The sequence below is a fragment of the Methylobacterium sp. WCS2018Hpa-22 genome, from assembly GCF_031843785.1.
Lineage (GTDB): Bacteria > Pseudomonadota > Alphaproteobacteria > Rhizobiales > Beijerinckiaceae > Methylobacterium.
On record NZ_JAVTJA010000011.1, the window covers coordinates 115,344 to 171,956 of the forward strand.

The window sequence follows — 56,613 nt, forward strand, 5'->3', positions numbered from 1 at the left end:
GCCTCGGCGGATGGGCGCTGGCGAACAACCTCTGCGCCGCCTTGCGGGTCCAGTTCCTGTTCTGGTTCCTGGCCGCCCTGTCCGGGGCCGCTCTGCCGGCGCTGCTCCAGGCCGGCTTCAACATCGTCAACCTGCTCAACCCGCTCATGATCGGGCTCGGCAACGTCATCCTTCAGGTCTCCTCACGGGCGCATGCCGGGGGAAAGGCGGAGGCATGGCGCGCCACCCACCCCCTCGCCCTGTCGGGGATGCCCATCGTGATCGTGTTTCTGGCGGCCATCGTGGCATTCCCTCACGAGGTGCTGGGCCTGATCTACGGTGCCCACTCGCCCTATGCGGACATCGCGACCCCGGTCCGGCTCCTCGCCATCGCGGCCCTCGCCGCGTTCGTGACGGACATCGTGTGCGCCTATTTCCACGGCGTCTCGCAAGCCAAACAGGCCCTGATCGTGAACGCGGCCGGGGCCGTGGCGACGATCCCGATCGCCGTCCCGCTCATCATCGGGTTCGGCCTGAACGGAGCCTGTATCGCCCTCTGCCTCGCCAACGCCGTCCGCCTCGTCGTACTGCACCTCCTCTTCACCAGGATGATCGCTACCGACACCGCCGACGCTTCCTCCGGCCGGGTGCGGGACCAGGCCGTCCCGGCCCGCTCCGCGGACGATCCGGGTGAGGCCATAGGCAACGCCGTGGCGTCACGCGTGGCTGCGCTGCCGGCCTCGAAACTGAGGCAGACCTGATCGGCGCTCACGCCGAATCCGGCACCGGCGGACGAGTGCATCCGCCGGTGCCGCAGGGCCTCGCCGTACCTGTCCAACCAGCTTTTGCGAGGACTTCCATCAGGCCGACGCGCGAGGTGGGTCACTTCCATCCGAGAGCCTGATCGTCCGGCGCCCTTCGAGACCACTGCGCGGCGCCTCGGCGCTTTTGACATGCAGACCCAACGCGCCGTCAGGGAAATCGACGCTGGTTCCGTTCGATGCTTGGCCTCGGCGCGTTCGGCGGACGCCCGCCGTCGCACGGGCGGCGGGTGATGAGTTCCCTCACCTCCGTCTGGTCTCAGATGAAGGGGCCAATCAGTCGTTCGTACTCGGCCTCGGCGAGACCATAACTGTCTCCGGCCAGTTCGACGAGCTTGAGCCGGTCACGGATCGTGATCTGCCCGCGCCGCATCACGATCATGCGCGTGCGCTCCAGCTCGTGCAGGGCGACGGTGACACGCGGGCGGTGCATGCCGAGCATCAGCGCCAGCATCTCGTGAGTCATGACTACGCGGCCCTCATCGAGCCTGTCGCTAGCCAGGAGGAGGCAGAGCGCCAGGCGTTCCTCCACCGAATGGTGACGGTTGGCCAGCGCCATCTGGCTGGTCCAGAGGATGACGACCTGGACGTAGCGCAAAAGGATATCACGCAGAGCACTGCTCTGGGCCATCGCCTGGCGCAGAGCGCCCGCGCCGATCCGCAGGGCCCGGCCCGCCACGCGGACCTCCACGGTGAGCGGCGTATGCTCGATGCCAAGCACCAGGGCGGTGCTGACCATGCCGTCGCGCCCGACGACGGCGATCTCCACGGTGCCGCGTTCGGCGATGGCCATGGTCACGGACGCTAATCCGCTTTCGATGAAATAGGCGTGCGGGATGGGTTCGTTGGCGATGACGATCCGCTCGCCGACGACCAGAGCCACCTCCTCCAACTGCGGCAGCATCTGGTTGAAGACCTCGATGGGAAGCGCCCGCAGGAGACGGTTCTCGACCAATGGTGCCTGGAGTGGCTGGAGTCGTGAGTTCATCAATGACGCTCCGCCAAGCATCTCGCCTGTACTTTCAAGGAAATCGAAATCCGCGTAGGCGGGAGCCAGTATTCTGCAGGGTAATGAATAAAATTCCAGTACAATAATGCAATATTAAGTACTATAATTTCTGTAGTAGAGCAATTTGTTTCAATGTGTTTGCAGGTGCGCCGCGTGTCTGAGCAGTTCGGGTATCGAGGTGAAGCTGCGATACCGATACGTCCGAGGAAGTGTCCGGTGCCAGCCTGTGCCGATGTGAGTTCGGTAAGCGGTTGGAGGATCGCCGTCTCGGCATCGACGAGCCAGCGGCATCCGGGGCGAGCCGGTCTTCGCTGGGAAGAGTCTGCGTCTTGGATCAGCGCGGGGGGAGGGCGCCCGGTTCGGGTAGGACAAGGCTCGTCCTGATCGATACCGTCGGCGGCTCGCGACGCACATCGATGATGTCGCCTGGCTGGAGGAGCGCCCGCTCATCGGCCTCGAAGGTTTCCGTCCGCTCTCCTACGGTTCGCGTGATGAAGACCTTTCGCGCCGGGGCGCCGGGGCTGGCGGCACCGAGCGTGCCGCCGGATTGGAGGCGCGCCTCCCGGATCTCGCGGGCGCTGGGCAGCTGCATCTCTACTTCGGTCAGGCGCGTGGTGACGTCCTGCAACTCGGTGAGGATTCGGCGATGATAGGTGTCGGTGAGTTCCTGCACTCTCAGTCCGAGATCACCGATCGCCAGGTCGAGCCGGGCGAGTTCGGAGTTCAGCCGAGCGATCGTACCCTTGTTCCGGGCCTCCTCCCGCTGCAGCTCGATGCCCTGGTATCGTCGTGCCAAGCCATTGCTGATGAGTTTCTCGTAATCTTCGAGATGGGACTGAATCAGCCGGAGTTGGGTTTCTTCCGCCTTCCGTTGCGCCTCGACGCCGCCGATCTCGGCCTCGATCCGCGGTTTCTGCGCTCGCAGCATCTCCGCGGATTGCACGAACGCACTCCGCTGCGCCTTCAGGATCCCGCGTTCCTCCGCAAGCAGTCGGGAGAAGCCCTCGTCGTGCCCGCTGCCGCGCGGTGGCGTGAAGTCCTCCCGGTCGTGCCGTTGCGCCTCCAGCCTCTCGCGCCGGAGCATCAGCAGGCGCTGGGTCGCCTCCAGCACACGGACGCGCTCGTCGGAGCTGAGGAACTCCGTGCGTTGGGCGATCTGCGCCTGTTCGGGCAAGGCGAAGCCGCCGGCCAGGGCGATGCCGCTGAGGACCGAGGCGCCGTAGCGGAAGGGATAGCTCCCCGCCACGCGCACGTCGCCGAGGAGGTAGATCGGCCGCATTTCGGTGATGCGCAGGCTCACCACCGGCTGCTGCAGAAAGCCGTCGGCCAGATGGCTGACGATCTGCTTCTGCGCCTCCGGCAAGGTCATGGCGGACACGGAGACTTCACCCACCAGGGGTAGGAACAGAGCGCCGCTGCCATTGACCACGAACTCGCCCGACAGTTCGGCCTGCCCATAGACCGATAACCCGACCCGGTCGCCGGGCGCCAGGCGATAGGTCGAATCCTGGGCCAGCGCCGCCCCGCCGAGGGCGACCCATAGGGCAAGCGCTGCGATGCGATGGGATACGCGCCCGGAGCGCGTCCGCTGATGCTGTTTCATCCTGGATCAACCGACCTCTCGTCTCGTGAGGCCCATCCCGCACGTTCGCCAATATTCTAAACGTCGGGAATTCGAGCTTCGGCATCGCCTTTCGGACAAGCTGGGTTCTACGACGAGGTAATCCTTTCGAAAATACGTATTTATGCGACAGAAAAACAGTTATTCATAATCGATTTCGTACGATTATTCGATAGTACTATTCCTTATTCGGGGCATGTGATTGTCAAATGCACCGGATGCGCCACTTGTAGTCAACGGTCATTGCCCGCCATGGTTCAACAACGCTCCGAGTTCCCGGCAAGGGAGCGGTAGGGCGAGATCACCGACGGAACGCTCATTCAACGCCCGGACGAGACCGTCGTCAGTCCAGGGAATGAGCCGGAGGGGCACCGACAATGAAGCGCATCCTCGTAACGGGTGGGGCCGGGTTCATAGGATCTCATCTCTGTGGCAGGCTGATCAAACAGGGAAATGAAGTTCTCTGCGTCGATAATTTCCTGACAGGTGCGCGCTCGAACCTGGATAAGCTGCTCACGCATCAATCCTTCGAGCTCCTTCGCCATGACGTGACGTTCCCGCTCTATGTGGAGGTCGACGAGATCTACAATCTCGCCTGTCCGGCTTCTCCGGTTCACTATCAGCGTGACCCCGTTCAGACGACGAAGACCAGCGTGATGGGTGCGATCAACATGCTTGGCCTGTCCAAGCGCCTTCATGCTCGCATCCTCCAGGCCTCGACCAGCGAGGTGTATGGCGATCCGGACGTTCATCCGCAGCCCGAGGGCTATTGCGGCCATGTCAGCATCGTCGGGCCGCGGGCTTGTTACGACGAGGGCAAACGCTGCGCCGAGACGCTGTTCCACGATTACCGGCGGCAGCACCGGATGTCGGTGCGCGTCGCGAGAATCTTCAACACTTACGGACCGAACATGCATCCGCAGGATGGTCGGGTCATCTCGAACTTCATTGTCCAAGCACTGACGCATCAGCCGATCACGATCTACGGCGACGGATCCCAGACGCGCTCGTTCTGCTACGTGGACGATCTCGTCGAAGGCTTGCTCCGGCTGATGGCGGTGGATGAGGAGCCCGGCGACGCGGTCAATCTCGGCAACCCTTCCGAGATCAACGTCCTCGCTCTGGCCGAACGCATTGTACAGCTGTGCAATTCGCGCTCGACCATCGAATGCCGACCCTTGCCGCAGGACGACCCGAAACGGCGTTGCCCCGACATCTCCCGCGCCCGCGAGAAGCTGAGATGGTCGCCGCGTGTCGATCTCGACACCGGTCTGGTGCGGACCATCGCGTATTTCGAAGCGAGGCTCATCCAGAAAGGTTCGCCGATTCACGCTCTGCGCGAACTGGCCCGTTCTGAACCCCTGACGCAGGCCGTGTGATGACCGAGGATCTCTCGCCGACCGGCGCCGACCTGAATCGCTGGGCGCGATCCGTGCTCCCAGCGACTCACCTGCACCACGCGGTCGAGGCGATGGGGGGAGCATCGCCGGCCTCGGTGGAGCACCGGGAGTTGCCACGCGCCGAGGTTCTCGGCCTTAAGGTCAGCGCGATCACCTTCGCGGATGCCCTCGCTGCCATCGATGCCTTCGTCCGCTCGCGGACGCCGCATTACGTCTGCATCACCGGCGCCCATGGGGTGATCGAGAGCCGGAGCGATCCGCGATTGCTTGCCATCCACAACGCGGCGGATCTCGTTACGCCGGATGGCATGCCGCTCGTCTGGATGTCGCGCTTGCTGGGCCACAAGGCGACCGAGCGGGTCTACGGCCCCGACCTGATGCGTGCCCTCACGGGCCTTTCTCCGGCCCGCGGCTATCGACATTTCTACTATGGCGGGGCGCCCGGCGTGGCCGAGGCGCTGAGCGCACGCCTTCAGGACGCGCATCCGGGGTTGTCCGTGGTCGGCACGTGCTGCCCTCCCTTTCGCAGCCTTTCGCGGGAGGAGGACGAGGCAGTGGTGGCGCAGATCAATGCCGCGCAGCCCGACATCGTCTGGGTCGGCCTGAGCACGCCCAAGCAGGAAAACTGGATGGTCTCGCATCTTGGGCGCATCGATGCGCCGGTGATGATCGGCGTCGGCGCCGCCTTCGATTTCCTGGCAGGCACCAAGCGCCAGGCCCCGGTCTGGATGCAGAAGCGGGGCCTCGAATGGCTGTTTCGTCTCGTTACCGAACCGAGGCGGCTCTTCGCCCGCTACATGAAGATCGTACCCCTGTTTCTTCTGCTGGCCGCCGGCCAACTTTTGAGGCGCTGGTTCGCTGCTCGCTTCCGGGGGGGAGCCTCACCGGCGCCTCATCGTCCCGGGTGATGCCTGCTCCTGCGCCGTGCCGGGTTTTTAGCCTAGTCGCGACGGTGTCCCGCCTCCTCTCGTTCCAAGGCCGGCATGGCCTCGCGCTTCCGGAATGGCTTCCCATGAGCACCACCGACAGCATCGTTCTCGTGGGCCCTACGGTCGAGCGTACCGTGCCGGTGCGAGCAGAACTCCGGCCAGGACGGCGGCGGGCAATCGTCACCGCCGTTCTGGTCGGAGGCGACCTGTTCTTTTCCGGACTGGCCGGTCTGTTTCCCCAACTGATCACCGGCTGGCTACCTGCCGAGCATTGGCTTGGATCATCTACCCCGATGCCGATTCCCCCGGTCGCTCTTGTGTTCGTCCTGGCGGCGTTCGGGCTCTATTCCAGCTACGGGCCGAGCCCGCCGGAGCGGTTCCGGCTACGCGTTCTCGGTATCGGAATCTACGCGATCAGCTGCCTGCTGGTCGCAAGCGCTCTCGGGACATCCGCGCGTGGCGTCGCCGATATCGCGGTGGTGTCGGCGCTCCTCATCGTGATCGGGTTCTATGGCGAATCCGCGCTGAGGAGCGCACTGATCCGCTGGAAGCTTTGGGGGGCTTTCACCGTGATCGTGGGGGCCGACACTGCCGGACGCGATCTGGCCAATACGCTCCTCGCCCAGCCGGAATTGGGGTTCCGTCCGGTGGGCTTCCTCGTCGAGCCTGGACAGGAGTCGATCCGGACGGAGGGACTGCCCGTCCTTGGCGGCATCGACGAGAGCCCGGCGGTGCCCGCGGAGGTCTTGCTGTTCTCGTCTTGCGCGACCCTTGCCCTGTATGATGGGAAAGGCACGGGCCAGCTTCCCGCTCCGCGCACCGTCCTGGTTCAGCAGATCCACGAGTTACAGAACATGTGGGTCCAGGTTCAGCCTCTCGGCAGCGCCATCGGCCTGGAGATCCGGCGCGAACTTTACCGGTCGCGAAACCTGGCCCTCAAGAGGGTGATCGACTGCACGCTCGGAGGGATCGGCCTGATCCTCGCCCTGCCGGTGATCGCGATCCTCGCCGCAACGATCCGTGTGCTCGATCCCGGCAGCCCGTTCTATGTCCAGATCCGCGTGGGACGGGACGGGCGACCCATCAGGGTCTTGAAATTGCGGACCATGTATTCCGACGCCGAGCGCCGGCTGCATGCCCATCTCGAAGCCTGCCCGGCCGCCCGCGAGGAATGGAGGCGCTTCTTCAAACTCTCCGATGATCCGCGAATCTTGCCGAAGATCGGGAACTTCATCCGGCGAACGAGCCTGGATGAGCTGCCTCAGCTCTGGAATGTCGTGCGCGGCGATATGAGCCTCGTCGGCCCGAGGCCATTTCCCGCCTATCACATGGACGGGTTCGATTCCGATTTTCGAACTCTTCGCACCAGCGTCCCGCCCGGGCTGACTGGCCTATGGCAGATTTCGTCGAGAAGCGACGGAGATCTTGGGGTCCAGCGTAGCCAGGACACCTATTACATCCGCAACTGGTCACCCTGGCTTGACTTATACATCCTGCTCGCAACGGTCTCGGCCGTCCTTGGCGCCAAGGGTGCCCGGTAGCTTCCCACCGCCGTGACACGGTCATGTCCTTCGCTCTCGTCACGACTTTGTCTTGGTGGTGCGCTTGCCGTGAAGTTGATTTCCTTGAAGCAGGCCCTTGCGTGTCTGTGATCTAATTGGTCGGATGATCATCCCATTCGATGCGTTGGCGTTTTTCGGGCCATAGAAATATACATATCAACCCAATGCTGCCGAATACGGACACAAGGGCGGAGATCCAAAATATGATTTCCAGCAAGGCACCCTCCGGTGCTGCAGTGACACCGGATATCTTTTGCGGATGATGGATTGACTGTCAATTGCCCCGCGAATTCTCGGGCGTCACGGTTGAAGTCTAGGAAGGCTGGTGACCATAGTCCTGGTTAGGACTGATTTCGCCAGTTCAAGCTTCAGACGATTGGGGGGCGGTGAGGTCACCGGACGGACGGGCAGCGTTCGCCACCGCCTCGGCCACGAATTTCGCATGGCCCTTCGCGCGCAAGTCACAGGCGGGGCAGGTGCCGCAGCCATAACCCCAGGCATGGCGCTGGCCACGCTCGCCGAGGTAGCAGGTATGGGTGTCCTCGACGATGAGGTCGACCAGCGGCGGGCCGCCGAGATCCTCCGCGAGTTTCCAAGTCTCGGCCTTATCGATCCACATCAACGGGGTGTGGAGTACGAAGCGTCTGTCCATGCCGAGATTGAGGGCCACCTGAAGCGCCTTGATCGTATCGTCGCGGCAATCGGGATAGCCGGAATAATCCGTCTCGCACATGCCCCCGATGATGTGGCCGAGGGATCGCCGGTAGGCGAGAGCGGCGGCGAAGGTGAGGAAGATGATGTTTCGGCCGGGCACGAAGGTGTTGGGCAGCCCCCCCGCTTCGAAGGCGATCTCGGTGGTGCGGGTGAGGGCGGTTTCCGACACCTTTCCCAGCGCATCGAGCGAAATCGTGTGGTCGCGGCCGAGACGTCGGAACCAGCCTGACTTCATGCCGGCCATGCTCTGGCGTAAGGTCGCCCGCCGGTCGAGCTCGACCTTATGGCGCTGGTTGTAGTCGAAACCGAGGGTTTCCACCCGCGGGAACCGCTCCAGTGCCCAGGCTAGGCAGGTCGTGGAATCCTGCCCGCCGGAAAACAGGACCAGGGCGCCTTCGTCGTTCATCGTCAGCCTTCGTATTCTGCCCAGGACATCGGGGTCTCCAACACCTTGACCGAAGATAGGCCGGGCAGAGCCGGCTTCGTCCGATGCCAGATCCAGGCCGCGATGTTCTCTGCAGTGGGGTTCTCGAGCCCCTCGATCTCGTTGAGGCAGTAATGGTCGAGCTGGAGCAGGATCGGCGCGAAGGCATGCTCCACATCGAAGAAGTCGATGACCCAGCCGGTTTCGGCATCGACCTCCCCCGAGATCGTCAGCTCGACCCGGTAGGAATGCCCATGCATGCGATGGCAGCGATGGGTCTCCGGCACGTTGGGCAGGCGGTGCGCCGCCTCGAAGGTAAAGGCTTGGGTGATCTTCATCGACTGACTCTGGGGTTCCTCACGCGCTGACGTGACCGGTTCGGGATTACGGAATACCGATGATCTTGTGGGTCTGGAGCGACAGCCGCCAGCGCGCGTCTCGACGGCAATACTCCACCGCAGCCTGCGTATGGGCAACCCGGTCCGGCCCGTCCATGGGCTGGAGCCAATGGTGGCGGAAGCCGAGGGCGGCAAACAGATCGGGCATCGCTGCAGCCTGCGGATAGACGAGTTTCAGTTCGTGGCCCGTAGTCTGGACGAGGGCGTTGCCCGCCTTCGGGCTCACGCAGATCCAGTCGATCCCCTCGGGGGCCGCCAAGGTGCCGTTGGTCTCCACCGCGATCTCGAAGCCGCGCGCATGCACTGCCGCGATAAGTGCGGCGTCGAGCTGCAGCAACGGTTCGCCGCCAGTGAACACCACGTAATGATGGGAGGCGCCACCCTCCCAGGTGGCGGCGATGGCGTCGGCCAAAGCCTCCGGCGTCGAGAAGCGTCCGCCGCCCTCGCCGTCCATGCCAATGAAATCCGTATCGCAGAAGGTGCAGGCGGCCGTGGCGCGGTCCTCTTCGCGGCCGGACCAGAGATTGCAGCCGGAGAACCGGCAGAACACCGCGGCGCGGCCCGCTTGGGCCCCTTCACCCTGAAGGGTATGGAAGAGTTCCTTGACCGCGTAAGCCATCGATTCCTCGGCCGATCTCCTTGTGGAACCCGTATGGAATTCCGTCCCGCGATGGCGCACGGCCATCCTCATCGCCTGAACGCGGTGAGACAGCCCATAGACTCACCGCCGCTCCGAGGCCATGGCGCAAGGCCCAACGCATCCATGCACTTACGGCAACGTCGTTTCATGCCAACCGTGCGGCGCACCATGATCCTGGCTGCGCCGCCATGCTGTTGCCACGGAAACGGCGTTGGTACTCTCGCCGGATCCCTCCTATGGGGAACGGTCGAGAGGACGATCGACGATTGGCATCCCTCGCCAAAGCTCGGCCGTTGCGCTAACTTTTTCCGGACGCACCGGCCGTTATGGCGTCGGAGCGTTCCCAGCCGAGACAGGCCCGATGTCGAACCGAGTGTTGAGCCGCGTTGTCCTTGGTCTAGCGGTCGCGGCGGGACTTCTCGGGTCGGGTACTGCTGGCGCGGTAACCTCGCCTATCCTGGTGGTCGAGGTCGATTCGGGCAAGGTCGTCTACGCCCAGGGCGCCACCGACCCGTGGTTCCCCGCCTCCATCACTAAGCTGATGACTGCCTACGTCGCCCTGGACATGGTGCGGCAGGGTAAGGTCTCCCTCGATTCCCTCATCACGATCTCGCCTGCCGCGGCCGCGGAGCCGCCTTCGAAGATGGGGTTCCGGCCGGGTACGAAGCTGACCCTCGACAACGCCCTGAAGATCATCATGGTCAAGTCGGCGAACGACGTGGCCTGGGCGATCGGCGAAAATCTCGGCGGCTCGGTCGAAGGCTTCGCCGCCATCATGAACGAGACTTCCGCCCGAATCGGCATGCATGAAAGCCGGTGGACCAATCCGAACGGCCTGCCCGATGCGCGGCAATGGACCTCGGCCCGCGACATGGCAGTGCTCGGACGAGCGCTGATCCGCGATTTTCCCGAGAGCCGCGCGCTATTCTCCATCAGCGCCATCCAGTTCGGCAAGTCGATCATGGCGAACCATAACGGTCTGCTCGGGCGCTATGCCGGGGCCGACGGCATGAAGACCGGATTCATCTGTGCGGGTGGATTCAACGTGGTGGCGAGCGCCACTCGCAACGGCCGCCGTCTCATCACTGTGGTGATGGGCCAGCCGAGTGCGCGCGAGCGCGACCTGAAGGCCGCCGACCTGTTCGACCACGGGTTCAGCCAGTCCGCCGGCTGGACCGCCCAGACGCTCGATGCGCTGCCATCCTCGTCCATCTCCGAGCCGCCGGATATGCGTCCCTATATCTGCGACAAGCGTAGGCCGATGCCGGTCGACGAAGGGCCGGGGGCCATCGCCTCGCAGGCCGGCAACGAGAACGCTTCGATCCTGGCCGCCGCGGCACCGGTGGGCTCGGCCCTGGCCTTCGCGACGCTGAACAATGGCTCGATGAAGGGCCGCGCCCTGCCGCCGCGCGCCCCGCTGCAGCCCATCCTGGTCTGGATCGGCCGCGATCCGGCCGAAGGTGCCATTGCCCTGAACGAGCAGGCCGAGGCGGAGAAAGCCGAAAAGGCCGCCAAGCTCGCCGAACTCCGCAAGGCCAAGGTCGAGGCTGCGAACGCCAAGCGCGAGGCATCCAGGCTCACTAGGCCGGACGCGAAGTCAAAGGCTGCGAGTGGAAAGGCCGCCGTGCCTGCCAGCGCCAGCGCCTACGCTCCGGTGGAAACGACGCCTGTCATCGCAGGGGGCGGAAAGCCGTCGACCAAGGCTGAGGCCGGGAAGAAGCCTGCTGGAAAAGCCGTTGCCAAGCCGGGCCAAAAGACGTCGGATAAGCCCGCGGCGAAGGCTGAGGCCAAGCCCAGCGCAAAGCCTGGCGTCAAGCCTGCAAAAAGCACTGCCAGGACGTCCGGTAACAATAAGACGTCCGCTGCCAGTTCGGCCGAGGATTGAGCCGGCGGCGTTGCCGGGGTAGGGCGGGCTCATGCCGAATCCTTCCTCGACCGCTCCGGTAGACACCGCTTCCCGTCGTCCCGAGCCGATCCCGCTCACGGTCCTCACCGGCTTCCTCGGGGCCGGCAAGACCACGCTCCTCAATCGCATGCTGCGCGATCCGGCCCTGTCGGACACCGTGGTCATCGTCAATGAGTTCGGCGAGATCGGTCTCGATCACCTGCTGATCGAGACGGTGGACGAGGACATGATCCTTCTCGGCGCCGGGTGCTTGTGCTGCACCGTGCGCGGCGACCTCATCGCTACCCTCGAGGATCTGCTGCGCAAACGCGACAACGGACGGATCGCGCCGTTCCGCCGGGTCGTCATCGAGACGACCGGCCTCGCCGACCCGGCTCCGATCCTCCATGCCCTGATCTATCACCCCTATCTCGCCATGCGGTACAGGCTGCAGGCGGTCGTCACGGTTGTGGACGCGATCAACGGCGCCGCCACACTCGACGTTCATCCCGAAGCCCTGCGCCAGGTCGCCGTAGCCGACCAGCTCATTCTCGCGAAGGAGGATCTCCTCTCGGGTGGCAGCGAAGCCTTACGCACCCGGCTTCATGCCGTGAACCCGATGGCGCCGATCCACGGCCCCGACATCGCTCCGACCGATCTGCTTGGCGGGTTCTTCGGCCTCGATGGCAAGAGCGAGGAGGTCCGGGCCTGGCTCGGCGCTGAAGCCTTCCCGGATCACGATCCCCATCATAGCCACCACCATCACGACGTGAACCGGCACGATGCCGCGATCCGCGCTTTCACACTCACCAGCGACGTGCCGGTAAAGCGGGCGGCTTTCGAGATGTTCCTCGACCTGCTGCGGTCCGGACATGGCCCCAAGCTCCTGCGCTTGAAGGGGCTCGTCGCGCTTGCTGACGAGCCGGATCGTCCCGTGGTGGTTCACGGCGTCCAGCACGTGATCCATATGCCGGTCCAACTCGCCGCTTGGCCCGACGACGACCATCGCTCGCGCCTCGTCCTGATCGTGCGCGATCTGGAGCCCGCCTTCGTCACCGGCTTATGGGATGCCTTCCTCGGACGGCCGAGAATTGACGCGCCCGATACCGCAGCCCTGACCGCCAACCCGTTGGCGATCCCAGGGGCCTGATCCATCAGAAATCTCCGCAAAGACCGTCCCGTTTCAGGAATAATCGGGCGGCATTCGATTTGATTCTATATACCATACTTCGCCGCGAGGCGAAGAATTCTGTCCCGTTTCGGGACGGAGCGGTAGCGGGATCGCCGAATGAAACAGGGGCTGAGCATCATTGAGGGCGGGCTGCTCATAGAGGCGGGTGGCATCGGGGCGGATCAGGAACCGGCGGAGTGGCACATCGACCTGCGGCGGCCCAACCTGGTGGAGCCGATCGAAGCCGAGGCGTGGCGTGCGTTGCTCACTCGCATCCGCTGGCCGGAACCGATCTACGCGGATCCCGACTACCTGCTCACGGCTGCCGTGCACCAGTCCGCCGGCCGTGACTTGGTCTTTGCCTTTGCCTGGAGCGGGTCGGGCGAGCGCGCTCGCCTGCGCGGCGTCATTCCACTCGCCATGCCGCACGGCCTGTGGGGCAATGGTCGGGTACAGGCCTGGTATCCGCCCGGTCCGGTTCTCGCGCCCACCATCGAACCCGGCTTCCTCGATGAGGTCGAAGCCGCGTTGCGGGCTGCGATCAAAGCGGTCCATCCCCGCTCGACCCTGATCATGGTACCGTCTCCGGCCGCGCCTGCACCGAAACAGGCGGCCCTTCTCGCACAGCCGGTGCCTGCGGAGGTCGTTCCGGCGAGGGATCGAGTCGGCATCCGCCTTGTCGGACCTTGGGCCCGGGATGGCGTTGAGATCGAGCGCATCACCGAACCCCGCAGCATTCGCGATGCCGTCGAAGCCTATCTCTCTTTCGATGCGCAGGTGTCTGGAAACCCCATCGTCGCGGATCCGTCCGCCTCGTCCATGGTCAGGGTGGTCACGCGGCGCTTCGCCCAGCGTCGCCAGACCAGCGTCGATTTCGCCCGCAAGGACGGCGTCATCGTCGCGGCAGCCCTGCGCCTCGGCGCCGGTCCGGGCTCGATCGTGTGGCGCCAGGCCGAAGCGCGAGCGGCCTGACGCGATCCGCCGGATTGTCCGGCCCAGTTGATGCCGAGAGCGGGACCCGCGACGTCGATCGTCTCGAGAATCGACGTTCGTCTCTTGGAACGGGCCCTATTCGTCCTCGCCGAACTTGTTGGCGAGGAGGTCTGTGATGGCCGCCAGGCACGCCTCGGCATCGCTGCCCGATGCTACCACGGTGATCGAGGTACCCTGTGCCGCGCCGAGGGTGAGCAGCCCCATGATCGAACGCCCGCCGACGGTTTCGCCGGAGCGCGTCACCGTCACTGCAGCCTCGAACTTCTCCACGGTCTGCACGAACTTGGCCGAGGCCCGCGCATGCAGGCCTCGCCGGTTGATGACCGGGAGAACCTTCAGGTGGCCGCCATCGGGAACCGGGACTTCGACCTCGGCATCATCGTCGTAAGCGTCGCTCATGGGCCTGTGCCGTCCCTGTCGCCGGTGCGCCAACGGTAAGCCCGAGGCGACCGGTCCGATCCTCGTTCAGTGATGGCACGGCCGCGCCGAGGAAAGGCCGCGCGAAATCGCCACGCTTGCCTGATAGGCCGACAAGGGATGTTTGGGAAAGTCCGATCGTCTCGCGGACGTGTTATTTGCCGGCGAGGACGCGAGACGCGACGTTGATGTACTTACGACCCGCTTCCTGGGCATGAAGCACCGCATCGCCCAGGGGCTCTGCGTCGCGCACGCTGGCAAGCTTGATCAGCATCGGGAGGTTGATACCGGCCACGACCTCGACAGTCCCGCCATTCATGCAGGAAAGGGCCAGATTCGACGGCGTCCCGCCGAACATGTCGGTGAGCACGACGACGCCTTTACCGGAATCGACGCGATCCACGGCGGAGACGATGTCGAGCCTGCGCAGCTCCATATCGTCCTCGGGACCGATCGTGATCGTCTCGATCTGCTTTTGCGGACCGACCACATGTTCAAGGGCAGCCTTGAACTCCGTGGCGAGCAGCCCGTGGGTGACGAGCACCATTCCAATCATAGACACGTGTTCCGACACCCAGTGGGAGCCGCCATTTTGTGCAGCGCAAGGTCGGGCGCAAGACGAGAGTTGCGTTCTCACGCCTCCTAGCCCCCTGATCATGTCATGTGGGTCGTCGCCACGCTACATGGGAGAGCCGAATTCGCATGAGACGGTGCTGAGGTGCGTCCATGGGGCAACGCTCGCCTGCTCGAATAGGGTATCGAGGACAATTCCCGGCGCCAGCCCCCGGTCGCGAATGCTGCGGTCCAGCATGATTCGGCGAATCGCCACGCCGATGAGATCGACGGAAGTGACGGGCGCTTCTGGCAACCGAGGCAGCGTCTCGACGAGATCGACGACGAGCCGGATCACCGCCGCATCCGCCAGAGGAAATGCGCGTGCGAGGCCCAGGCCCCGAATTTCGATGAGGCCGTGCAGGGCCGGATGACCGTGCGCGACGATGCGGTCGTGATGCCGATCGAGCCCGATACGGTCGTCGCCTACCAGCGCGGCATAGGAGCCGTTCTGCCGAGCCCGGTCGAGAAGGGCGAGGGCCAAGCTCGATTTACCGGCCCCCGATTCGCCCCTGATGAGAAGCCCCGCCTCTCCCATGACGAGGCAGGTGGCGTGGATCGTGACAGCCCGCGAGGAAGTTGGCCGTTCCACGGGCGGGCTCTTCTAGCGGGAAGCGGCAGGAAGGCGCACGACGAACCGCGCGCCGCGCACCGTTGCCTCGCCCTCCTCGTCAGCCGGGCCGGGGCGGTTTTCCGCTCTGATGGTGCCCCGATGGGCCTGGACGATCTGGCGCGAGATCGACAGGCCGAGACCGGAATTCTGACCGAACCCCTGTTCCGGCCGGTCGGTGTAGAAGCGCTCGAAGATCCGCTCCAGGGCATGTTCGGGGATGCCGGGCCCCTCGTCCTCGACGATCAGTTCCACATCGCCGCGGACCCGGCGCAGGGCCACCCGCACCTTGGCGTCCGGGGGCGAGAACGAGCGGGCGTTGTCCAGGAGGTTGTTGACGACCTGACCGAGCCGGCTGTCATGCCCGAAGATCATAAAGGGCGCCTCCACATCGCCGGGGGGCGTGTCCACGTCGAACTGGATGAGGGCGTCCTTCGGGCGTCGGCGCTCATTGGCGACGGAGACCACCGTGGTCATCAGCTTGTGCAGATCCACCTTGCGCGCCTCGGCGCGGGCGAGTTCCGCGTCTAGACGCGAGGCGTCCGAGATGTCGCTGATGAGGCGGTCGAGGCGCTTCACGTCGTGCTGGATGATGGCGAGCAGGCGCGAGCGGGAATCGTCGGTCTTGGCGAGGGGCAGCGTCTCGACAGCACTGCGCAGGGAGGTGAGGGGGTTCTTCAGTTCGTGGCTGACATCGGCGGCAAAGCTCTCGATGGCGTCGATGCGCCGATAGAGGGCCTGGGTCATGTCCCGCAGGGCGCCTGACAGGTGGCCGATCTCGTCGGTCCTGCCGGTAAAGTCGGGGATTTCTTCCCGTGACTTGATGCCGAGGCGGACCTTCTCGGCGGCGTCGGCGAGTCGCCGGACCGGTCCGGCGATGGCGCCGGCCAGCAGGATCGACAGGACCAGCATGACGGAGGCGGCGATGAGGAAGACCTGGAGCAGGCCGAACCGCTCGGAGGCGATGACCCGATCGATGTCGCCGCCTTGCGTCGAGAGCATCAGGGCGCCTCGGACCGTGCCTGACCGTAGGATCGGAACCGCTACGGAGACGTTCGTCTCGCCGGCCTCGTTGCGGCGGACGAGGGTGCCGCGGGCGCCGCCGAGGGCGACCTGGACTTCCTTCAGGCTGTGGCCGCTCGCCGGTCCGACATCCTCCAGAACCGGCGTCCGAGCGGTGCCGAACAGCTTGGCCTGGATGAATTCCCAGGCCTGTTCCAGCAGGTTGCGCTTGCTCCTGACGACGATGCCGTCGCTGCGGCCCATCTCGCCGCGGGCCGAGAGCGTGCGGGTGTCGAACAGCAGGCCGCCATCCTGGTCGTAGACCCGCGCCCGGTTGCCCGTCGGTGTGATGAGGCGGCGCAGGAGCGGCGCCACCCGCTCGGGGTTGAGGGAGAAGGTGAGCGGGGAGGGGTTGTCGTCGCCTGCACCGCCTTCCCCGGCCTGCAATTGGAGCAGCTTGTCGGGGTCGATGCGGATCGCGTCGGTATCCACCGAGGCCGAGGAGGAGATCGCACCGGCGATGATCTCGCCCTGGATCAACAGGCTCTGCACCCGCGCCTGGATCAGCCCCTGCCGGAACTGGTTCAGGTAGAGGAAGCCGAACAGCAGGGCGATCAGCCCGACGAGGTTGAGAACGACGATCCGGCGGGTCAGGCTCGATGAGGCGCGCTGGCCGATGCCGCGCCAGATCGTGCGCGGCAGGGCCAGGAGGCCGCGTTGCGGGGCGTCGGCTTGGTCTTGGGAATCCACGATCGTCCGAGGTTGGAGAGTCGGCCCGGAATGGGCGCCATCGTTGCAGCAAAAGCACCGCCACGGAACGCCCGAAACCACCGCCACGCGACGGCGAAACTCTTCCGTTCGAGCGGGCGGCGCGTGGCGGTGCCGGGCGGGCGGGAGTTCGGCGTCCGTGCGCCGCGCTCAGCCTTCCTTGAAGCGGTAGCCGACCCCGTACAGGGTTTCGATCATGTCGAAATTGGTGTCGACCACTTTGAACTTCTTACGCAGGCGCTTGATGTGGCTGTCGATGGTGCGGTCGTCGACGTAGACTTGGTCGTCATAGGCCGCATCCATGAGGGCGTTGCGGCTCTTCACGACGCCGGGCCGGTGAGCCAGGGCCTGCAGGATGAGGAACTCGGTCACCGTGAGGGTGACGGCCTCGCCCTTCCAGGTGCAGGTGTGCCGCTCCGGGTCCATCATCAGCAGGCCGCGCTCCAGGGAGCGGGCGGCGGCATCGGCCTCGCGCGCGGCGGCGCCCGGCCCGTCCTTGGGGGCGAAGCGGCGCAGCACGGCCTTCACCCGCTCCACCAGGAGGCGCTGCGAGAACGGCTTATGGATGAAGTCGTCGGCGCCCATCTTGAGGCCGAACAGCTCGTCGATCTCCTCGTCCTTCGAGGTCAGGAAGATCACCGGCAGGTCGGATTTCTGGCGCAGGCGGCGCAGCAGCTCCATCCCGTCCATGCGCGGCATCTTGATGTCGAAGATCGCGAGGTCGGGCGGGGAGTGTTTCAGCCCGTCGAGGGCCGAGGCGCCGTCGGTATAGGTCTGGATCCGGTAGCCTTCGGTCTCGAGGGCGATCGAGACGGAGGTGAGGATGTTTCTATCGTCGTCCACGAGGGCGATGGTGGGCATTTCGCGTTCCCTGTTGCTCGGATGCGGCCTTCGCGGACGTCAGTTCGCTCATGTCGTCTCCGCATCCCGCCCTCCGAAGACGAGGGCCGGCAAGACGCGCTGGCGAACCATTCGAGAAGCAGGGTCGCATTCGCGCGGAGAGTCAGGCTGTGTAAAGACTTCGGTTGAAAAAAGCGAGCTTGCCCGGTGGATATGTCGGTTTGACGCTTGACTGAGGCCGTCGTGCCGCAGTCCAGCGGCCTCGCGTAAGCGGTCCGAGTACCCCTATCATCGCGATTCTGAATGAAGGCCGGCGGTCGAAAAGTCCGGTCCGAGACCTCTTGAGGGCAGGGTGCACCATGGCTGACGGAAACCGGATCGAAGAGGGTCGGGGCGAGGCGGGAGGGGCACTGCCGCAGCGGCGGGGGCCCGCCGCACCGCTCCCGGCCTCCGAGGCCCCGTTCGATGCGATCGGCCTCGCCCGGCATCTCTTGCGCAGCATCCGCTCCGGGGCGCTGGCGAGCCTCGACGCCCAGGACGGGACGCCCTTCGCCTCGCTGGTGACGATCGCCACGGATGTGGACGGCACGCCCCTGATGCTGCTCTCGCGCCTCTCGGCCCATACGCGCAACCTCCTGGCCGATCCCCGCGCCTCGCTGCTGTTCAGCGCCGGCGGCAAGGGCGATCCCCTGGCCCATCCCCGGCTCACCGTCACCGGCCGCGTCAGCCAGACCACGGAGCCGCGCATCCGCGAGCGCTTCGTCGCCCGCCACCCGAAGGCGAAGCTCTATGCGGACTTCCCCGATTTCGGCTTCTTCGCCCTCGAACCCAGCGCCGGGCATCTCAACGGGGGCTTTGCCAAGGCGGCCACGCTGACGCCCGCCGAACTCCGCCTCGACCTGTCGGGGGCCGAGGCCCTGATCGCCGGCGAGCGCGGGGCGGTGGAGCACATGAATGCCGACCATGCCGACGCCCTCGCCCTCTACGCCAAGGGCGAGGGCGGCGGCGACGGACCCTGGCGCCTGACCGGCCTCGATCCCGAGGGGATGGACCTCCTGGCCGGCGACCGGACCGCGCGCATCCGCTACCCCGCGCCGGTCACCGACATGGGCAGCCTGCGCAAGGTCCTGGTGGAGATGGCCGCGAAGGCCCGCGGCGCGGAGGAGGATCGCGGCCCGGTTCCGAGCGGCGGTTGAACCGGGCCTTCCGCCACGCAAGCGACGGGCCTGCCGCTACGCAATCGAAACGACTCCGCGTTTAGGTGAGGCGAGGCAGGCCTCCCGTCGGGACGCCCATCGGCAGGGTGGCGAGCGGTGATCGGAGGCAGAGAGCGGAGGCAACACTCGGCCGTGGCGACCATGATGGTCTTTGCCCTGGCCATCGCGCTTCCTCTCATGGTGCTCACCGTCATCACCACGGATTGGTATGTCGCGGCGGAACGCGCTCGCCTGCAGACGATGGGGCAGCTCACCGGAGACCACCTCCGCGAGCGCCTCGACCGCGATCTCTCCGAGATGAGCGCGATGGCCAGGACCCTGGCGACCTCGCCCTCCATCGACGCCCAGGATTGGGCGCGGTTCGACGCCCAGGGTCGGGCGCTGGTGGACACCACCGAGTTCACCGTGTCCCTCACCCGCTTCGACGGCCGCCACATCGTGAATACGCGTGTGCCCGCCGGTCAGCCCATGCCGACCTCTCCCCGGCCCGACATCGTCGCGGCGCTGCTCGCCACCCGGCTTCCGGTCATCTCGTCGGCCGTCAAGAGCGCGGTGACCGGGGCCGACATCATCCTGATCTGCGCCCCGGTCCTACGCGGCGGCCCACCGGACATGTACGTCTCCGTCGCCATGCGGGTGGATCACTTCGCCCCGCTGATCGCCCAGGCGGCGATCGACGATTCGTTCGCCGCCGTCTTCGTCGATGGCGCGCAACACGTGATCGCGCGAACGAGCGATGTGCCGAAACCGTCCGCATCGCCGGCCGGCAGCCCGTTTCCACCCATGTCGAAGCTCCAGCTGCTGGAGGATTGGGAGAAGGCGGAAGCGAGCGTCATGGAGTTCCGCCATCGCTCCGGCGTCTCCGACTGGACGGTGGTGACCGGGCTGGACCGGGACGCGTTCGAGGTTCCCCTGCGGCGGTCCCTCGTGATCCTGTCCCTCCTCGCCTTCGCGCTGCTGGGCAGCGGCGGGATCGTCGCCTGGCTTTATGCCCGTCAGGTGGCGAAGGCGGTGCGAGCGCTGCGGCGGGCCGTCAAGGCGATCGGGCGGGGCGAGACCGTCGAGCCGCCCTCCAGCCAGATCCGCGAGGTGAACCAGATCGGCCTGGCCCTCGTGACGGCAGCCCGCGTCTCGGCCGAGCAGCGCGCCACCATCGCGGAGGCCAATGCCCTCCTGGAGGTCCGGGTGGCCGAGCGCGGTCGTGAGCTCGCGGCGAGCCAGGCGCATTACCAGCTCCTCGCCGAGACCATGACCGACGTCGTCATCCTGCGCCATGCCGATTGGCGCATCGCCTATGTGTCGCCCTCCGGAGCGGCGCTGTTCGGTACGGAGGGGCCGGATTTCGATCCGCGCGCGCGCATCCACCCCGACGACCTAGCCGCCTTCTCGGCTGCGGATGCCCGCCTCGGCCCCGACCGGCCGAGCATCGTCTCCCTGTTCCGGATGCGCCATGCGGATGGCCGCTGCATCTGGATCGAGGCGGTCAACGACCTTCTCACCTCGGCGGAGCCGGGGGACCCCAACGTGATCTCCACCCTGCGGGACGTGACGAAGCGGCAGGATCAGGCCGACGAGCTGCGCATGGCCCGCGACGCCGCAGAACTGGCCCAGGCCAAGGCCGAGAATGCGAGCCGGGCGAAATCCGAGTTCATGGGCCTCGTGAGTCACGAGATCCGGACCCCCCTGACGACGATCAAGGGCTTCACCGACCTCCTCGCGCACACGACCGGCCTCTCGACCGATCAGGTCCGCTATCTCGCTCTCGTCGGGGCGGCCACCGATTCCCTCATCGGCACGGTGGACGATGTTCTCGACTATGCCCGGGCCGGGCAGGGCGACCTGCGCCTCGACCGTGTTCCCCTCGACTTTCCCGCCCTGGTGAAGGGGGCGGCCGATCTCGTGCGGCCCATGGCCGAGGCGAGGGGTGTCGCGATCGACGTGACCGTCACCTGCGAAGGCTCCCGCCGCGTCCTCGGCGACGAGCGCCGCCTGAGGCAGATCCTCCTCAACCTGCTCCAGGACGCCATCGGCACGCTGCGCCGGGGCAGCGTCGCCCTCGCGCTGCAGGGTCCGCGCGGCGGCGAGCCCGTCGAGCGCTGGCGCGTCTCCGTCACCGCGCAGGCCGACGAAGACCCGGAACAGGCCGCGTCCCGTACCGTGGCTCTTGATGGCAGCGGCCTCGGTTTCATCATCGCCCAGCGCCTCGTCGGCCTGATGGGGGGCGGGCGCATCGACCGGAGCACACCGCTGGGCGAGGCGGCGGCTTATCGATTCTCCCTCTCCCTGGCGCCGGCGCCCGTCCTGACAGACGCCGCCCCGGCCCCGAGCCCAGCCGCGACCGGGGCGGGCCGCATCCTCGTGGTGGAGGACAACCCGATCAACCGGGAGGTCGTCCAGGCGATGCTGCATCGTCTGGGCTACGGCGTCGACATGGTCGCCGACGGAGAGGCGGGCATCCGCGCAGTCCAGGCCAGCGCCTACGACCTCGTCCTCATGGATGTGTCGCTGCCCGGAATGGACGGGACCACGGCCATCCGGCGCATCCGCTCCCTGCAGCACCCGGCGCGCCGGGTGCCGATCGTGGCCATGAGCGCCAATCTGATGCCGGACCGGGTCCGGGACCTCACGGGAGCCGGCGCCAACGGCTATCTCGGCAAGCCGTTCGATCTCCCGACCCTGTCGCGGGCGGTGGCCGAGCAGATCTCTTCCATCGTGCTGCGGGAGCGGGACGAGAGCATGCCGATGCCGGAACGGCCGCCGATCTTCGACCGGGCGGCCTTCGACGCCCTGATCGCCGAGATCGGCGCGGAGGCGGCCCGCGAGGCGGTGCGCGCCTTCGTCCGGCGCCTCGACCATTCCGCGGTGGACCCGGGGGCGGCCGATGGGGAATCACTCGCCGCCGAGGCCGACAGGACCGGATTCCGCGACCTCGCCAAGGCTTACCGGACCCTCGCCGCGCTTTCCCCCGGTGCCGCGCGCGACGAGGCCGAGGGGCGATGCCGCGTCGCCCGCGACCTGATGAACCGCATGGTCCACGAGATCACGGGGCCGACCATGCCCGAGATCCGCCAGACGGTGGCTTTGCTGTGAGGGGCTATCTCACAACGCCTGCTGCATAAGACCATAACCTTTTACGTTCGGGCGATTTATTTTTCGCTGTAGCGAAAAACCGTTTGGCATCGCCATTAAGCGCCCCTACATTTAATTGTGTGACCGCGACCTGGGACGAGCATAAGCGCAAGGCCAACCTGCTCAAGCACGGGCTGGACTTTGCCGACTTCGACGCTTTGTTCGATGCGGAGCGGGCGCTCATTCGCCCGACCCGGCCGAGCCGCACTGGCCGCAACCGCTACATGCTCATCGGCGAATGGAACGACGTCCTCGTCGTGGTCGTCATCGTTTCACCCCTGGGGACAGAGGCGTTCGATATCGTCAGCATTCGCCGCGCAGATACAAAGGAGAGGAAGGCTTATGACGACCACCAATCCCAAGCCTGAGGGCGTCAGCTTCTCCCAGGACGACTGGGACGAGGTGGCCGACTCGCCCCCGATGACCGAGGCCGAACTCGCCGAACTCAAGCCCCTCAAGGAAGGGGCGCCGGAGATCTACAAACTCATGACGAAGCGCGGGCGCGGCCGGCCGCCCGTTGAGTCCCCCAAGGTGAACCTGACGCTCCGGGTCGATCCCGCCGTGCTGGACGCCTACAAGGCGACCGGCGCGGGCTGGCAGACGCGGATGCACGAGGCCCTTGCGAGGGGCGCGGGAGACTTGGCGAGGCGCGCGGGAGACTCGGCGAGGGGTACAGGAGACTTGGCGCGATGACGGGCGAACGGATCTATTCGGTGGAGCTTCGCCGAGAGGAGGACGGCGCGCTCCACGCCTATTGCTCTGCCGTGCCGGAAGCGATCGCCTGGGGGGCGACCCGCGAGGAGGCATTGCATGAAATGGGCGAGGCCCTGTTGGCCGTCCGGCGGGGGCATGAGCGCTGGGGCCTTCCTATGCCGCCGCCAAACGAGGGGACTCCGGAGGAGACCGAGCGTGTCGCCTTACGGGACGTCGTCTCTACCAGACGACGATGACGTCGCCTCACCGTCGGCTGTTATGAGACCCGCCGCACCCGGAACCGAGGGGCGCGACCACGTGCTGATGCGGCTCCGCTTGGCGTGCCGGGGCCACACTGCTATCTCCCGACACGCGTCCACACACCGAAAAGCCGTGCGCCGGGCCCGTCCTTACGCCGACGGACCGCGACCGCGCCGGAGACAGACCCCTCGATGACCACCGTCCCCATCGACAACATCCGTAATTTTTCCATCGTCGCGCATATCGACCACGGCAAGTCGACGCTGGCGGATCGGTTGATTCAGACCACCGGCACGGTGGCGCTCCGTGACATGAGCGAGCAGATGCTCGACTCCATGGACATCGAGAAGGAGCGCGGCATCACCATCAAGGCGCAGACCGTGCGCCTCGAATACAAGGCGGAGGACGGCAAGAACTACGTCCTCAACCTGATGGACACCCCCGGCCACGTCGACTTCGCCTACGAGGTCTCGCGCTCGCTCGCGGCCTGCGAGGGCTCGCTGCTGGTGGTGGACGCGTCCCAGGGCGTCGAGGCGCAGACGCTGGCCAACGTCTACCAGGCGCTCGACGCCAACCACGAGATCGTGCCCGTCCTCAACAAGATCGACCTGCCGGCCGCCGAGCCCGAGCGCATCCGTGCCCAGATCGAGGAAGTGATCGGCATCGACGCCTCCGAGGCGGTGGCGATCTCGGCGAAGAGCGGCCTCAACATCGAGGCGGTGCTGGAGGCCATCGTCAAGCGCCTGCCGCCGCCCAAGGGCGACCGCGACGCGCCCCTCAAGGCCCTGCTGGTGGACAGCTGGTACGACGTCTATCTCGGCGTCGTCGTGCTGGTGCGCATCGTCGACGGCGTGCTCAAGAAGGGCATGAACATCCGCATGATGCGGGCCGATGCGGTGCACGGCGTCGACAAGATCGGTGTGTTCCGCCCGAAGATGGCCGATATCGGCGAGCTCGGCCCCGGCGAGGTCGGCTTCTTCACCGGCTCGATCAAGGAGGTCGCCGATACCCGCGTGGGCGACACGCTCACGGAAGACAAGCGCCCCTGCAAGGAGATGCTGCCGGGCTTCAAGGACGTGCAGTCCGTGGTGTTCTGCGGGCTCTTCCCGGTGGATGCCGCCGAGTTCGAGACCCTGCGCAGCGCCATGAGCAAGCTGCGCCTCAACGATGCGAGCTTCTCCTACGAGATGGAGACCTCGGCGGCGCTCGGCTTCGGCTTCCGCTGCGGCTTCCTCGGGCTGCTGCATCTCGAGATCATCCAGGAGCGCCTGGAGCGCGAGTTCAACCTCGACCTGATCTCCACGGCCCCTTCCGTGGTCTATCGCCTGCAGATGACCGACGGGACGATCAAGGAATTGCACAACCCGGCCGACATGCCGGACGTGATGAAGATCACCGCCATCGAGGAGCCCTGGATCCGCGCCACCATCCTCACGCCCGACGAGTATCTCGGCGGCGTCCTGAAACTTTGCCAGGACCGGCGCGGCACCCAGGTCGACCTCAACTACGTCGGCAAGCGCGCCATGGTGGTGTACGACCTGCCCTTGAACGAGGTGGTGTTCGACTTCTACGACCGCCTGAAATCGATCTCGAAGGGCTACGCCTCGTTCGACTACCACATCTCGGATTACCGGGAGGGCGACCTCGTGAAGATGTCGATCCTCGTCAATGCCGAGCCGGTGGACGCCCTCTCGATGCTGGTCCACCGCAGCCGCGCCGAGCATCGCGGCCGGGCCATGTGCGAGAAGCTGAAGGACCTGATCCCCCGCCACCTGTTCCAGATCCCGGTCCAGGCGGCGCTCGGCGGCAAGATCATCGCCCGCGAGACCATCAAGGCCCTCTCCAAGGACGTGACCGCCAAGTGCTACGGCGGCGACATCTCGCGCAAGCGCAAGCTTCTCGACAAGCAGAAGGAGGGCAAGAAGAAGATGCGCCAGTTCGGCCGCGTGGAGATCCCGCAGGAGGCGTTCATCGCTGCGCTGAAGATGGACGATTGAGGAAGGCCGAAGGCGGGGCACTGTCCGTTTTCAACCCCAGGTAGCGCTGCCGGGTTCGGCAACCCGGCCTTAAGACATCCGGCTTACGATGCCTCGTCCTAGGTATCGTGACAGGGACGGCGTCCTGGCGGGAGCGAGGGCGGCGTTGTCAGAACCAAGACCCCGAGGGGGGCTTGGGAGGGGGTGAGATGATCCTGGTGCGACGACTCGCTCGCAGGTTCCAGTCGGCGCATACGTGGATCGCCTTCGGAATCCTGGCGCCTGTGGGCATGCTCGTCGTGTCGGCCATCATGTTGCTCGACCTCCGGCAGGATGCCTGGGAGAAGGCCGAGCAGACCTCCCAGAACCTGCTGCAGGTCATCGAACGCGACATCGCCCGCAACATCGAGATCATCGATCTCTCGCTGCAGGGCGTCATCGAGAACCTGAAACTGCCCGCTCTGGCCAATCTCTCGCCCGACCTGCGTCAGCTGATCCTGTTCGACCGGGCCACCACCGCGCAGGATATCGGCGTGATCCTCGTCCTCGACGAGAAGGGCGACAGTATCCTCGACGGCCAGGCCATCCCGGCGCGCCCCGTCAACAATTTCGACCGCGACTATTTCCAGGCCCACAAAGCCCGGGCCGGCCTCGGCCTCCTCATCAGCCGGCCGCTGCTGTCGCGCCTGACCGGCGCTCGTGTGATGGTGCTGAGCCGCCGTGTCGACAAGCCGGACGGGTCCTTCGGCGGGGTGGTGCTGGGCACGCTCAAGCTGTCGTATTTCACGCGGCTGTTCGATCGCCTCGGCCTCGGCAGCGAGGGCGCGATCAACCTGTACCTGCGCGATGGCACGCGCATCATGCGCTACCCGTATATCGACTCCCAAATCGGGCTGAGCATCGCCGGCTCGTCCAATCTGCAACGATTCGTGCGGGAGGGCAGCGGCAGCTTCGTCGCCCCATCCGCCCGCGACGGGGTCGAGCGGAACTATGCCTTCACGCAGGTCGCGACCTTGCCGCTGATCCTCAACGTCGCCCTGGCGGTGAACGAGATCGAGGCCGAATGGCGCGCGAAGGCGATCGTCATCAGCGCCATCGTGGTGGTGCTGTGCGGCCTGACCATCGGCCTCTCGCTCCTGTTCGGCCGGGAGTTGGAGCGGCGCACCGCGATGCAGATCGAACTCGCCCGCCAGTCGCGCACCGATGCGTTGACCGGCCTGCCCAATCGCCGCCGGTTCGAGGAGGCCCTGGCCGCCCTGCGCAGCGACGCCGCCCTCGCGACCCGTCCCTTCGCGCTTCTGGCCATCGATGCCGACCACTTCAAGCGTTTCAACGACCGCTACGGGCATGCGGTGGGTGACGACGTGCTGCGCGGCCTCGCCCGGTGCCTGCTGGAGAGCATCCACCGGCCCGCCGACATCGTCTGCCGGGTGGGCGGCGAGGAATTCGTGATCCTGCTGCAGGACGGCGACAAGGACGAAGCCCTGCGCATCGCCGAACGGGTCCATGCCAGGGTGGCGCTTCTGTCGGTGGAGGCGGCCGGGATCGAAGCCGGATCGGTGACCGTGAGCATCGGCGTCGCGACCATGGGCGCGCCCGCGACCGATCCCCTGGCGCCATCGGACCTGTACAGTCTCGCAGATGCGGCCCTCTACGAGGCCAAGGCCAACGGCCGCAATCAGACCCGCTGCGTCGAGCGCCGTCGCGGGGAGGCGGACCGGCGGCAGGCGAGCTTTCGTCTGGCGGGCGCCTGACGGCTCATTCCGGTTCTCACCGACCCTGACCCAAGGTCGGGGTCGGTGAGGTCCGGCGGATGACCGCCGCCGCGCCGTCGCACGGGCGGACCTCGATGAGGCAGACTCAGCGAGGTCCGGTATCACACCGGTGCGGAGCCCGTAGGACTGCGTGTCGGCACAGGCCTTCAACGGGCCGAGACGGCCAGCTGCCGCGTCGCTTCGCCGAGGTCGCGACCCTGGTCGCGCAGGTGGCCCGAGGTCGCCCCGAGGGCCTGTGACGAGGCCAGCGCCTCCTCGGTCGTGGCGCGCAGGGCGTCGAGGTGGCGGGTCGCTTCGAGGATCGTACCGCGCACCCGCGACACGCCTTCGGCGATGCCGCCCGCAGCCTCTTGGTGGGAGGCGCTGACGCGGGAAATGTCGGCAGCGCTGACGCGGACGGATGTCACCTCGTTCCGCACCGAGGCGAGGGAGGCGGTCGATTGGGCGGCGACCTCCCTGAGGCGACCGATCTGCTGCGAGATCTCGGCTGTGGCGGTGCTGACCCGGTTCGAGAGGTCCTTCACCTCCGCAGCCACCACCGAGAAGCCACGTCCGGCGGTGCCCGCGCGGGCCGCCTCGATCGTGGCGTTGAGGGCCAGGAGGTTGGTCTGGGCAGCGATGGTGCCGATGAGGTCGCTGATCTGCCCGATACCGGCGATCCGCTCCTGGAGTTCGGAGAAGACGTCCACCGCCTGATCCAGGATGCCGCCCGTCCGGTCGACGATGATCTCGACCTGCCCGGCATGGGCGCTCGCCTCGCGCGAGAGCGCGACGAGGCCCTGAGCGGCATCCGACACGCCGTCGATGTCGCGGGAGGCGGCGAGGTTCGCCCGGTCCGCCTGGGCCCGGCTTTCGTCCACGGTCTCGGCCACGGCGAGGACCGTGCGGGCGCCCGCCTCCACCTGCATGGTCGTGTCCGCGAGCCCGGAGGCGATCCCGTCGAGGGCCGCCATGAGCGAGCGGACGCGCTCGCGCTGGGCATGGTCGGTGACCGTGATGGCGAGGCGGTCGGCCACGTAGGCCATCAGTTCGAGCAGGGCTTCGTTCAACTCCGCCTTCTCGCGGGAGAAGAATTCCAGCACGATCTCCACCCGGTCACCGATGCGGACCGGGAACATGAAGCAGCCGCGTACGCCGTTTTCCCGCGCCGCCGTCGCCCGGACGAAGCCGGGCACAACCGTCACGTCCTCGCAGGAGATCGCGCGTCCCTCCGCGCAGACGCGCCCCACCAGCCCTTGGCCGGGGGCGAAGACCGCCCGCTCCGAACTTGCGACGAAGGCGTCCGTCCGCCCCGGCTCGTCGGACGGGGCGAGGTACCACGCCCTCATCGACACCATACTGCCCGCGTCCCCGCCGTCCTGATCCATGCGTCGGTAGGCATGGGCGATCGGCCATTCGGTGAAGCGGCCGACGATGGCGAGGCAATCGACGATAGCGGCCTCCGGCGTCGGCGCGTTGGTGCAGGCACGCGAAATCGCGTTCAGGAAGGCGAGCACCGCGCCGAGGTCGTGCGACAGCATCCCGGCCGCAGGCGGGGTCTCTTCCCGCCGCCGCCCGGCCCTGCCGAGCCATCCGTCGACGATCGACCTGACCATGAAACCCTCATGCGAGCCTTGCGAGCCTGTCGGTCCGGGCGACCGGAAGCCGGGCCCGGTCGGCAGCCTCTTTGCAGCCGGAACTTAGCGTCCCTTTCCTTGATCAAGCCTTCGGTTCATCCCGCGCGACTGGGTAATTTGGTGTCAATCCTGCGCAAATTCTCATCAAAGATCCGGCGCGACCGTCCACGGTGTCGCGAGTTCATGGCGGTTCCGGTCCGGGCGGAATTTGGAACGTACCCGCGACGGGTTTCCTCCAGGCTCACCTCGCAATCCTCGATCGCCTCTCCGCGCTTCGCCCTTCGCTCTTCGCCCCTCGGCAAGGTCGGCCTCCCCACAGGCATCGTGCGCTCGACCCTTGATTGACAACCTGAGGTATACTAACCCGCTCTTCTCTCCTGAGGAGGCGTGGATGTCGATCGACGGTGATTCCCTGAGCGCGATCGTCGCGGAACTCTCGATCCGTCCGGGACATGAGAAGGTCAGGGCTCTGCTCTACCGCCTGCTGACCGAGGCGCTGGGCGCCAAGAGCGAGCAGATCTTCTTCGAGAGAAAGATACCTGAGGTTAGGGGCCGTCTCGATGCCCTGCTCGGCCGGACGATCATCGAGATCAAGTCCGACCTGCGCCGGGAGGGCAAGGAGGCCGAGGCCCAGCTCACCCGCTACCTGCCCGAACGCGAGGGGGCCACCGGCCAGCGTTACGTGGGGCTCGCCACCGACGGCGCCAGCTTCGTCGCCTACGAGATGCGGGACGGCGTCCTGGTGCGGCTCACCGAGCACGAGGTGAGGCTGGCGGATGCCCGTGGCCTCACCGCCTGGCTCGAAGGCGTCATCGCCGTCCTCGACTGGCTGCCGGCGGACGCGGCCGGGATCACCAACGAGCTCGGCCGCCAGAGCGCCGCCTTCGCGCGGACCCTCGGCCTCCTCGCCAAGGCCTGGGAGGCGCTGGCGGCGGACCCGGAGGCGGTCCTGAAGCGGCAGCTCTGGTCGCGCCATCTCGGCTTCGTCTACGGCAAGGCCATCGACGACGACACGCTCTGGCTCCAGCACACCTATCTGGTCATCCTCGCCAAGGCGATCGCCGCCGGAACCATGGGCGCCACCGGGCGCTCGCCCGAGGATCTGCTGTCGGGGCGCGCCTTCCACGAGGCGGGGGTCCACGGCGCGGTCGAGACGGATTTCTTCGGCTGGGTGATCCAGGCGCCGGGCGGGGAGGCCATCGTCGCCAGCCTAGCCGCGCATGCCGCCCGGTTCGACCTCGGCAGCGTCGATGTCGATCTTCTGAAGGTGCTCTACGAATCCCTCATCGATCCGGCGCAGCGCCACGATCTCGGTGAATATTACACCCCCGACTGGCTCGCCCGGAAGGTGGTGCGGCGTGCCCTCGACCGGCCGGCCGAGCAGACCTGCCTCGATCCCGCCTGCGGCTCGGGCAGCTTCCTGTTCCACGCCGTGCGCCTCAAGCGCGAGGCCCTGATCGCGGCGGGCGTGCCGCTCACCGAGATCGCGTCGCGCTGCTGCGCCTCGGTCACGGGGCTGGACGTCCATCCGGTGGCCGTCATCTTCGCCCGCGTCACATACTTGTTGGCGCTCGGCGACGCCCTGCCGGGGCGAGGCGGCGACATCTCCCTGCCGGTCTATCTCGGCGATGCGCTGCAATGGAACGTGAAGCGGGACGCGTTCGAGAGCGACCTCGTGGTCGAGGTGCCGCGCGACCCCCGCGAGGGCCGCAAAGGCGCGCCGACCCTGCGTTTTCCCCTCGGCCTCTGTGCCGATCCACCCCTGTTCGACCGCGTCGTCACCGCCATGCACGATGCCAGCGAGGCCGGCCGCACGGCGGACGCCTTCGCGCGCGGGCTCGCGGGGCTCGGCGTCGCGGCGGAGCAGCACGCGACGCTCGTCACCACCTTCACGATCTACGACCGCCTGCGCCGGGCCGGGCGCGACCATGTCTGGGGCTTCTTCGCCCGCAACCTCAGCCGCCCGGTCGCGCTCTCGGACGGCGCCAGGGTCGATGTCGTCATCGGCAACCCGCCCTGGCTGTCCTACCGCTACATGGCGCCCGCCCTGCAGGCCCTCTTCCGGGATACCGCGCGACGGCTCGGCATCTGGGTCGGCCCCGACGAGGCGCGGCTGGTGACGCAGACCGATCTGTCGGGCCTGTTCTTCGCACGGGCGGCGGAACTCTATGTCCGGCCGCCGGAGGGCGACCGGCCGGGCGGGCGGGTCGCCATGGTGCTGCCGCTCGCCGCCATGAGCCGGGGCCAGTTCCGCGCCTTCCGAACCGGGGACTGGACCGAGGTCCGTGTCGCGTTCTCGGACGCCTGGGTTCTCGACAATCAGGCCGTCTCGCCCCTGTTCAGGGTTCCCACCTGCGTCCTGTTCGCCGACGTCACGGCGGGGGAGGCCCGACCGACGCCCATGCGGGTCACGGCTTTCGCCGGGCGCCTCCCCTTCAAGGACGTGCCCGAGGAGGTGGCGGATCGCTGCCTGCGGCAGGATCAGGCCGATGCGCCGGTGGCGGCGAGTTTCGAGGCCGGGTCGCCCTATCGCCCGCTCTTCCATCAAGGGGCGACCCTGGTTCCGCGCATGCTGTGTCTGGTGGATCGCGTTCAGTCCGGCCGTCTCGGCGGCAACGCCGCAGCGCCGCTCTTGAGAAGCAGGCGGTCCCTACAGGAGAAAGCTCCTTGGCGAGACCTGCCCGCTCAACAGGGGGCTGTCGAAAGCGGTTACGTCCGGCCGGTCTATCTGGGCGAATCCATCGCGTCGTTCCGCGTTCTGAACGCATTCGAGGGCATCGTGCCCGTGGCGTCCGATGGGAATGTTCTCGACGCAAAACAGGCGAGCGATCGTGGTGTGAACCGTCTCGGCGCCTGGATGCGACAAGCCGAGGCAAGCTGGGCGCAACACAGCGCCGGACGCATCACCCTCAAGCAGCGATGGAATTTCCAACGCGGATTGTCCTCGCAATTTCCGCTGCCGCCCATTCGCGTGGTCTTCGCCAAGGCCGGATTATGGCCCGCGGCCTGTATCGTCAGGGATCGCCGGGGAATCATCGACCACAAACTCTACTGGGCGGACATTCCTTCCGAGGACGAAGCCCGCTTCCTTATCGCCATCCTCAACAGCGAGGCGGCTCGCATCCGCATCGCCCATCTGCAGAGCCGGGGTGAGCAGGGCGCGCGGGACTTCGACAAACTGATGTTCACGCTTCCGATCCCCCGCTTCGACCCGCGCGAGGCGGTCCATGCCGGGCTGGCGGCGGAAGGCGCGGTGGCGGAGGAGGTGGCGGCCGCCGTCGCGCTGCCCATGGGGGCCTCGTTCCAAAAGGCGAGGGCCCTGGTGCGGGACGCCTTGCGGGAGGAGGGCGTGTCGGCCCGCATCGACGCTTTGGTGGAGACGCTCCTCGGGCCTGATCCGCGCCTCGCCCTGCCGGACGACGAGGCCGTTCCCGCCCGCGACGAGGAGGAGACCGTCGACGCCTGATACCGAGGCCCGGCGGACGACCGCTGCCGCACGGACAGGCCTGAGTGAACCGGACCCGGCGAGGCTCGGTTCGAGGCCGCTACTGGGCCTTGTCGCCGGTTTCCGGGGCGGTCCTGTCGGCGGGCGGTTCGGCGGTCGCCACCGCCGTGCGTTCCAGCATCGGCTGGAGGCGGATGGCGAGCTCGCCGCCGAGATGGCGGGTATAGGCGGCCTTGAAATAGCGCTGGCCGGTGCCGTTGCCGAAGAGCCGGTCATGGGTGCGGATCATCGCATCCACCTCGGGGCGGCAGAGGAAGCCGATGATTCCCGCCGCCTCGTACCAGCGGCCCGCCCGGGCGTGGCGCATGGCGGCCGGGTTGGCCATCACCGTCTCGGCGAAGCAATCCGTGGCGGCGCGCTCCAGCGGCGCCATGGCCGCATGGGCGTGTCCGGGTGTGCGGGGCGCCGCGTTCGCGGCACCCGCCGTCGCGACAAGGGTCAAGAGAGCGCCAAGCAGCCGAGCTTTCATCGCGCACATACCTCGAGGTCGATCGAAATCGATTCGCCCCAAGTATTCATCGAAGACTTGGACAGGAACAGGGCACGGTGCGCCCCGAAACCTGCGATGCGAGATTTCGTGAGCCGACTGTGCCCGGCCGATCACAGGGGCCGGATCAGCCCCGCTTCTCGGCGTTCCAGCGGCCGGAGCAGCGGATCGCGCCGTTGCTCGTCCATGTGCCGCTGCCGTAGCCGCCGCGATCCAGCTGGCCGACCACGGTGGCACCGTCGGAACCGCGCATGATCGTCGCCCGCACGGAGCCGTTGCCGGAGACGCGCCCCCGGATGTCGAAATCGCCGCCGGGATAGCTCGCCTCGCCCTTGGCGATCCGGACGCCGTAGCGATAGGCGCGATCGCAGGGGCCGTCCTGGGTGATGACCTCGATGCTCCAGGCGCCGTCGTAGCGGTTGGGCACCGAGACTTTCCGCGTGGCCGCCTCGGTGGTCCCGAGGGACGTCGTGAGGAGGGCGAGGGAGCCGGCGGCAAGAAGGAAGCGTCGCATCGTAGCCTGTTCTGCAAGGACGTGATCGGGGCTGGGAACGTCCCTGATCGCGTATCGGTTGCGGTTCACGCTCCTGTGGCTTCGCCCAAGGCGGCCTGAAGCAGCGTGAGGAGATCACCTCCCGCGTGCAGATAGGCATCGACCCCCGCCGCTTTGAGCCCCTCCGCGAGATCGCCGGGCTTGCCCGCGAGGTACACGGTCGTTGCGCCCGCTTTCTTCAGAGCCTCGGCCGCCGCGATGGCGTGAGTGGCGTAGAGGGCGTCCGACGAGCAGAGGCAGGCGATGCGCGCGCCGGATGCGGCGAAAGCCCTGGCCAGTGCGTCGCTCTCCGAAAAACCCTCTTCGTTCACCGCCTCGATGCCGCCGGCCGCGAAGGCGTTGGCGGCGAAGGTCGAGCGGGCGTTGAAGACGGCGACCGTCCCGAGATTGGCCAGGAACACCCGAGGGCGCCGCCCCGTCTCGGCGAGATGGGTGTCGGAGGCGTCGCGCAGGGCCTCGTAGGGCTCGGCGAGGCGGAAGGAGGGCAGGGCCTCGCAGGTGGTCGTCCCGGCCCCGTCGAGAGCGAAGGCGGGCGCCACGACATCGGAGGGCGGCAGGTCGAGGACCGTGACCGGCTTCTCGGCGAGGAAGGGGAACTCGCTCGCCCCGGTGAGCGGCTCGCGGCGCGTGGCGACGTTCTTCGCGCGGGTGGCGCGGGTCTCGCCGATCCGGGCCTGGATCGCGCCGGCCTGCAGGCTGGCGACGATGCCGCCCTCCCGCTCGATCGCCTGGAAGGCGGCCCAGGCCGTGGTGGTGAGTTCCTCGGTGAGCGCCTCGAACCCGCCGGCCCCAGCCGCCGGATCGGCCACGCGGGCGAGGTTGGATTCCTCGATCAGGACGATCTGGCTGTTGCGGGCGACGCGCCGGGCGAAGGCGTCGGCGAGGCCCAGCGAGGCGGTGTAGGGGATGACGGTGACGGAATCAGCGCCGCCGAGCCCGGCCGAACAAGCGGCCATGCCGGTGCGCAGGATGTTCACGAACGGGTCGTTCCGGTTCATCATCCGCCACGCGGTTTCGGCATGCAGGCGCAGCGGCTTCGGGTCGAGCCCGCAGGCGGCCTCCACCCGCGCCCAGAGGCGGCGCATGGCGCGGAACTTGGCGATGGTCAGGAACTCGTCGGCATCGGCCACGAGGAGGATGGCGACGGCATCGCGGGCACGGGCGAGGTCGTGCCCGCCGGCCTCCAGCATGCGCAGATGGGCGACGGCCGTGGCGAGGGTGGCGGCGAGTTCCGCCGCCTCGCTGGCCCCGGCTTCGTGATAGGGGCGCCCGTCGGCGAGCATCGCGCGGCCGGTGAAGCCGGCTCCGTCGAACTCCGACAGGAGCGCCGAGACAGCCTCGCCGATCTCAGGGAGCGTCGCGTCGAGGCGGCCGGTGGCGGCGAGCGTCCCGATCGGGTCGAGGCCGAGATCGAGGTCGAGGCTGCCGAGATCCTCGTTGCGGTGCGCGGCCAAAGCCTTGACCAGGCGGGCGGCCTCCAGCCCGCGCCCGCCGGCATCGAGCCGCGTCGCGATGAGGGAGAGCATCACGCCCGACAGGGCGGTGTCGAGGGTTGCCACGTCTCCGGCATCGAGGCCGAAGCCGCGCGCCGAGACCGAGCCCGCGAAGACGAGGTTCAGCGCATCGGCGCCGCCTTCGAGATCGGCCATGGCGAGATCGTGGGCGGCCTGCGCGTCCGGGTGGTCCACCCGCTGGGCGATGCGCCAGGGGCCGGGCGCGCGCATGGGCTGCGCCACCGGCGCGGCGGGCTCGTAGAGCGGTTCGATCCGGATGCCGTCCGCCGTCTTCGAGACCAGGCGCTTTTCGAAATCGCCGCCCTTGAGCACGCCCTCGACCAGGCCGAGCCACCGCTCACGGGTGGGCGTGGGGAACAGGTCGGCGAGGGGGCGATTGTCCATCGTCAGGGCCTTGGCGCACGCTTCCGCCGGCCGCGCGTGGCCGGACGCTGTCGGCGACAGCCCTCGCACGGCGAGGCTTGCCGGGCAACACGCCCGACTCATCAAAGAAATCAGCGCGGACTCAAAGAAAAACGAAGGTCGGAGCCAAGTCCCCAACCTGCTGCATCCCGAGCCTGCTGCCCGCGCCTGGGCCCCGGGGTCCCGGCACGAGCGCGGGTCCGGAGCCGCGAGGCGGGTTCGTCAGCCGAACAGGATCAACCCCGCGAAGCCGAGCGAGCCGACGATGATGCGCCACCACGCGAACAGCCGGAAGCCGTGGGAGGAGACGTAGTCGAGCACGGTGCGGACCACGACGAAGGCCGAGAGGAAGGCCACGACGAAGCCGATGACGATGAGCCCGGCATCGTCCTGCGAGAGGTTCTTGTAATTGTCGAGGAGGTCCTTGGCGAAGGCGCCGGCCATGGTCGGGATCGCGAGGTAGAACGAGAACTCGGTGGCCGAGCGCTTGTCCGCTCCCATCAGCATCGCGCCGACGATGGTGGCGCCTGAGCGCGACACGCCGGGGATCATCGCGATGCACTGGAACAGGCCGATCTTGAAATCCATCGGCAGGGTGAAGTCGAAGACGTCGCGCTTCTTCACCTCGAGGTCGGTCTCGTCGAGGACGAGAAGGACGAGGCCGCCGGCCACCAGGGTGGCGCAGACGATCCAGGGATTGAACAGGTAGAACTTGATGGCTTTCGAGAACAGGCCGCCGATGATCGCCGCCGGCAGAAAGGCCAGCAGGATGCCGAGGACGAAGCGCCTCGCGTTCGGATCGCTCGGAAACGCCACGGCGATTCCGAGGAGGCGGCGGAAATAGACGGCCAGGATCGCCAGGATCGCGCCGAGCTGGATCAGCACCTCGAACGTGTTGTTGGGCGATTGGAAGCCGATGAAATGGCCGACCAAGAGCTGGTGGCCGGTGGAGGAGACCGGAATGAACTCGGTGGCGCCTTCGACGACGGCGAGCACGACCGCCTTCACGATGCTCATGGCATCCATCATGTCTCGCCTCGGTTGTTGTGGGGTGGGAGCGCGGGGTCGCCGGACGGTGTCGGCGATCAGAGTTGACGAGCGGTTACCGGAACATGTCCAGCGTGTTAATGAGGCGGCAATGATCGGGCAATAAGTCTCGACTGGCGACCCTCACCCACCGGCGGTCTCGATACGGCGCGTCCCGCGGTTCCATCCCCTTCGAAACGGCCTCTATGGCGACGCTTCACCACTCCCCCTTCTGTCCGCATTCGCGCTTCATCCGTCTCGTGCTCAGCGAGATGGGCATGGAGCCCGCACTCGTGGAAGAGCGGGTCTGGGACCGGCGCGAGGCGTTCCTCCTCATCAATCCGGCCGGGACGACGCCGGTCCTGGTGGAGGAGACCGGGCTCGCCGTGCCGGGGGCCGGCATCATCGCCGAGTATCTGGACGAGACCCGCGGCCTCGGCCTGTCCGGGCGCCGGCTGCTGCCGGAGGCCACCGCCGATCGCGTGGAGGTCCGCCGCCTGCTCGACTGGTTCCTGGTGAAGTTCGATGCCGAGGTGACCGGCTATCTCGTCACCGAGAAGATCTCGAAGCGCTTCATGACCAGCGCCAATGGCGGCGGTCCGCCGGACATGCATGCCATTCGTGCGGCGCGCACCAATGTGCGCTACCATATGAAGTATATCGGCTACCTGATGTCCCGCCGGAAATGGATCGCCGGCGACCATCTGACCTATGCGGATCTCGCGGCCGCGGCCCACCTCTCCTGCGTGGATTATCTCGGCGACGTGCCATGGGACGAGGACGAAACGGCGAGGGACTGGTACGCGCGGCTGAAATCGCGCCCCTCCTTCCGGACGCTGCTGGCGGACCGGGTGCCGGGCATGGCCCCGGCGGATCATTACGCGGACCTGGATTTCTGAACGCCCCTTCGGGCCAGTTCCGGGCAGAGGGCAAGCAGGCGGCCGGCCGCCGTGAGCAGCGCAAAATTCTCTCCGGCGTTGCCCTGAGGCAGGCGCTCGAGGCCCGCGCCCGGCATCTCGGCTTCGACGCGGTGCGGGTGACCACCCCCGATGCGGTGCCGGCCCTGCGCGAGCGGCTGCCGGCCTGGCTCGCCGCCGGGCATCACGGCGAGATGGAGTGGATGGTGGAGCGCGCGGACCAGCGCGCCGATCCGGCGATTCTCTGGCCGGGCGTTCGCAGCATCGTGATGCTCGGCATGAACTACGGCCCCGAGGCCGATCCGCTTTCGCTGCTGGCCCTCAAGGATCGCGGCGCCATCGCGGCCTATGCCCAGCGCCGCGATTATCACGATGTGGTGAAGGGCAAGCTGAAGGAGCTCGGCGGCTACCTCTCCGCCAAGGGCGACGTGCGGGTGAAGGTTTTCGTCGATACCGCGCCGGTGATGGAGAAGCCGCTCGCCGCCGCGTCGGGCCTCGGCTGGCAGGGCAAGCACACGGTCCTGATCTCGCGTGAGCACGGCAACTGGCTCCTGCTCGGGGCGATCTATACCTCCGCCGATCTCGTGCCGGATTCAGCCGAGTCCGACCATTGCGGCTCCTGCCGGCGCTGCCTCGACATCTGCCCGACCGCCGCGTTTCCCGCCCCGTACCAGCTCGATGCGCGGCGCTGCATCTCCTACCTCACCATCGAGCACGAAGGGCCGATCGCGCCCGAATTCCGCGAGGCCATCGGTAACCGGGTCTTCGGTTGCGACGATTGCCTCGCCGTCTGCCCCTGGAACAAGTTCGCCGCCGCCGCCTCGGAGGCGCGCCTCGGCGCGCGGGCCGACCTCGCCGCGCCTCCCCTCGCCGAACTGGCGCGTCTCGACGATGCGGCCTTCCGGGCGCGGTTCGCCGGAACCCCGGTGAAGCGCACGGGGCGCGACCGCTTCCTGCGCAACGTCCTCATCGCGATCGGCAATTCCGGCGATCCGGCGCTCGCTCGGGAGGCCGAACGCTGTCTCTCCGACCCGTCGCCCCTGGTGCGCGGCATGGCGGTCTGGGCGTCGAGCCGCCTCACCGACGCGGCGGCGATGCGCAGCCTTTTCAACAGCCACGCCATCGGCGAAACCGATGCCGAGGTCGGCGCCGAATGGCGCGCGGCACTCGATCACGCGGGAAACACGTCGGCATGAACCTCTTCGTCTTCGGTCTGGGCTTCACGGCGCGCCGCTTCGTCGAACGCGCGGCGGGGCGGTTCGGCGAGATCCGCGCCACCGTCACCGACCCGGCCCGGCCGGGCGCTGGCCTCGACGGCGTCGCCCTGCGCGGCTTCGGCCCCGAGACGGACGACGCGCGGATCGCGGGCGACCTCGCCGATACGGACGTGCTGCTGGTTTCGGCACCGCCGTCCCGCGACGGCGACACGGTGCTGGCCCACTACCGGGACGCCATCGCCGGCAGCCGGATCGGCTGGATCGGTTATCTCTCCACCATCGGGATCTACGGCGACCAGCAGGGTGCGTGGATCGACGAGACGACGCCGCCCAACCCCACGAGCGGGCGTTCGCATGGCCGCATCGCCGTGGAGAAGGCCTGGCTCGCCTTCGGGCAGGAGACCGGTAAGGCCGTGCAGGTGTTTCGGCTGTCCGGCATCTACGGGCCGGGCCGCAACCCCATCGTGAAGCTGCGCGAGGGCAAGTCGCAGCGCATCATCAAGCCGGGTCAGGTGTTCAACCGCATCCATGTGGACGACATCGCCACGACCCTGCTCGCCTCCATCGACAGGCCGAGGGCGCAGGCGGTCTACAACGTCACCGACGACGAGCCGACGCCGCCGCAAGTGGTGACCGAATACGCCGCCGGCCTCGCCAACCTGCCGCTGCCGCCCGAGATCGATTTCGAGACGGCGGATCTGAGCCCGATGGCGCGCAGCTTCTACGGCGAGAACAAGCGCGTGCGGAACCGCCTGATCCGCGAGGAGCTCGGCGTCGATCTCGCCTATCCGACTTACCGCGAGGGCCTGGCCGCGCTGGTGGCCGATGCCAGGGCGTGACGTTCGAGAACATATCCCATCGCGAGGACGACGCAGATTTCGGTCATTTCCCTCACAGGAGGGAGCCGAATGGCAGCGAAGCGTCTGTTGTCGCGACTGCGTCTTTGCTCAGGCATGGATGATCTACGGCGGAATGAATGATTTCAGTTTATTTTTAATCGGGCCTCGACCGTAGGAATCTCCCTTGCGCGACCGGTTTTCGGATCGGGCTGTAAAAAAATTCGAGGCGGGCTGCTAGGTTTCTTGCGAAGACTTTCTCTATCTGCTGAGTAAGAATTCATCTCGGCTCGAATTCGCGCTGATCTATGGAATTGCGGTATTCATGTCTTGATTCATCGGAGCCGTGTGCGATCCGGTCATCGATCAATTTTGGCCCCATCCTCTGCATACTAACATCGGTTTATAATAAATGTGTCGTATAGGCAAAGTCACGTCTAGTGCATCTATACCGGTAGATTTTTAGATTGTTGTAGAAAATTGCCTTAAAATATGGTGCGGCAATTTGAATGCAAGTCAAGTGCGCTATTTCACGGTCACATTGACTTCTCATTAAGGCGCTCTTCGCATAACGGTGCTTGAAGCAGGGGGGCACCGGCTGATTCTGGCGGTTTTGCGCAAGTATCGCCATCGAATGGAAAGCGGGTCGTGGCGGCACACGGTTCATGGTCGGAGCAAAATGCGTTCAGCCCGCGCGGGCGCGGGCGATTCTCCCATCCGCCTCAGACTTGCATCCGCCTCAGACTTGCATCCGCCTCGGACTTGCCGGTCGATGAGTGAAGCGATGGCGTCGCCGCTGAAGATCGCCGCGTGGCTTCGAACAGTCGCTTGGCGGATGCGACCGTCATCAACCGATGCCCGCCCCGCCACCGGGAATCTGCCCACGGACATGTCTCGCCGGACTCATTTCCCCGGCCGTGCCTTCTGCGGCGCGGATGCGGGACGGTCCGGCCCTCGCATCGTCCTGAAGGGCTGGTTGAGATCCGTGCGGGCCTTGCGCGCGAGCGAGGGGAGAAGGCGGCTGGGCGAGGAGCGTCTCGCGCTCGCGCTCGATAGCGGCGTGGAGGGGATCTGGGATTCGAACCTCGCCAACGGGACGATCTGGATGTCCGAACGCTGGTTGGCGCGGCTGGGTTACGCCGTCGATGCCATCGAGGCCCGCCAACCGATGGATCACATCGTCCATGCGGGGGATCGTGAGCGCCTGACCCTCGCCATGGCCGAGCATGTCAGAGGCCTCACCTCCACCTGCGAGTGCGAGCATCGGGTGGTCTGCCGCGACGGCACGTCGTTCTGGGTCCTGACCCGCGGTCGCGTCGTGGAGCGTGACCGCACCGGCCGGGCCCTGCGTGCGGTTGGAACCCAGATCGACATCACCCATCGCCACGAAGCCGAGGCGCGGGCCGAGTATCTGGCCCTGCATGACGACCTGACGGGCCTGCCGAACCGCCGCCTGCTTCGCCACCGTCTCGACCGGGCCGTGATGCGCCCCCGCGAGGGCCGCTCCACCGTCGCGGTCCTCACCTGCGATCTCGATGGCTTCAAGGCGGTCAACGACACGCTGGGCCATAGCGGCGGCGACCGTCTCCTCCGCATCGTCGCCGATCGCCTGCTCGAAGCCGTTGGCTCCGGTGGTACCGTGGCCCGGCTCGGGGGCGACGAATTCGCGCTCGTGCTCGAAGGGCTCGGCGGTCCGCACGAGGCCGATGCGATTGCCCAGCACGTGATCGCGGTTCTCGGCGCACCCATTGAGATCGACGGCATGGTGGTCGAGATCGGTGTCGGCATCGGCGCCGCGATGATGCCGAGTGAGGCCATTACCGTCGACGACCTGCTCCGGCGGGCGGATATCGCGCTCTACGAGGCCAAAACGATCGGGCGCGATACCTATCGGCTGTTCGAGCCCGCCTTGGCCGCGCGCCATTCCTCGCGGCACCTTCTCGCCTTCGACATGAAGGAGGCGATCCGGCGGGGCGACTTCTTCCTCGTCTATCAGCCGGTCATCGACCTCGTGACCGACAGGGTCACGAGCTTCGAGGCTTTGATGCGCTGGCATCACCCCGAGCGGGGGCTCATCTCGCCCGGCGAATTCATTCCGGTGGCCGAAGAGACGGGATTGATCATGTCGCTCGGCGCCTGGGCCCTGGCGGAGGCGTGCCGCGAGGCGATGACGTGGCCGGACGAGATCCGCGTCGCCGTCAACGTCTCGACGGTGCAGTTCCAGCACGACCTCGAGCGCTCGGTGTCGAGCGCCCTCGACGGGGCGAGCCTGTCGACGGATCGGCTCAAACTCGAAGTGACCGAGAGCGCGCTGATGCGGGACCCGGAGGGCGTCGTGGCGACGTTGCACCGCCTGCGGGGACTGGGCGTCAAGATCGCCCTGGACGATTTCGGCACCGGATACTCGTCGCTGAGCTATCTCCGTCGGTTTCCCTTCGACAAGATCAAGATCGACCGCGCCTTCATCAAGGATATCGCGGAGCCGGACGCGGCGGCCATCGTGCGCGCGGTGGTCGGCCTCGGCGAGCGGCTCGGCATGGGGATCGTGGCCGAGGGCGTCGAGACGACCGAGCAGCTCGAACTCGTCAGGAGCGAGGGCTGCGACGAGGTGCAGGGTTTCCTGTTCAGCCGGCCGCTCCCCGCCAACGAGGTCGCGGCCTACCTGAAATCCCGCCGCGTGAGCGCGGCGGCCTAACCAGGTTTCGCAGAAGTGTCCCCCGGTTCTGCGATGTAAACCTACCGGGGGGCTCAGGCCGCGCGCTTGTTCGCGGCCGGGCCGAAATGGCCGATATAGCGGGCGGCGATGGCCGAGACCGGCAGGACGACGAACACGTCCGTGGTGCCGAACTGGTGGTCGATCACCGCGCCGTCGCCGAAGGTGGCCCCCACCCGCAGGTAGCCCTTGATCAGCGGCGGCAGGGATTGGAGCGCGGCCTTCGGGTCCACCACCTCGCGCGGCAGTCTGTCCATGGCGACATGGCGACCGGGCAGCGCCCTGGCGCACCAGGGCTCGGGGGCGCGGGCATGGTGGTGGAGGAAGCTGAGCGCCAGGGCGAGCCTGTCCGGGTCGGTCCCCTCCAGGCTGGCGCAGCCCAGCATCGCGTCGATGCGGTGGTGCTGGACATAGGCCCAGATCCCGGCCCAGAGCAGCTCCACCGTGCGCTTGGTCCGGTAGGGTTTGAGCACGCAGGAGCGGCCGAGCTCGAGGAAGCGCTTGCCGGGATGGGCCGCCAGCAGCGGTGCGATGTCGTATTCGCCGGCGGTGTAGAAGCCGAAATTGCGGTCGGCGGCGTCCTGGCGCAGCAGGCGGTAGGTGCCCACCACCTTCGGCCTCGGGCGCCGGAAGGGTTTCGCCTCCGTCGCCGCATGGTCGATCACCAGCAGGTGGTCGCAGACCGTGTCGTAATCGTCGATGTCCCGCCGGGACAGCAGCGACATGCCGGAGGCCACCGCCGACATCTCCTGGTAGAACACCTGGTAGCGCAGGCGCTGGGCGCGGCGGATCTCGGAAACGGTGGTGGCGAGGCGGACTTCGAGATCGCCGATGCGGCCGAGGACCGGGTCGAGCCCCGGTGCGGCGAGGGGCTTCTTCAGGCGCGGCTTGAACCGGATCGGCGTCGCACCGGGGGGAACCAGCGCCCTGGCGCCGAAGCCGGGAAGGCCGGAAAGTCCCGGAATGCCCGCGAAACCCGCATGCCCCGCCTCAAGGCGTTTCTGCTTGAACCGGGCGATGGGAGCATGGACACGCGCCTCCCAGCCATTGAGCCACGCCGTGGAGGCATCGCGTGCGAAGTTCGGGACCATCAGTCCATTCCGCTCTGTCGGACCCGCGAGGCCGGCTCCCGATGGAGCGCCGGAGCCTCATATCCGCGAGGTCACATCACCACGAAGCCCGAACGCTTTTATGACAGGCTTTTGCGTGAATCCAGAGACGGTTAGTGTCGCGCCAAAATGGTTCGCCGGCGACCCTTCCATGGGTAGCCGCCGAACCTTTCCCATTCTCCTCTTCTCCGGCTTAGGCACCGGGGAAGAGAGGCCAGCCGAACCGGTCTCAGACGAACTGGTTCAGGCCGGGGATCGAACCGACGATCGGCCCCATCACGTCCTCGCCGGCCTTCTCGCGGCCGAAGGCGAAGAGTTCGCGGCCGAGGGGCTGCATCTGCCCCATGGGTACGCCGGCCGCCATCAGCTTCTGGCCGAGGGCCATCACGCCCCCGCCCATCATGCCGCCGAGCATGCCCATCAGGCCGCCGCCGCCCTCGCCCTCGTTCGCCTGGGCCGCCGCCGCATCCGCACCGGGCATCGCCGCGAAGAGCTGGGCGACCTCGGTGGCCGGGCCTTCCTTCTGCAGGAAGGCGAGGATGTGGCCGATGGCGGTCTGGGCCGTCGCGGCGTCGAGCCCGGTCACGGTGGTGACGCGGGCAATCAACTCTTCCATGTAACGATGCTCCAACGCATGAGTGTGCGTAGTCCATCTGGTCTGTCCGCGATGAAATCAAGCGCCGGGTGCGGTGCTGCTGGAAAATGCGTCCCCCGGGCGTCATAACCCCAGGGTCGCAGCGCTGGGCGCGACGCGAGGCGGTGGGATCAGGCGACCATGCAGAGCGACGGCACCCTCCTCGTTGGCAAAAGCGGCACCAAGCCGGAAGCCCTCACGCTCAGGCTCGCCAACCGCCACGGCCTCGTGGCCGGGGCCACCGGTACCGGCAAGACGGTGACGCTCCAGGTACTGGCCGAAGGGTTCTCCAATGCCGGCGTCCCGGTCTTCGCCGCCGACATCAAGGGCGACCTCTCGGGGCTGGCGGCGGCGGGCGAATCGAAGCCTGTCTTCGTCAAGCGCGCGGAGGAACTCGGGATCACGTACGAGCCCGACCGTTTCCCCACCGTGTTCTGGGACCTGTTCGGGGCGCAAGGGCACCCCATCCGCTGCACGGTGATCGAGATGGGGCCGCTGCTGCTGGCCCGGCTGCTCGAACTCAACGACACGCAGGAAGGCGTGCTCAACATCGCCTTCCGCGTCGCGGACGACAACCAATGGCCGGTCCTCGACCTGAAGGACCTGCGCGCGCTGCTGCTCTACTGCACCGAGAACCTCAAGGAGATCTCGGGCAAATACGGCAACGTCTCGGCCGCCTCCGTCGGGGCGATCCAGCGGCAATTGCTGATGCTGGAGAACCAGGGCGCCGACCAGTTCTTCGGCGAGCCGGCGCTCGACCTCAACGATTTCATGAAGCGCGACCGCGACGGGCGCGGCATCATAAACATCCTGGCCGCCGACAAGCTGATGCAGCGGCCGCGCCTCTACGCCTCGTTCCTGCTCTGGATGCTGTCGGAACTGTTCGAGCAGCTGCCGGAGGTGGGCGACCTCGACAAGCCCAAGCTGGTCTTCTTCTTCGATGAGGCGCATCTCCTCTTCGACGATGCGCCCAAGGCCCTTCTCGATGCCGTGGAGCAGGTGGTCCGGCTGATCCGCTCCAAGGGTGTCGGCGTCTATTTCGTCACCCAGAACCCCCTCGACCTGCCGGAATCGGTGCTCGGCCAGCTCGGCAACCGGGTCCAGCACGCTTTGCGTGCCTTCACGCCCCGCGACCAACGGGCGGTGAAGGCCGCCGCCGACACGTTCCGGCAGAATCCCGGTTTCGACGTCGCCTCTGCCATCACCGAACTCGCCGTCGGCGAGGCCCTGGTGAGTTTCCTCGAGGCCAAGGGCACGCCCTCGATGGTGGAGCGCGCCCTCATCGCTCCGCCGCAGGGTCGGGTCGGGCCGTTGACACCGGCCGAGCGCGCCGAGTTGATCGCGAAAAGCCCGCTTCGCGGCAAATACGACGAGGCGGTGGACAATGAGAGCGCCTACGAGATCCTCGCCGCTCGCAAGGGGCTGGATTCCGCTCCCGCTGAGGCGGCGCAGCAATCGGAAGGCGGCCTGAGCGGCATGCTCGGCAATCTGCTCGGCGGAGTCCTTGGCTCCAAACCCGCCGCGAAGGGAGGCCGCCGCCCGCCGCAGGGCCTCGCCGAACAGGTCATTGGCAACGCGGCCCGCTCGATGGCGCGGACGGTGGGAACGCAGGTGGGCAACGCGATCCTGCGGAACGTGCTGGGCGGGTTGATGAAGCGGTGACCATTCGGAAAGAGCGGCTCGTTATCCGATGGCCTTGTCGTTGAAGGAAGCACTCGCACGACGGGACGTGCCAAAGGCCGAATCCAGCGCCCGTTCCGGTACCCCCATTCGTCTGCGGCTGCGCATGAGCGCTGAGATCGACCGGCCGGTCGACGTGGCGCGCCTCCTGGTCTCGCAGGGCGTGTCCCTCAAGCGGGCACATGCGTTCCTTCAGCGGATCGCCGCGGGCGATACGGTCGCCGCTCAAATGTGGAGCGAGGATTCCGGCGCTCTCGTGGCCCGGTTCTCGGACCTTGGAATCGAGGCCGTCGAGTTGAGAATTCCGGACGTCAGTCCCAAGGAGATCCGGACGCGGATGAACCTGTCCCAGGCGGATTTCGCGACGGCATTCGGATTCGAGCTCGATACGGTGCAGAACTGGGACCAGGGCCGCAACCGGCCCGACGCCTCCGCGCGCATCCTGCTCGCGATCATCGCGCGCCATCCCTCCATCGTGGAAGCCGTGCTCGCCGAACGGGACGACACCGGAGTCGAGCCGCACTGAGCGGTGCTCCGGCAACGTCGCATTGACAAATCACCCCGTCCACGCCTATCCACCGACGCTCGCGCGGCTTCCTCGACGAAGTCCGCGCGTTTCGCGTTCGCAGCATCGCTCGATCGGTGTCGCGGATGACCTGAACAAGAAGACGGTCCAGGCTCGCTAGGCTGGAGGCCGGCAGAGAACACGAAGAGAGAACGATGTTCGCAGTCATCAAGACGGGCGGCAAGCAGTATCGCGTTGCCGCCAACGACACCATCACGATCGCCACCGTCGAGGGCGAGCCCGGTTCCGCCGTGACCTTCGGCGAAGTCCTGCTGTTCACGGACGGCGCGGGCGCCACCCAGGTCGGCGCTCCGCTCCTGTCGGGCATCAGCGTCGCCGGCGAGATCGTCAGCCACGGCCGCGACGCCAAGGTCATCGCCTTCAAGAAGCGCCGCCGTCAGAACTCGCGCCGCAAGCGCGGTCATCGCCAGCACCACACCGTGGTGCGCATCACCGGCATCAGCGCCTGACGTTCTGATCGAGACATTTCGGAGTTTAAGCCACCATGGCCCATAAAAAAGCAGGCGGTTCGTCCCGCAACGGCCGCGATTCGGCCGGCCAGCGCCTCGGCGTGAAGAAGTTCGGTGCCGAAGCCGTCATCGCCGGCAACATCATCGTCCGTCAGCGCGGCACCAAGTTCCACCCCGGCGTCAATGTCGGCATCGGCACGGACCACACCCTCTTCGCCAAGGCGGATGGCCGCGTGCTGTTCCTGACGAAGCGCGGCCGCGCCTTCGTCACCGTCGTGCCGCATCAGGAAGCCGCGGAGTAATCCACGGTCTCCCACGGCGGAGCGGCGTGCCTTCCTAGGCAGGCCGCGCGACGATCGTCCGACAGCGAAGGGAGGATGGCGCGCCATCCTCCCTTTCGTCGTCTCGACGATCGGTCCCGCCCGGAGGTGTGGCGTTCGGGAGCGGACCCGCGATGACGAAGGGTAGTCTCGGTCTCGCGGGGCTCGCCGTGGTCGGTTCGGTCGTCCTCGCCCTCTTCGTTCTGGGTGAGGGGCGCGAACCGCCCGCACCCTCTGTCGCGGAGGTGCTCCGACCGGCGCCAGGGCCGTCGCGCAAGAGTCCGACGCTCTATTGCGAATTCTACAATTTCGTCGGGCGAAGCCCCAAGGTCGGCTTCGCCTTCGCGATCTCCGACCAGGACGAGCGGCCGGTCTTCGCCCAGGTGAGCCAGTTCGAGATGGACGGTAGCCGGGCCGATTTCGGTGAGGGCGTGCCGCGCCCGATCTGGGCTTTCGACGATGCGCAGGTGCCGGCGACGCTCACGTCTCCGGATGGCGCCATTGTCATCAATCTCTACGCCTACGACCGGACGAAGTCGGATGGGGCGTGGTTCGAGGCGGGCCTGCGCAGCGTGCAGTACCTGAACCTCGACGGGAAGTGCCGTCAGGGCGCAGCCTGAACCCGAACCCGCATGTGATTCGCGTAAGGTCCGGCCCCAGATGGGGGCAGGGCACAAGCGAACCCAAGACAGAGACGAGAACACCCGTGAAATTCCTCGACGAAGCCAAGGTCTATGTCCGCTCCGGTGACGGCGGCGCCGGCTGCGTCGCGTTCCGGCGCGAGAAGTTCATCGAGTTCGGCGGCCCCAACGGCGGCGATGGCGGCCGTGGCGGCGATGTCTGGGTCGAGTGTGTCGACGGCCTCAACACGCTGATCGACTATCGCTACCAGCAGCATTTCAAGGCCAAGAAGGGCGAGCACGGCATGGGCTCGAACCGCCACGGCGCCAATGGGGCGGATGTGGTGCTGAAGGTGCCCGCCGGCACCGAGATCATCGCCGAGGACGGCGAGACCCTGATCGCCGACATGACCCATATCGGGCAGCGCGTGCGCTTGGCCAAGGGCGGCAATGGCGGCTTCGGCAACGCCTATTTCACCACCTCTACGAACCGCGCGCCCAAACACGCCAATCCGGGCCTCGAAGGCCATGAGCAGTGGATCTGGCTGCGCCTGAAACTCATCGCCGATGCCGGCCTCGTCGGCCTGCCCAATGCCGGCAAGTCGACCTTCCTCGCAACCGTGACGGCGGCCAGACCCAAGATCGCCGATTATCCCTTCACCACCCTGCATCCGGGTCTCGGCGTGGTCCGCTCGGACGAGCGTGAATTCGTGCTCGCCGACATTCCCGGCCTGATCGAGGGCGCGCATGACGGCGTCGGCCTCGGCGACAAGTTCCTCGCCCATGTGGAACGCTGCCGTGTGCTGCTCCACCTCGTGGAGGCCACGAGCGAGCATGCCGGCAAGACCTACAAGCTCGTCCGCAAGGAGCTCGAAGCCTATGGCAACGGGCTCGCCGACAAGCACGAGATCGTCGCCCTGTCGAAGTCCGATGCCGTCGATCCCGACACCCTGAAAGAGCAGGTCGCGCGCCTGAAGCGGGCCTCCAAGGCGAAGCCGCTGATCCTGTCCTCGGCCACCGGCCTCGGTGTGCAGGACGCCCTCCGCGCGATCACCCGGGAGATGATGGAAGCCAAGGCCGCCGAGGCCGAGGCACGGCCGGCGGAGGCTTGGCAGCCATAAACGAGCGTTTTGTCTGCCGCGCGACTCGCGATAGAGTGCTTCGATGTCTATCGAAGTCCTTTATCTGCTGAGGAAAGACGATCCGGGAGCCGCGCTCCGGGATTTGGACGACGTGACCCTGCTTGCGGATGTGACGACCGATGACGGTGTGACGATTCCAGTCGGTACGGCAGGGACGATTGTCGGCGTCTGGCGTGACGGCGAAGCGTTTGAAGTCGAGTTCGCGCTCCCCGAGGGAGCAGTGGCGACGGTGCATGCCGGGGCGTTGACCCGCACGCGGCGTAGCGCCTCTTGAGCCGAGATCTAACCTTCGATCCGTGGTCTGACGATCAGCGAGGACAAGGTGACTCGCTACTGTCTCAATATCAATCATCCGCGCGGCGGCCCGAAGGCGAGATTTCTGTTCCGCTTCGGTTTCGAGGCTGGCGAGCCGCGTGTCCTGCAGGATTCGCTCGCCGATCACCTTCTGCTCGCTCCGGATGCATGGACGATCTCGACTGCGCAAGGCGACACCAAGATCGTGTGCGAGGGGCCGATCACTTCACCGGATGGGCGCCACCCCATGATCCGAACTGTCTGGATGTTGGAGGATGGATTCGCCGCTTTCGTTACCCTCATTCCTCTCTCGCGCGGAAAGCCGAGTCCGACAACGTGAGGCGACGGGTCGGTATCGCCCCGACCCATGCGCTGCCGCTGCTGTTCAAGGGGCAGGACTTCGTTCACACGGATATCGCGTTCGCCTACACCCCCGTGCCATGACCTCTTCTGCTCAAACCGCCTTGTCCCAGATCCCCGTCCTTCAGGATTTTCGCCGCGTCGTCATCAAGGTCGGCTCGGCGCTTCTCGTCGACCGCGCGCGCGGTCGCCTGCGCCATGCCTGGCTCGCGGCTCTCGCCGAGGACATCGCCGATCTGCATGCGCGGGGCGTGGATGTGCTCGTGGTTTCTTCGGGCGCCATCGCTCTGGGGCGGACGGTGCTTGGCTACGCGCCCGGCACGCTCCGGCTGGAGGAGAGCCAGGCCGCCGCCGCCGTGGGGCAGATCGCGCTCGCGCGTTACTGGGCCGAGGCGCTCGGCCATCACGGTATCGCCGCCGGCCAGATCCTGGTGACGCCGCAGGACACCGAGGAGCGCCGCCGCTACCTCAATGCCCGGGCCACGGTGCTGAAGCTCCTCGAAGTCCGGGCCGTGCCGGTGGTCAACGAGAACGATACGGTCGCCACCAGCGAGATCCGCTACGGCGACAACGACCGTCTCGCCGCCCGCGTCGCCACCATGATCGGGGCCGACGTCCTGGTGCTGTTCTCCGATATCGACGGGCTCTACACGGCCCCCCCCGCCACCGACCCGGAGGCGCGGCACCTGCCCCTCGTCGAGCGCATCACGCCCGAGATCGAGGCCATGGCGGGCGGGCCGGCCTCGGAATTGTCCCGCGGCGGTATGCGCACCAAGGTCGAGGCGGGCAAGATCGCCGCCAGCGGCGGCACCCACATGGTCATCGCCGACGGACGCGAGAAGAACCCCCTTCGCACCATCCTGCAGGGCGGGCGATGCACCTGGTTCCTGTCCGGCTCGAACCCCGTCGCCGCCCGCAAGGCCTGGATCGCCGGGTCATTGGAGCCGCGCGGCGTCCTCGTGGTCGATGCCGGGGCGGCCCGTGCCTTGCAAGGCGGCGCGAGCCTTCTGCCGGTCGGCGTCACCGGATTGTCGGGCAGCTTCGGGCGCGGGGACGCGGTGATCATCCGGGACGTGCAGGGACGCACCCTGGGGCGTGGCCTCGTGGCCTACGATAGTGCACAGGCTGCGCAGATCATCGGTCGCCCGAGTCGGGAGATCGCGGAATTGCTTACTCATCCCGGTCGTTCTGAAATGGTGCATCGCGATGACCTCGCAATGGTCGGGGAATAGGCTCGAATATTGAGCAATGTGCTTGTTTTGCTGCCTTAACGCGTGGCATGAGGGCACAGTCAACATGCTGCCATCGCCTTGAACGGTGAGCTGCGAGGAAACAGACCGTGCCCGTTCTGAATCTGAGATCCGATTTCGCCGCCGCTCCCGATCTTACCGAGCAGATGCAGGAGATCGGCCACCGGGCCCGTGCGGCCGCCCGCAAGATCGCCCAGGCTTCGGCTCAGGCGAAGGATGTCGCCCTTCGCCAGGTGGCCGATTGCCTGAGGACGAGCCGGGACGCGATCCTCGCCGAGAACGCCCGCGATGTCGCCGCCGCCACGGCGAGCGGCCAGACCCAGGCGTTGATCGACCGCCTCACCCTCGACGAAGGCCGTCTCGCCGCCATGGCCGATGCGGTGGCCAAGATCGGCGCGCTGCCCGATCCCGTCGGTCGCCAGCTCGCGGCGTTCGAGCGCCCGAACGGGCTGCTGATCGAGCGGATTGCCGTGCCGCTCGGCGTCGTCGGCGTCATCTTCGAGAGTCGCCCCAACGTCACCGCCGATGCGGGTGCCCTCTGCCTCAAGGCCGGCAACGCCGCGATCCTTCGCGCCGGGTCGGACAGCCACCGCACCGCCATGGCCATCGCGCGTGCCATGCGCGAGGGGCTGGAAGCCGCCGGCCTGCCAGCGGATGCGGTGCAGATCGTCCCCACCCGTGACCGCGCGGCGGTGGGCGCCATGCTGTCGGGCCTCGACGGCTGCATCGACGTCATCGTGCCCCGGGGCGGGCGCGGCCTCGTGGAGCGGGTCCAGGCCGAGGCCAAGGTGCCGGTCTTCGCCCATCTCGACGGCATCTGCCACGTCTACGTGGCGGCCGGCGCGGATCTCGACATGGCGCGCACGCTGGTGATCAACAGCAAGATGCGCCGCACCGGCATCTGCGGCGCCGCCGAGACCCTGCTCGTCGATGCCGCCGTGGCGGAGACTCACCTCGCCCCCCTCGTCACGGCGCTGATCGAGGCCGGCTGCAGCGTCCGCGGCGATGCGGCTACCCAGGCGGTGGATGCACGGGTCACCGCCGCCACTGAGATCGACTGGCGCACCGAGTATCTCGACGCCATCATCGCCGTGAAGGTGGTGGACGGGCTCGACGCCGCGATCGCCCATATCGAGGCCAACGGTTCGCACCATACCGATGCCATCGTCACGGCCGACGCCTTCGAGGCGGCGCGCTTCCTGGCGGAGGTCGATTCGGCCATCGTCACCCACAACGCCTCGACGCAATTCGCCGATGGCGGCGAGTTCGGGTTCGGCGCCGAGATCGGCATCGCCACCGGGCGCATGCATGCGCGAGGCCCCGTGGGCGTGGAGCAGCTGACGACCTTCAAGTACCGGGTCCACGGCCGTGGGCAGACCCGTCCCTGATGCGGATGGCCGGCATTCTCCATGCGGCTTGATGCGGCCGGGCTCGCCCGGCTGCCTCCCGCCGCGCCCGGCCTGCGGATCGGGCTCTATGGCGGGTCGTTCAACCCGGCCCATCTCGGCCACCGGCATGTAAGCCTGGTGGCGTTGAAGCGGCTCGCCCTCGACCGGGTGTGGTGGATGATCACGCCGGGCAATCCGCTGAAGGACCGCTCGGCGCTCGCCCCCCTCGATCGCCGGATCGCCATCGCCGAGGCCGTGGCAAACCATCCGCGCATCGCCATCACCGATTTCGAGACGCGGATCGGGGCCCGTTACACGCGCCAGAGCCTGGATTACCTCCGGGCCAGGCATCCAGGCGTCCGCTTCGTCTGGATCATGGGCGCCGACTCTCTCGCGGCATTTCACCGCTGGCGCGATTTTCGTGCTATCGCCGCCATGATGCCGATCGCGATCATCGATAGGCCCGGTTTCACCCTGACGGCGACGAGTGCCCGAGGGGCGCAGGCCATGGGCCGGTGGCGCATCGACGAATCGGATGCGGGCCTCCTCGCCGATCTCGAACCCCCGGCCTGGGTGTTTCTCCACGGCCCGCGCTCGACCTTGTCGTCCACCGCCCTGAGGGCGGGACGGTGACGAGCGCGTCGCGACTCTTGAAAACGGAGAGTGATCGTTCCACTCTCTCCAGACTATAGATTGTTCAGATACAATGACCGCCGTCACTTCGGGAATCGAGACACTGACCGATTCGCACCATTCTGGAACCACAGGTTCCGACCACGCCGCCGATCAGAGGATCGGTGATCTGAAGACGCTCGCGCTCGATTGTCTCGAAGACATGAAGGCCGAGGAGACCATCGAGATCGATCTCGCCGGTCGGACCTCACTGGCCGACACGATGATCATCACCTCCGGCCGCTCGCAGCGCCATGTCAGCGCCATCGCCGACCGCATCCTGCAGGAAATGAAGAGCAAGGGCTTCGGTACGGCCCGGGTCGAAGGCATGCCCGCCTGCGACTGGGTTCTGATCGATACCGGCGACATCATTGTCCATATCTTCCGGCCGGAAGTCCGTGGCTTCTACAATCTCGAGAAGATGTGGGGCGCGGATCGTCCGACCACCGACCTGCTGGCCGGCTGAGCATCGGATCGATGGCGCGGGGCGCCTGACGCGTGCGTCTGCTCGTCACGGCGGTCGGCCGCCTCAAACCCGGACCCGAACGGGACCTCGCATCCCGCTATCGCGAACGTGCGGTCCAACTCGGTCGTGGCTTGGGTCTCACCGCCTGCGACGTCGTCGAGATTCCTGAGAGCCGCGCCCGGCGCGCCGTCGACCGCAGCGTGGAGGAGGGGGCGGCGATCCTGTCCCATGCCCCGGCCTCATCGAGCGTGCTGCTGGTCTATGACGAGCGCGGGCGCTCGGACTGGACCAGCGAACGCATCGCCGAGCGGATCGCGTCCTGGCGCGACGCGGCCACGGCGACGCTGGTCGTCGCCATCGGCGGCGCCGACGGGCTCGCGCCGGCGGTGCGCGCGCGCGCCGACCTTTCCCTCGCCTTCGGGGCGGCCACCCTGCCTCACGGCCTTGTGCGCGTGCTGGCGCTGGAGCAGGTGTACAGAACGCTGACGATCCTGGCAGGGCATCCCTATCATCGGGGCGACATCGACGCATGAGGGGCGGACACGCGCGGCGCGGGCCTGACGGCGGAGCGATCCGTATCGCTGCCTATGCGGCGATGGCGGTGCTGACGCTCGGTCCGGCCTACGCACAGGACGCTCCAAAGCAGCAGGACGCACCGAAACCGCAGGATGCCGCCGGCGCCGACGCGATCCAGCGCGCCATCGACGAGAAGGCCCGCCGCGCCGAGAACCTGAAGCGGATCGAGGAGCAGCTCGCCGCCTCCACCGGTGCGCGGGCGAAGCTCGAAGCGGAGGTCGCCTCGGTCGCCGGAGACCGGGCCAAGCTGAATGCGGCCCTCCTCGACGCCGCCCGTCAGGCGCAGGCGACGGAGGGCAGGATGAGCCGGCTGGAGGAGCGCCTGAAGACGCTCACCGCCAGCGAAGCCGGCATCCGCCGCTCCCTCGAAGCCAGACGGGGCGTCATCGCCGAGATCCTCGCCGCCCTGCAACGCATGGGACGAAGGCCGCCTCCGGCGGTCCTGGTCCAGCCGGAGGACGTGCTTGCCGTCATCCGCACCTCGATGCTGCTCGGCGCGGTGGTGCCCGAACTGCGCGGCGAGGCCGAGACCCTGGCTGCCGACCTCACCGAGATGGTGCGCCTGAAGGGCCTCATCGCCGCCGATCGCGAGGGCCTGCAGAACGACCTCGCCGGCTGGGCCCGGGAGCAGCAGCGGCTCAACGCCCTCATTACGGCCCGCCGTACCCGGCTCGCCGAAGTCGAGAGTGGTCTCGTCACCGAGCGCGCGCGCACGGCCGAGCTCGGTGTCCAGGCGAAAAGCCTGAAGGAACTCCTCGACCGGATGGAGAACGAGGTCGCCTCGGCCCGCCGGGCGGCGGAGGAGGCCCGCGCCGCCGAGACGAAGGAAGCGCGGGCGACCCAGGAGCGGTTCGCGGCGGCCGGCACACGCGATCCCGCGCGGCTCGCCCCCAAGATCCGCTTCGTGGACACACGCGGCGACGTGCCGAGGCCGGTGAGCGGCACGACGCTGCGCAGCTTCAACCAGCCCGACGGCAATGGCGGAACGACCCGCGGCATATCGCTCGCGACCCGCCCGAAGGCGGTGGTTTCCTCTCCATCCGATGGGTGGGTGTCGTTCGCTGGGCAGTTCCGCTCGTATGGACGACTCTTGATCATCAATGCCGGCGATGGCTACTATCTGCTGCTGGCCGGTATGGATCAGATCAACGTCGAGGTCGGACAGTTCGTGCTTGCGGGGGAACCGGTGGCAGCTATGGGTGAGGGCGGCCAGGGCGCCACACCGGGCGACCGCGACGGACCGGTCTTGTACGTCGAGTTCAGGAAAGACGGCGGCTCCATCGATCCGGAGCCTTGGTGGGCGAAGAGCCCCAGCGAGAAGGTTCGCGGATAATGCGCAAGATTTCCCTAGTCCTGGCCGGCGCGTTCCTTGGCGTCGGTTCCTCACTCCTCGCCACCCAGACGCATCTGCTCTCCGGGACCAGCGCGGTGGCGGCTTCCGCCGAGACCTACCGCCAGCTCAGCCTGTTCGGTGACGTGTTCGAGAAGGTGCGGACCGACTATGTCGAGAAGCCCGACGAGGCCAAGCTGATCGAGGCGGCCGTCAACGGCATGCTCACCTCGCTGGACCCGCATTCGAGCTACATGGACTCGAAGAGCTTCCGTGACATGCAGGTGCAGACCAAGGGCGAGTTCGGCGGCCTCGGCATCGAGGTCACGATGGAGGACGGCCTGATCAAGGTGGTCAGCCCCATCGACGACACCCCCGCCTCCAAGGCCGGCATCCTAACCAACGACATCATCACGCAGATCGACGAGGACCAGGTCCAGGGTCTCACCCTGAACCAGGCCGTCGACAAGATGCGCGGCCCGGTGAACTCGCCGGTGAAGCTCAAGATCTCCCGCAAGGAATCCAAGGATCCGATCGACGTCGTGCTCAACCGCGACGTCATCAAGATCAAGCCGGTGCGCTCGCGCGCCGAGGGCGGCGATGTCGGCTACATCCGCCTGACGCAGTTCACCGAGCAGACCTATGACGGCCTGCGCAACGCCATCGACAAGCTCTCCGGGGAAGTGGGCCAGGACAAGCTGAAGGGCTACGTCCTCGACCTGCGCAACAATCCGGGCGGCCTCCTCGACCAGGCCGTGTCGGTCTCCGACGCGTTCCTCGACCGGGGCGAGATCGTCTCCACCCGTGGCCGCAACCCGGACGAGACCCAGCGCTTCTCGGCCAAGTCCGGCGACCTCACCAAGGGCAAGCCCATCGTCGTCCTGGTGAATGGCGGCTCCGCCTCGGCCTCCGAGATCGTGGCCGGCGCCCTGCAGGATCACAAGCGCGCCACCGTGCTCGGCACGCGCTCCTTCGGCAAGGGCTCGGTCCAGTCGATCATCCCGCTCGGCGGCAGCGGCGCGCTGCGTCTCACCACGGCGCGCTACTACACGCCGTCGGGTCGCTCGATCCAGGCCAAGGGCATCGAGCCGGACCAGGAGGTCCTGCAGGAGATTCCCGACGAGCTGAAGGGCAAGGACGAGACCAAGGGCGAGGCCGGCCTGAAGGGGCACCTCAAGCAGAAGGATGTCGAGGAGCGCGGCGGTTCCTCGGCTTACGTCCCGCCGGATCCGGCCAAGGACAAGCAGCTGATCGCGGCCGTGGACTTCATCCGGGGTATCCAGAAGGGCGCGGCCAACACGCCGAAGGCCGCCGTTCCGAACTGAAGATCACGGCTCCATCCTGAAACGCCGCCGGCGTCGCGGGATTTAAAGAAACGTTAACCAGCGCGGCCCGCAATGTCGGTCAGACCGACTCGGCGGGCCGCTTCGTTTCTCACACGATAAGCCCGCCTCGGTCGTTCGCGAGCCCTCAGGGAAACGGCTGACCGTGGCCACCGACGACATCCTGACCCGTCCGCTGGGAACCAAGAGTGCTGCGGCGTCCCGCACGCTCGGCCAGCGGCTGCGCGGTGTCTCGATGCCCCGGATGAGCCCGCCGACCTTGGTCGCCCTCGCGGCGGCCGGCCTCGCCATCGGAATCACGATCCTCGCCGTGACCGGCGATCCCCAGGGGGGCGAGCCCGCCGCTTTCGCGGCGATCACCCTGCGCGAACCGGCGGCCCCCGCTCCCGTGGCGAAGGCCCCCGAGCCTCCGCCCGCGTCGTCGGCGCCGCGTTCGGCCGGCGAGGTCGAGACGGCCTCGGGCGTCCGTGTGGTGCGGCCGGCCGGTGCCGCCGCCACCGATGCGGTGATCATCCGCGTGCCCGACAGCGAGCCCGTGCGCCTGGCCGCCCCCGATCCTCGCCTGCTGGAGCGGGGCCGTCATGGCAGCGTGCCGAAGATCGGCGACGGCCGCCGCCGACCCCTCGACGTCTATGCCCGCCCCGATCCCGATGCGGGCGCGCCGGGCGCGCGCATCGCCATTCTCGTCACGGGCCTCGGCGTCGGGCAGGCCGCGACGGCGGGCGCCATCACCAAGCTGCCGCCGGCGATCAGCCTCGCCTT

Annotated in this window: 53 protein-coding genes (2 of these 53 running past the window's edge); 36 read left to right on the forward strand and 17 right to left on the reverse strand. The window is 67.2% G+C overall.

Features of this window, described 5'->3' with window-relative positions; genetic code table 11:
• Positions 1-740: the 3' portion of a polysaccharide biosynthesis C-terminal domain-containing protein gene (locus RQI43_RS15945; RefSeq protein WP_311275772.1), read on the forward strand. It extends 628 nt beyond the left edge of the window; only the last 740 of its 1,368 coding nucleotides appear in the window; the start codon falls outside the window, past its left edge; its stop codon occupies positions 738-740.
• Positions 741-1,059: 319 nt separating this feature from the next.
• On the opposite strand, the gene RQI43_RS15950 is transcribed toward RQI43_RS15945, so the two are convergent.
• Together RQI43_RS15950 and RQI43_RS15955 are read right to left on the reverse strand one after the other, a co-directional pair.
• Positions 1,060-1,788: a Crp/Fnr family transcriptional regulator gene (locus RQI43_RS15950; RefSeq protein WP_056422411.1), complete on the reverse strand. Its 729-nt coding sequence runs from the start codon at positions 1,786-1,788 to the stop codon at positions 1,060-1,062.
• Positions 1,789-2,143: 355 nt separating this feature from the next.
• Positions 2,144-3,412: a polysaccharide biosynthesis/export family protein gene (locus RQI43_RS15955; protein WP_311275773.1), complete on the reverse strand. Its 1,269-nt coding sequence runs from the start codon at positions 3,410-3,412 to the stop codon at positions 2,144-2,146.
• Positions 3,413-3,807: 395 nt separating this feature from the next.
• On the opposite strand from RQI43_RS15955, the gene RQI43_RS15960 reads away from it, so the two are divergent.
• The 3 genes from RQI43_RS15960 to RQI43_RS15970 all read left to right on the forward strand — a co-directional run bounded on the left by RQI43_RS15960 (position 3,808) and on the right by RQI43_RS15970 (position 7,300).
• Positions 3,808-4,809, forward strand: coding sequence for a UDP-glucuronic acid decarboxylase family protein (locus RQI43_RS15960; RefSeq protein WP_056422405.1), 1,002 nt, complete (start codon positions 3,808-3,810; stop codon positions 4,807-4,809).
• Between the two features lie 92 nt (positions 4,810-4,901).
• Positions 4,902-5,738: a WecB/TagA/CpsF family glycosyltransferase gene (locus RQI43_RS15965; protein WP_405030641.1), complete on the forward strand. Its 837-nt coding sequence runs from the start codon at positions 4,902-4,904 to the stop codon at positions 5,736-5,738.
• A gap of 104 nt (positions 5,739-5,842) precedes the next feature.
• Positions 5,843-7,300, forward strand: coding sequence for an exopolysaccharide biosynthesis polyprenyl glycosylphosphotransferase (locus RQI43_RS15970; protein ID WP_311275775.1), 1,458 nt, complete (start codon positions 5,843-5,845; stop codon positions 7,298-7,300).
• A 382-nt stretch (positions 7,301-7,682) separates the two neighbouring features.
• Here RQI43_RS15970 and queC read toward each other — a convergent pair whose 3' ends face one another.
• The 3 genes from queC to queE are packed head-to-tail and all read right to left on the reverse strand — an operon-like array spanning position 7,683 to position 9,476.
• Positions 7,683-8,441, reverse strand: coding sequence for a 7-cyano-7-deazaguanine synthase QueC (gene queC / locus RQI43_RS15975; RefSeq protein ID WP_311275776.1), 759 nt, complete (start codon positions 8,439-8,441; stop codon positions 7,683-7,685).
• Positions 8,442-8,443: 2 nt separating this feature from the next.
• Positions 8,444-8,797, reverse strand: coding sequence for a 6-carboxytetrahydropterin synthase QueD (gene queD, locus RQI43_RS15980; protein ID WP_056422399.1), 354 nt, complete (start codon positions 8,795-8,797; stop codon positions 8,444-8,446).
• A gap of 46 nt (positions 8,798-8,843) precedes the next feature.
• A complete protein-coding gene (queE, locus tag RQI43_RS15985) occupies positions 8,844-9,476 on the reverse strand; it encodes a 7-carboxy-7-deazaguanine synthase (RefSeq protein ID WP_311275777.1) in 633 nt (210 codons plus the stop codon).
• Between the two features lie 382 nt (positions 9,477-9,858).
• Between queE and RQI43_RS15990 the strand changes: the two genes are divergently transcribed.
• The 3 genes from RQI43_RS15990 (at position 9,859) to RQI43_RS16000 (ending at position 13,525) form a co-directional block, all read left to right on the forward strand.
• On the forward strand, positions 9,859-11,382 hold the full coding sequence (locus RQI43_RS15990) for a serine hydrolase (protein ID WP_311275778.1): 1,524 nt from the start codon (positions 9,859-9,861) through the stop codon (positions 11,380-11,382).
• Between the two features lie 31 nt (positions 11,383-11,413).
• Entirely contained in the window at positions 11,414-12,532 is a 1,119-nt protein-coding gene (locus tag RQI43_RS15995) for a GTP-binding protein (protein WP_311275779.1), read from the forward strand.
• A gap of 138 nt (positions 12,533-12,670) precedes the next feature.
• Complete coding sequence (locus tag RQI43_RS16000) at positions 12,671-13,525, forward strand: hypothetical protein (RefSeq protein ID WP_311275780.1); 855 nt, start codon at positions 12,671-12,673, stop codon at positions 13,523-13,525.
• Positions 13,526-13,621: 96 nt separating this feature from the next.
• Here RQI43_RS16000 and RQI43_RS16005 read toward each other — a convergent pair whose 3' ends face one another.
• The 5 genes from RQI43_RS16005 to RQI43_RS16025 all read right to left on the reverse strand — a co-directional run bounded on the left by RQI43_RS16005 (position 13,622) and on the right by RQI43_RS16025 (position 17,816).
• Complete coding sequence (locus tag RQI43_RS16005) at positions 13,622-13,945, reverse strand: HPr family phosphocarrier protein (protein ID WP_311275781.1); 324 nt, start codon at positions 13,943-13,945, stop codon at positions 13,622-13,624.
• Positions 13,946-14,117: 172 nt separating this feature from the next.
• Entirely contained in the window at positions 14,118-14,519 is a 402-nt protein-coding gene (locus RQI43_RS16010) for a PTS sugar transporter subunit IIA (RefSeq protein WP_026597351.1), read from the reverse strand.
• 123 nt (positions 14,520-14,642) lie between these two features.
• Positions 14,643-15,167, reverse strand: a complete 525-nt coding sequence (locus RQI43_RS16015) for an HPr kinase/phosphatase C-terminal domain-containing protein (RefSeq protein WP_311275782.1) — start codon at positions 15,165-15,167, stop codon at positions 14,643-14,645.
• A gap of 12 nt (positions 15,168-15,179) precedes the next feature.
• A complete protein-coding gene (locus tag RQI43_RS16020) occupies positions 15,180-16,937 on the reverse strand; it encodes a stimulus-sensing domain-containing protein (protein ID WP_405030638.1) in 1,758 nt (585 codons plus the stop codon).
• A gap of 168 nt (positions 16,938-17,105) precedes the next feature.
• Positions 17,106-17,816 (reverse strand): response regulator transcription factor, encoded by a 711-nt coding sequence (locus tag RQI43_RS16025; protein WP_018046124.1) that lies wholly within the window; start codon positions 17,814-17,816, stop codon positions 17,106-17,108.
• Positions 17,817-18,154: 338 nt separating this feature from the next.
• Between RQI43_RS16025 and RQI43_RS16030 the strand changes: the two genes are divergently transcribed.
• From RQI43_RS16030 to RQI43_RS16060, 7 genes are all read left to right on the forward strand, one after another.
• Positions 18,155-18,991: a DUF2470 domain-containing protein gene (locus tag RQI43_RS16030; RefSeq protein WP_311275784.1), complete on the forward strand. Its 837-nt coding sequence runs from the start codon at positions 18,155-18,157 to the stop codon at positions 18,989-18,991.
• A gap of 162 nt (positions 18,992-19,153) precedes the next feature.
• Positions 19,154-22,102, forward strand: a complete 2,949-nt coding sequence (locus tag RQI43_RS16035) for a response regulator (RefSeq protein ID WP_311275835.1) — start codon at positions 19,154-19,156, stop codon at positions 22,100-22,102.
• A 119-nt stretch (positions 22,103-22,221) separates the two neighbouring features.
• On the forward strand, positions 22,222-22,509 hold the full coding sequence (locus RQI43_RS16040; protein ID WP_311275785.1) for a BrnT family toxin: 288 nt from the start codon (positions 22,222-22,224) through the stop codon (positions 22,507-22,509).
• Positions 22,484-22,834: a BrnA antitoxin family protein gene (locus tag RQI43_RS16045; protein WP_311275786.1), complete on the forward strand. Its 351-nt coding sequence runs from the start codon at positions 22,484-22,486 to the stop codon at positions 22,832-22,834. Before RQI43_RS16040 ends, RQI43_RS16045 begins: the two co-directional genes overlap by 26 nt.
• Complete coding sequence (locus RQI43_RS16050) at positions 22,831-23,091, forward strand: hypothetical protein (protein ID WP_311275787.1); 261 nt, start codon at positions 22,831-22,833, stop codon at positions 23,089-23,091. The genes RQI43_RS16045 and RQI43_RS16050 overlap by 4 nt, the downstream gene beginning before the upstream one ends.
• 195 nt (positions 23,092-23,286) lie before the next feature.
• Entirely contained in the window at positions 23,287-25,092 is a 1,806-nt protein-coding gene (lepA, locus tag RQI43_RS16055; RefSeq protein ID WP_056422367.1) for a translation elongation factor 4, read from the forward strand.
• 188 nt (positions 25,093-25,280) lie between these two features.
• Positions 25,281-26,825 (forward strand): diguanylate cyclase, encoded by a 1,545-nt coding sequence (locus tag RQI43_RS16060; RefSeq protein WP_056422365.1) that lies wholly within the window; start codon positions 25,281-25,283, stop codon positions 26,823-26,825.
• A gap of 167 nt (positions 26,826-26,992) precedes the next feature.
• Here the strand turns inward: RQI43_RS16060 and RQI43_RS16065 are convergent, their stop codons facing one another.
• Entirely contained in the window at positions 26,993-28,441 is a 1,449-nt protein-coding gene (locus RQI43_RS16065; protein ID WP_311275788.1) for a methyl-accepting chemotaxis protein, read from the reverse strand.
• Positions 28,442-28,853: 412 nt separating this feature from the next.
• Here RQI43_RS16065 and RQI43_RS16070 point away from each other — a divergent pair, with 412 nt between their 5' ends.
• The gene (locus RQI43_RS16070; protein ID WP_311275789.1) at positions 28,854-31,928 is read left to right on the forward strand and encodes an N-6 DNA methylase; all 3,075 of its coding nucleotides are present in this window, start codon (positions 28,854-28,856) and stop codon (positions 31,926-31,928) included.
• A 79-nt stretch (positions 31,929-32,007) separates the two neighbouring features.
• Here the strand turns inward: RQI43_RS16070 and RQI43_RS16075 are convergent, their stop codons facing one another.
• The 4 genes from RQI43_RS16075 to RQI43_RS16090 all read right to left on the reverse strand — a co-directional run bounded on the left by RQI43_RS16075 (position 32,008) and on the right by RQI43_RS16090 (position 35,949).
• Positions 32,008-32,436, reverse strand: a complete 429-nt coding sequence (locus RQI43_RS16075) for a hypothetical protein (protein ID WP_311275790.1) — start codon at positions 32,434-32,436, stop codon at positions 32,008-32,010.
• 145 nt (positions 32,437-32,581) lie between these two features.
• On the reverse strand, positions 32,582-32,968 hold the full coding sequence (locus tag RQI43_RS16080; RefSeq protein ID WP_056422356.1) for a hypothetical protein: 387 nt from the start codon (positions 32,966-32,968) through the stop codon (positions 32,582-32,584).
• A 65-nt stretch (positions 32,969-33,033) separates the two neighbouring features.
• Positions 33,034-34,905, reverse strand: coding sequence for a methylmalonyl-CoA mutase family protein (locus RQI43_RS16085; RefSeq protein ID WP_311275791.1), 1,872 nt, complete (start codon positions 34,903-34,905; stop codon positions 33,034-33,036).
• A gap of 240 nt (positions 34,906-35,145) precedes the next feature.
• Complete coding sequence (locus RQI43_RS16090) at positions 35,146-35,949, reverse strand: undecaprenyl-diphosphate phosphatase (RefSeq protein WP_056423249.1); 804 nt, start codon at positions 35,947-35,949, stop codon at positions 35,146-35,148.
• A 206-nt stretch (positions 35,950-36,155) separates the two neighbouring features.
• On the opposite strand from RQI43_RS16090, the gene RQI43_RS16095 reads away from it, so the two are divergent.
• From RQI43_RS16095 to RQI43_RS16110, 4 genes are all read left to right on the forward strand, one after another.
• Positions 36,156-36,848: a glutathione S-transferase family protein gene (locus RQI43_RS16095; protein WP_018041671.1), complete on the forward strand. Its 693-nt coding sequence runs from the start codon at positions 36,156-36,158 to the stop codon at positions 36,846-36,848.
• Positions 36,845-38,062, forward strand: coding sequence for a tRNA epoxyqueuosine(34) reductase QueG (queG, locus tag RQI43_RS16100; protein WP_405030642.1), 1,218 nt, complete (start codon positions 36,845-36,847; stop codon positions 38,060-38,062). The genes RQI43_RS16095 and queG overlap by 4 nt, the downstream gene beginning before the upstream one ends.
• A complete protein-coding gene (locus RQI43_RS16105) occupies positions 38,059-38,922 on the forward strand; it encodes an SDR family oxidoreductase (RefSeq protein WP_311275792.1) in 864 nt (287 codons plus the stop codon). Before queG ends, RQI43_RS16105 begins: the two co-directional genes overlap by 4 nt.
• An 886-nt stretch (positions 38,923-39,808) precedes the next feature.
• A complete protein-coding gene (locus tag RQI43_RS16110) occupies positions 39,809-41,614 on the forward strand; it encodes a bifunctional diguanylate cyclase/phosphodiesterase (protein WP_056422347.1) in 1,806 nt (601 codons plus the stop codon).
• 53 nt (positions 41,615-41,667) lie between these two features.
• Here RQI43_RS16110 and RQI43_RS16115 read toward each other — a convergent pair whose 3' ends face one another.
• Positions 41,668-42,723 carry a GNAT family N-acetyltransferase gene (locus tag RQI43_RS16115; protein WP_056422346.1) on the reverse strand — a complete coding sequence of 352 codons (1,056 nt, stop codon included), beginning with the start codon at positions 42,721-42,723 and terminating at the stop codon, positions 41,668-41,670.
• Positions 42,724-42,970: 247 nt separating this feature from the next.
• On the reverse strand, positions 42,971-43,357 hold the full coding sequence (locus RQI43_RS16120) for a DUF2267 domain-containing protein (protein ID WP_311275793.1): 387 nt from the start codon (positions 43,355-43,357) through the stop codon (positions 42,971-42,973).
• Between the two features lie 159 nt (positions 43,358-43,516).
• Between RQI43_RS16120 and RQI43_RS16125 the strand changes: the two genes are divergently transcribed.
• The 17 genes from RQI43_RS16125 to RQI43_RS16200 form a co-directional block, all read left to right on the forward strand.
• Positions 43,517-45,037, forward strand: coding sequence for a helicase HerA-like domain-containing protein (locus RQI43_RS16125; protein ID WP_311275794.1), 1,521 nt, complete (start codon positions 43,517-43,519; stop codon positions 45,035-45,037).
• 124 nt (positions 45,038-45,161) lie between these two features.
• Positions 45,162-45,581, forward strand: a complete 420-nt coding sequence (locus RQI43_RS16130; RefSeq protein ID WP_311275795.1) for a hypothetical protein — start codon at positions 45,162-45,164, stop codon at positions 45,579-45,581.
• Positions 45,582-45,775: 194 nt separating this feature from the next.
• Positions 45,776-46,090, forward strand: a complete 315-nt coding sequence (gene rplU / locus RQI43_RS16135) for a 50S ribosomal protein L21 (protein ID WP_056422333.1) — start codon at positions 45,776-45,778, stop codon at positions 46,088-46,090.
• Positions 46,091-46,125: 35 nt separating this feature from the next.
• Positions 46,126-46,392 carry a 50S ribosomal protein L27 gene (rpmA, locus tag RQI43_RS16140; protein WP_056422330.1) on the forward strand — a complete coding sequence of 89 codons (267 nt, stop codon included), beginning with the start codon at positions 46,126-46,128 and terminating at the stop codon, positions 46,390-46,392.
• Between the two features lie 152 nt (positions 46,393-46,544).
• Positions 46,545-47,030 carry a hypothetical protein gene (locus RQI43_RS16145; RefSeq protein WP_311275796.1) on the forward strand — a complete coding sequence of 162 codons (486 nt, stop codon included), beginning with the start codon at positions 46,545-46,547 and terminating at the stop codon, positions 47,028-47,030.
• A gap of 86 nt (positions 47,031-47,116) precedes the next feature.
• Positions 47,117-48,151: a GTPase ObgE gene (gene obgE, locus RQI43_RS16150; RefSeq protein ID WP_056422324.1), complete on the forward strand. Its 1,035-nt coding sequence runs from the start codon at positions 47,117-47,119 to the stop codon at positions 48,149-48,151.
• A gap of 43 nt (positions 48,152-48,194) precedes the next feature.
• Entirely contained in the window at positions 48,195-48,446 is a 252-nt protein-coding gene (locus RQI43_RS16155; RefSeq protein WP_056422320.1) for a DUF4926 domain-containing protein, read from the forward strand.
• Positions 48,447-48,479: 33 nt separating this feature from the next.
• The gene (locus tag RQI43_RS24565; protein ID WP_405030643.1) at positions 48,480-48,806 is read left to right on the forward strand and encodes a DUF6883 domain-containing protein; all 327 of its coding nucleotides are present in this window, start codon (positions 48,480-48,482) and stop codon (positions 48,804-48,806) included.
• Complete coding sequence (locus RQI43_RS16160) at positions 48,803-48,910, forward strand: type II toxin-antitoxin system VapC family toxin (protein WP_311275797.1); 108 nt, start codon at positions 48,803-48,805, stop codon at positions 48,908-48,910. The genes RQI43_RS24565 and RQI43_RS16160 overlap by 4 nt, the downstream gene beginning before the upstream one ends.
• Positions 48,907-50,058: a glutamate 5-kinase gene (gene proB / locus RQI43_RS16165; RefSeq protein WP_056422313.1), complete on the forward strand. Its 1,152-nt coding sequence runs from the start codon at positions 48,907-48,909 to the stop codon at positions 50,056-50,058. The genes RQI43_RS16160 and proB overlap by 4 nt, the downstream gene beginning before the upstream one ends.
• Positions 50,059-50,165: 107 nt before the next feature.
• Positions 50,166-51,464 (forward strand): glutamate-5-semialdehyde dehydrogenase, encoded by a 1,299-nt coding sequence (locus tag RQI43_RS16170; RefSeq protein WP_311275798.1) that lies wholly within the window; start codon positions 50,166-50,168, stop codon positions 51,462-51,464.
• Positions 51,465-51,485: 21 nt separating this feature from the next.
• Complete coding sequence (locus RQI43_RS16175; RefSeq protein ID WP_056422307.1) at positions 51,486-52,097, forward strand: nicotinate-nucleotide adenylyltransferase; 612 nt, start codon at positions 51,486-51,488, stop codon at positions 52,095-52,097.
• Between the two features lie 73 nt (positions 52,098-52,170).
• On the forward strand, positions 52,171-52,602 hold the full coding sequence (gene rsfS / locus RQI43_RS16180; protein WP_311275799.1) for a ribosome silencing factor: 432 nt from the start codon (positions 52,171-52,173) through the stop codon (positions 52,600-52,602).
• Between the two features lie 32 nt (positions 52,603-52,634).
• The gene (rlmH, locus tag RQI43_RS16185) at positions 52,635-53,135 is read left to right on the forward strand and encodes a 23S rRNA (pseudouridine(1915)-N(3))-methyltransferase RlmH (protein ID WP_056422305.1); all 501 of its coding nucleotides are present in this window, start codon (positions 52,635-52,637) and stop codon (positions 53,133-53,135) included.
• Positions 53,136-53,197: 62 nt separating this feature from the next.
• On the forward strand, positions 53,198-54,511 hold the full coding sequence (locus RQI43_RS16190) for a peptidoglycan DD-metalloendopeptidase family protein (protein WP_207412221.1): 1,314 nt from the start codon (positions 53,198-53,200) through the stop codon (positions 54,509-54,511).
• Positions 54,511-55,833: a S41 family peptidase gene (locus RQI43_RS16195; protein ID WP_056422300.1), complete on the forward strand. Its 1,323-nt coding sequence runs from the start codon at positions 54,511-54,513 to the stop codon at positions 55,831-55,833. Before RQI43_RS16190 ends, RQI43_RS16195 begins: the two co-directional genes overlap by 1 nt.
• A 157-nt stretch (positions 55,834-55,990) precedes the next feature.
• Positions 55,991-56,613, forward strand: partial view of a divergent polysaccharide deacetylase family protein gene (locus RQI43_RS16200; RefSeq protein ID WP_311275837.1) — the 5' portion only. 604 nt of this gene lie beyond the right edge of the window; only the first 623 of its 1,227 coding nucleotides appear in the window; it begins with the start codon at positions 55,991-55,993; the stop codon falls past the right edge of the window.

Excerpts from the sequence above, each read along its gene's own strand:
- RQI43_RS16085 (WP_311275791.1), bottom strand. The coding sequence starts at position 34,905 with ATGGACAATCGCCCCCTCGCCGACCTGTTCCCCACGCCCACCCGTGAG.
- RQI43_RS16145 (WP_311275796.1), top strand. The coding sequence starts at position 46,545 with ATGACGAAGGGTAGTCTCGGTCTCGCGGGGCTCGCCGTGGTCGGTTCG.
- queC (WP_311275776.1), bottom strand. The coding sequence starts at position 8,441 with ATGAACGACGAAGGCGCCCTGGTCCTGTTTTCCGGCGGGCAGGATTCC.
- RQI43_RS16110 (WP_056422347.1), top strand. The coding sequence starts at position 39,809 with ATGTCTCGCCGGACTCATTTCCCCGGCCGTGCCTTCTGCGGCGCGGAT.
- RQI43_RS16025 (WP_018046124.1), bottom strand. The coding sequence starts at position 17,816 with ATGCCCACCATCGCCCTCGTGGACGACGATAGAAACATCCTCACCTCC.
- RQI43_RS16175 (WP_056422307.1), top strand. The coding sequence starts at position 51,486 with ATGCGGCTTGATGCGGCCGGGCTCGCCCGGCTGCCTCCCGCCGCGCCC.
- RQI43_RS16065 (WP_311275788.1), bottom strand. The coding sequence starts at position 28,441 with ATGGTCAGGTCGATCGTCGACGGATGGCTCGGCAGGGCCGGGCGGCGG.
- RQI43_RS15990 (WP_311275778.1), top strand. The coding sequence starts at position 9,859 with ATGTCGAACCGAGTGTTGAGCCGCGTTGTCCTTGGTCTAGCGGTCGCG.
- RQI43_RS16080 (WP_056422356.1), bottom strand. The coding sequence starts at position 32,968 with ATGCGACGCTTCCTTCTTGCCGCCGGCTCCCTCGCCCTCCTCACGACG.
- RQI43_RS16010 (WP_026597351.1), bottom strand. The coding sequence starts at position 14,519 with ATGATTGGAATGGTGCTCGTCACCCACGGGCTGCTCGCCACGGAGTTC.
- proB (WP_056422313.1), top strand. The coding sequence starts at position 48,907 with ATGACCTCTTCTGCTCAAACCGCCTTGTCCCAGATCCCCGTCCTTCAG.
- RQI43_RS15955 (WP_311275773.1), bottom strand. The coding sequence starts at position 3,412 with ATGAAACAGCATCAGCGGACGCGCTCCGGGCGCGTATCCCATCGCATC.
- RQI43_RS16095 (WP_018041671.1), top strand. The coding sequence starts at position 36,156 with ATGGCGACGCTTCACCACTCCCCCTTCTGTCCGCATTCGCGCTTCATC.
- RQI43_RS16115 (WP_056422346.1), bottom strand. The coding sequence starts at position 42,723 with ATGGTCCCGAACTTCGCACGCGATGCCTCCACGGCGTGGCTCAATGGC.
- rplU (WP_056422333.1), top strand. The coding sequence starts at position 45,776 with ATGTTCGCAGTCATCAAGACGGGCGGCAAGCAGTATCGCGTTGCCGCC.
- RQI43_RS16190 (WP_207412221.1), top strand. The coding sequence starts at position 53,198 with ATGGCGGTGCTGACGCTCGGTCCGGCCTACGCACAGGACGCTCCAAAG.
- RQI43_RS15960 (WP_056422405.1), top strand. The coding sequence starts at position 3,808 with ATGAAGCGCATCCTCGTAACGGGTGGGGCCGGGTTCATAGGATCTCAT.
- RQI43_RS16075 (WP_311275790.1), bottom strand. The coding sequence starts at position 32,436 with ATGAAAGCTCGGCTGCTTGGCGCTCTCTTGACCCTTGTCGCGACGGCG.
- rsfS (WP_311275799.1), top strand. The coding sequence starts at position 52,171 with ATGACCGCCGTCACTTCGGGAATCGAGACACTGACCGATTCGCACCAT.
- queE (WP_311275777.1), bottom strand. The coding sequence starts at position 9,476 with ATGGCTTACGCGGTCAAGGAACTCTTCCATACCCTTCAGGGTGAAGGG.
- RQI43_RS16155 (WP_056422320.1), top strand. The coding sequence starts at position 48,195 with ATGTCTATCGAAGTCCTTTATCTGCTGAGGAAAGACGATCCGGGAGCC.
- RQI43_RS15995 (WP_311275779.1), top strand. The coding sequence starts at position 11,414 with ATGCCGAATCCTTCCTCGACCGCTCCGGTAGACACCGCTTCCCGTCGT.
- RQI43_RS15970 (WP_311275775.1), top strand. The coding sequence starts at position 5,843 with ATGAGCACCACCGACAGCATCGTTCTCGTGGGCCCTACGGTCGAGCGT.
- RQI43_RS16120 (WP_311275793.1), bottom strand. The coding sequence starts at position 43,357 with ATGGAAGAGTTGATTGCCCGCGTCACCACCGTGACCGGGCTCGACGCC.
- RQI43_RS15950 (WP_056422411.1), bottom strand. The coding sequence starts at position 1,788 with ATGAACTCACGACTCCAGCCACTCCAGGCACCATTGGTCGAGAACCGT.
- RQI43_RS16045 (WP_311275786.1), top strand. The coding sequence starts at position 22,484 with ATGACGACCACCAATCCCAAGCCTGAGGGCGTCAGCTTCTCCCAGGAC.
- lepA (WP_056422367.1), top strand. The coding sequence starts at position 23,287 with ATGACCACCGTCCCCATCGACAACATCCGTAATTTTTCCATCGTCGCG.
- RQI43_RS16125 (WP_311275794.1), top strand. The coding sequence starts at position 43,517 with ATGCAGAGCGACGGCACCCTCCTCGTTGGCAAAAGCGGCACCAAGCCG.
- RQI43_RS16105 (WP_311275792.1), top strand. The coding sequence starts at position 38,059 with ATGAACCTCTTCGTCTTCGGTCTGGGCTTCACGGCGCGCCGCTTCGTC.
- rpmA (WP_056422330.1), top strand. The coding sequence starts at position 46,126 with ATGGCCCATAAAAAAGCAGGCGGTTCGTCCCGCAACGGCCGCGATTCG.
- queD (WP_056422399.1), bottom strand. The coding sequence starts at position 8,797 with ATGAAGATCACCCAAGCCTTTACCTTCGAGGCGGCGCACCGCCTGCCC.
- RQI43_RS16005 (WP_311275781.1), bottom strand. The coding sequence starts at position 13,945 with ATGAGCGACGCTTACGACGATGATGCCGAGGTCGAAGTCCCGGTTCCC.
- RQI43_RS16090 (WP_056423249.1), bottom strand. The coding sequence starts at position 35,949 with ATGGATGCCATGAGCATCGTGAAGGCGGTCGTGCTCGCCGTCGTCGAA.
- RQI43_RS15965 (WP_405030641.1), top strand. The coding sequence starts at position 4,902 with ATGGGGGGAGCATCGCCGGCCTCGGTGGAGCACCGGGAGTTGCCACGC.
- RQI43_RS16050 (WP_311275787.1), top strand. The coding sequence starts at position 22,831 with ATGACGGGCGAACGGATCTATTCGGTGGAGCTTCGCCGAGAGGAGGAC.
- RQI43_RS16000 (WP_311275780.1), top strand. The coding sequence starts at position 12,671 with ATGAAACAGGGGCTGAGCATCATTGAGGGCGGGCTGCTCATAGAGGCG.
- RQI43_RS16130 (WP_311275795.1), top strand. The coding sequence starts at position 45,162 with ATGAGCGCTGAGATCGACCGGCCGGTCGACGTGGCGCGCCTCCTGGTC.
- RQI43_RS16035 (WP_311275835.1), top strand. The coding sequence starts at position 19,154 with ATGATGGTCTTTGCCCTGGCCATCGCGCTTCCTCTCATGGTGCTCACC.
- RQI43_RS16070 (WP_311275789.1), top strand. The coding sequence starts at position 28,854 with ATGTCGATCGACGGTGATTCCCTGAGCGCGATCGTCGCGGAACTCTCG.
- RQI43_RS16030 (WP_311275784.1), top strand. The coding sequence starts at position 18,155 with ATGGCTGACGGAAACCGGATCGAAGAGGGTCGGGGCGAGGCGGGAGGG.
- RQI43_RS16195 (WP_056422300.1), top strand. The coding sequence starts at position 54,511 with ATGCGCAAGATTTCCCTAGTCCTGGCCGGCGCGTTCCTTGGCGTCGGT.
- RQI43_RS16060 (WP_056422365.1), top strand. The coding sequence starts at position 25,281 with ATGATCCTGGTGCGACGACTCGCTCGCAGGTTCCAGTCGGCGCATACG.